Raw genomic sequence first — 57,671 nt, 5'->3', positions numbered from 1 at the left:
CAACGCCTAGATTCCGCGTAATCTGCCGCCCATGACCAGTGACCGCGCCTACCACCACGGCGACCTGCGGCGGGCCGTCCTCACCGCCGCCCTCGACGTCATCGCCACCGAGGGCCCCGCCGCGCTGAGCCTGCGCGACCTGGCCCGCCGGGCCGGCGTCTCCCACGCCGCCCCCGCCCACCACTTCAAGGACCGCACGGGCCTGCTCACCGCCATCGCCACCGAGGGCTACACCCTCTTCGCCGCCGCCCTGGCCGGCGCCCCGGACCTCCGGGAGCGGGGCGTGGCCTACGTACGGTTCGCGGCGACGCACCCCGCGCACTTCCAGGTGATGTTCCAGCCCGGCCTCTACCGCGTCGACGACCCCGCCCTGCTCGCCGCGAAGGAGCACGCCTCGGCGGAACTGCGCGCGGGCGTAACCGGCCTCCCCGCCACCGGCCGGGGCGAGGACCCCCGCCTCGCGGGCGTGGCCGCCTGGTCCCTGGCCCACGGCTTCGCCACGCTGCTGCTGAGCGGCAACCTCCCCGACGCGCTGGAGGGACGGGAGCCGGAGGAGGCGTTCCGGTCGCTCACCGGCCTGCTGTTCAGGCCGGACGGCTCCTGAGCCCCCGCCGCTACGACCCCAGGATCGTGGTCAGGAACTCCCCCGTCCACGCCAGCAGTTCGCGGCCCACGACCGGCTTGCCGCCGATCCTGCCCGTGGTGGGGCGAGGGACCAGGATCTGGTGGAGGGCCGGCTTGATGACCGTCTTGGGGTGGAGCCGCTTCAGGCGCAGCTCCTGCGACTCGCGCAGGTCGACCGGTGCGAAGCGGATGTTCGGCCCCTGGAGCACGATGTCGCCGACGCCGCAGGCCCGGGCGAGCATGCGCAGACCCGCCACCAGGAGCAGATTCTCGACCGGTTCCGGCAGCTTGCCGTAGCGGTCGGTGAGCTCCTCGCGGACCGCCCTGATGTCGTCCTCCGAGGAGGCCGAGGCGATGGAGCGGTACGCCTGGAGGCGCAGGCGCTCGCCGGGTGCGTAGTCGTGCGGGACGTGCGCGTCGACCGGGAGCTCGATCTTGACCTCCAGCGGCGGCTCCTCCTCGACACCGCCCTCCAGGGAGGCCCGGTAGTCCGCGACCGCCTCGCCGACCATGCGGACGTACAGGTCGAAGCCGACGCCCGCGATGTGGCCGGACTGCTCGCCGCCCAGGAGGTTGCCCGCGCCGCGGATCTCCAGGTCCTTCATCGCCACGTACATGCCCGCGCCCATCTCGGTGTGCTGGGCGATCGTGGCCAGGCGCTCGTGGGCGGTCTCGGTGAGCGGCTTCTCCGGGGGGTAGAGGAAGTACGCATAGCCCCGGTCGCGTCCTCGGCCCACCCGGCCGCGCAGCTGGTGCAGCTGGGAGAGGCCGAAGTTGTCGCCGCGCTCCACGATCAGGGTGTTGGCGTTGGAGATGTCGATGCCGGACTCGACGATCGTCGTGGAGACCAGCACGTCGAACTTCTTCTCCCAGAAGTCCACCACCACCTGCTCCAGTGCCTGTTCGGACATCTGGCCGTGGGCGGTGGCGATCCGCGCCTCGGGGACGATCTCGCGCAGCCGGGCGGCGGCCCGGTCGATGGACTCGACCCGGTTGTGGATGTAGAACGCCTGGCCCTCGCGGAGCAGTTCGCGCCGGATGGCCGCGCCGATCTGCTTCTCCTCGTACGGGCCGACGAAGGTGAGGACCGGGTGGCGCTCCTCCGGCGGGGTGGTGATCGTCGACATCTCGCGGATGCCGGTGACGGCCATTTCGAGCGTACGGGGGATGGGCGTCGCGGACATGGTCAGCACGTCCACGTTGGCGCGGAGCTTCTTCAGCTGCTCCTTGTGCTCGACGCCGAAGCGCTGCTCCTCGTCGACGATGACCAGGCCCAGGTCCTTGAACCGGGTCTCGGAGGAGAAGAGGCGGTGGGTGCCGATGACCAGGTCGACCGAGCCGTCCTTCAGCCCCTCCAGCGTCGCCTTGGACTCGGTCTCCGACTGGAAGCGGCTCAGCGCCCGTACGTTGACGGGGAACTGGGAGTAGCGCTCGGTGAAGGTGCCGTAGTGCTGCTGGACCAGCAGGGTCGTGGGGACGAGGACGGCGACCTGCTTGCCGTCCTGGACCGCCTTGAAGGCCGCCCGGACCGCGATCTCCGTCTTGCCGTAGCCGACGTCGCCGCAGATCAGCCGGTCCATGGGGACGGACTTCTCCATGTCCTCCTTGACCTCGGCGATGGTGGTGAGCTGGTCGGGCGTCTCCGCGTACGGGAAGGCGTCCTCCAGTTCGCGCTGCCAGGGGGTGTCCGGGCCGAAGACATGGCCGGGGGCCGCCATCCGGGCCGAGTAGAGCTTGATCAGGTCGGCGGCGATCTCCTTGACGGCCTTCTTGGCGCGCGCCTTGGTCTTGGTCCAGTCCGCGCCGCCGAGGCGGTGCAGGGTGGGGGCCTCGCCGCCGACGTACTTGGTGACCTGCTCCAGCTGGTCGGTCGGGATGTAGAGCCGGTCGCCGGGCTGGCCGCGCTTGGCGGGGGCGTACTCGACGAGGAGGTACTCGCGGGTGGCGCCCTGCACCGTGCGCTGCACCATCTCGATGTAGCGGCCCACGCCGTGCTGCTCGTGGACGATGTAGTCGCCCGTCTCCAGCGTCAGCGGGTCGATCGTCTTGCGGCGGCGGGCCGGCATCCGGCCCAGGTCCTTGGTGGCGGTGCGCTGCCCGGTGAGGTCGGTCTCGGTGAGGACGGCGAGCTTGAGCCCGGGGTCGACGAAGCCGTGGTCGATGGCGCCGCAGGAGACGTGCACCAGGGACGGGGAGATCTCCGCGAGGTCCGCGTCCAGACGGGCCGCGATGCCCTCGCCGGCCAGCATCTCGACGGTACGGGAGGCGAGGCCCTGGCCCTCGGTGACGTACACCGTGCGCCAGCCGTCGGCCAGCATGCCCTTGGTGTCGGCGAACGCGCGGGCGGTGTCGCCCCGGTACGCCTCCGGGGCGTGCATCCGCAGGGCGAGGGTGTCCGCGTCCAGCTCCGAGTCGGCGGCGAACGGCGAGACCGACCACCACATCATGCCCAGCTCACGGGCCCGGTCCCGGACGTCCGCGATGCCCCGCAGCGAGGCCGCGCCGACGTCGATCGGAGCCTCTCCGCCGCCCGCGGTCGCCGCCCAGGACGCCTGGAGGAACTCCTGGCTGGTGGCGACCAGGTCGGTGGCCCGGGTCCGCACCCGCTCGGGGTCGCAGACCACGGCCATGGAGCCCTCGGGCAGCACGTCGAGCAGCAGCTCCATCTCGTCGACCAGAACCGGGGCGAGGGACTCCATGCCCTCCACCGCGATGCCCTGGGCGATCTTGTCGAGGAGTTCGCCCAGCTCGGGGTGGGCCTCGGCGAGCGCGGCGGCCCGCTCGCGCACCTCGTCGGTCAGCAGCAGCTCACGGCAGGGCGGCGCCCACAGCCCGTGCTCGGCGATCTCCAGCGACCGCTGGTCGGCGATCTTGAAGTAGCGGATCTCCTCGACGTCGTCGCCCCAGAACTCCACCCGCAGGGGGTGCTCCTCGGTCGGCGGGAAGACGTCCAGGATGCCGCCGCGCACCGCGAACTCACCGCGCTTCTCGACCAGTTCGACCCGGGAGTACGCGGCTGCCGCGAGCGCCTCGACGGTCTCGCCGAGGTCCGCGCTCTGTCCGATCCGCAGCGCGACGGGCTCCAGGTCGCCGAGACCCTTGACCTGCGGCTGGAGCACGGACCGGATCGGGGCGACGACGACGGAGACCGGCCCGGTCTCCGGGTCGTCCTGCCTCGGGTGCGCGAGGCGCCGCAGCACGGCGAGCCGGCGGCCCACGGTGTCGGAGCGGGGCGAGAGCCGTTCGTGCGGCAGGGTCTCCCAGGACGGGAACTCCGCGATCGTGTCCGGCGGCAGCAGCGTGCGCAGCGCGGCCGCCAGGTCCTCGGCCTCGCGCCCGGTCGCGGTGACGGCGAGCACGGTCCGGCCGGCCTCCCGGGCCAGCGCCGCCACGGCGAAGGGCCGCGCGGCCGGCGGGCCCACCAGGTCGATGTGCATCCGGTGACCGTCACCGGCGGCCTTCACCGCTTCTTCGAGCGCCGGATCACGTACGACGACATCCAGCAGACCGTGCAGGCTCATGAAGGGCTTCCGTCCGGGTAACGAGGGCGAGGTCTGACAGCCGGCTGCTGCCAGGGGGCAACGCGAAGGGCCCGACACGTAGCACGGGCCGGGGTTCCAGCGTACGACTCCGGGCTGACAGCCGCTCCCGCAACGGGCGGCACCGGCCCGCACGCGATCCGGCCCCGGGGCGTTTGGAGGAACGCCCCGGGGCCGGAGGTGGTCAGTCTACGGGTAGGCGGGTCTCACCCGTCCGTGGCGATGGCGTTCAGGACGTTCATCCGTCCCGCCCGGAAGGCCGGGACCAGGGCGGCGAACAGCCCGACGAAGGCCGAGGCCACGAAGACCGTGATGATGGTCGGCCACGGGATCTCCAGGACGTCGAGGCCCTCCAGCGCCAGCAGCTCCTGGGCGGAGGTGCCCCAGCCCATGCCCAGGCCGAGGCCGAGCAGGGCGCCGAAGAGGGCGATGACCACGGACTCCAGCCGGATCATCCGGCGCAGCTGGCGGCGGGAGAGGCCGATGGCGCGCATCAGGCCGATCTCGCGGGTCCGCTCGACGACCGACAGGGCCAGGGTGTTCACCACCCCGAGGACCGCGACGATGATCGCCAGGGCGAGCAGTCCGTACACGATGTTCAGGAGCTGTCCGATCTGGTCCTTCAGCTCCTGCTTGAAGCCGGTCTGGTCGAACACCTTGACCGTCGGGTCGGCGGCCACAGCGGCCTTGAGCGATGTGTACGCCTGGTCCTGCTGGTCCGGGGCCGCCTTCGCGAACACGACCGAGTCCAGGGGCATGCGGTCGGCCGGGACGTGCCGCATGGCCGTGGTGAGGTTGATGTACATCGCCCCGGAGTCGAGCGCGGAGTCGTCGGAGGTGATGGCGGCGACCTTCAGCCGGGCCGTCCTGCCGTGCTCGAAGGCGGCCGTCAGTTCGTCACCGACCTTGACCCCGTGCTTCTCCGCGAACTTCGAGCCGACGGACATCGCGTCCTTGCCGTAGGCGGCGGAGAGGTCTCCGGAGAGCGTGTCGCGTGACAGGTCCTGGGTGTACGTCGGTTCGGTGGCGAGCAGGCCCGCCTTCGGGGCGGAGCCGTCCGGCAGGGTCAGCCTGGCCGGCACCTCCTTCATGTGCGTGACGTGCGCGAGGTGCGACGCCCCGTCGACCGCGTCGCTGGCCTGCTCGGTGAGCGGCCGCCCGTCACCGCCCGTCTGGACGATGAAGTCCGCCCCCACCGACCTGTCCAGCTCGTCCGTCGCCGACGCGACCATCGACGAGCCCACCACCGACAGGCAGGCCACCAGGGCGAGCCCGATCATCAGGGCCGCGCCGGTGGCGCCGGTGCGGCGGGGGTTGCGCAGGGCGTTGCGCTCGGCGAGGCGGCCGACCGGTCCGAAGAAGCGCAGGACGACGACGCTCAGCGCCCGTACGACGACACCGGCCAGCAGCGGGCCGATCACGATGAAGCCGATGAGGGTGAGGACCACGCCCAGGCCGAGGAAGGCGGAGCCGTCGCTCGCCTTGTCGGCCTGCGTCGTCGACCACAGGGCGGCGGCGCCGGCGCCGGTGAGGACCAGGCCGATGCCGGCCCGGATCCAGCCGGACTTGGCGTCCGCCGGGGTTCCGGAGTCGCGCAGGGCCGCCATCGGGGAGACCTTGCCGGCCCGGCGGGCCGGGATGTAGGCGGCGAGGACGGTCACGACGATGCCGAGCGCGAGGCCGGTCACCGGGGTCGTCCAGGCGATGGTGAGGTCCTGGGTGGACAGCTCCATGCCGACGGCGCCCATGACCTTCATCAGCCCGACGGCCAGTCCGACGCCGGCGGCGACGCCGAGGAGCGAGCCGACGATGCCCAGCAGGACCGCCTCGAGCAGCACCGAGCGGTTGACCTGCTTGCGGCTGGAGCCGATGGCCCGCATCAGGCCGATCTCACGGGTGCGCTGGGCGACCAGCATCGAGAAGGTGTTGACGATCAGGAAGATGCCGACGAGGAAGGCGATCCCGGCGAAGCCGAGCATCGCGTACTTCATCACGTCGAGGAACGAGCCCATGGAGTCCTTGTCGGACGCCGCGGCCTCCTTCTGGGTCTCCAGCTTGTACGCGGCCGAGCCGTCGAGGGCCTTCGCGACGTTCTGCTTCAACCGGACGTCGCTGACACCGGATTCGGCGGTGACCGCGATCTGGGTGAAGACACCGGTGCGGCCGAGCAGCTTCTGCTGGGCGGTGGCCGTGTCGAGGTAGACGATCGCCGCGCCCGGGTTGGTCACCTTGAAGGCGGCGATCCCGCTGATGCGCGCCTTGATGTCGCCGGTGACCGCGATGGTGCGCAGCTCGTCACCGAGCTCGAGGTGGTGCTTCTTCGCCGTGTCGGCGTCGACCATCACCTCGGTGGGGCCGCGCGGGGCGTGGCCGGAGGTGATCTCCATGGAACGCAGGTCGTTGCGCGTCCAGTTGCCCGCGATCGTGGGGGCGCCGGTCTCGGAGCCCATGTTCTTGTTGTGGCTGTCGACGACCGTGACCGCCATGCTGGAGACGGCGCCCTCGGCCCTCTCGACCCCGTCGGCCTTGCCGACCCGCGCGACGACGGAGGCGGGCAGCGACTCCGGCCTGCCGTTGTCCGGGGTGTCGTCGGCCTCGGCCGACTTCGGGCTGACGGTGACATCGGCCGAGGTCGCGGCGAAGAGCTTGTCGAACGTGGTGTTCATGGTGTCGGTGAAGACGAGCGTGCCGCACACGAACGCCACCGACAGCAGGACGGCGACGGCGGAGAGCGCCATGCGGCCCTTGTGCGCGAAGAAGTTGCGCATCGAGGTCTTCCACACGGTCATGACGTCCGCCCGCGCGCGTCGAAGTCCTTCATGCGGTCCAGCACCTGTTCGGCGGTGGGGTTGTGCATCTCGTCGACGATCCGGCCGTCCGCGAGGTAGAGCACCCGGTCCGCGTAGGAGGCGGCGACCGGGTCATGGGTGACCATCACGATGGTCTGGCCCAGCTCGTCGACGGACTTGCGCAGGAAGGTCAGCACCTCGGCGCCGGCCCGCGAGTCCAGGTTCCCGGTCGGCTCGTCACCGAAGATGATCTCCGGCCGGGCGGCGAGCGCCCGTGCCACGGCGACGCGCTGCTGCTGGCCGCCGGAGAGCTCGGTCGGCCGGTGCTTGAGCCGCTCGGCCAGGCCCACGGTCTCCACGACCTGCCGCAGCCAGGCGGCGTCGGGCTTGCGGCCCGCGATGTCCATCGGCAGCGTGATGTTCTCCAGCGCGTTCAGCGTCGGCAGCAGGTTGAACGCCTGGAAGATGAAGCCGATGCGGTCGCGGCGCAGCTGGGTGAGCTTCTTGTCCTTGAGGCCGGTGATCTCGGTCTCGGCCAGGTGGATCTGACCGGAGGTCACGGTGTCCAGGCCGGCCAGGCAGTGCATCAGCGTCGACTTGCCGGAGCCGGACGGACCCATGATCGCCGTGAACCGGCCGCGGTCGATGTCCACGTCGACGTGGTCGAGCGCGACGACCCGGGTCTCCCCGGTCCCGTACGCCTTGACGACCTGCCGCGCCCGCGCAGCCACGGCCGTACGCCCTCCAGTGCCCCCGTGCCTGGGAATGGTTACAGCCGTTGTCACGGTTTTTCTCCTATGTCGGTCGGCGACGGACTGTCGCCGTCTGCTGGAAAGTCTGGTGTGCGCAGGGGGTCCGGCGCGCTGGTGCCCAGCGCAGTCTTCGGGTGGGGTTTTCCCCACCCCGTCCCCTGCGGCCTGCCGCCCCCTCGGTGTGTGAAACACGCTACGGAGCGGGCGGCGCCTGCCACGTCGTCCGCCGGGAGGAACGTTCCCCGGCCCGCAGTAAGGAGCTCCCCCTAAGGGTCTGCGCCCCCGGGTGGAGTGGTTTCTCAGGGGCTGGTCCCCAGGGTCCACACCGCTGGGCGGAGCCCTTGCGCGACGCCGCCCCGTCTCCCGGCGGGGAGCCGCAGGTGAGACAGTGTCGGGCACATACGTGCATGGGGAAGGAATCCTGGTGAGCGGCGCGGGCGGCGGCACGGAAGCGATATCGGGGTCCGGTACGGGACCCGCACCCTCCCCCGCGGCGCCCCGGCGGCGCGGTCCCGTCGTGGCCGCGCTGATGCTCTGCATGGCGCTGGCGGCGATCGACGGCACGATCGTGTCCACGGCGGTCCCGCAGATCGTCGGCGACCTGGGCGGGTTCTCCGTCTTCTCCTGGCTCTTCTCCGGCTATCTGCTGGCCGTGACGGTGACCCTGCCGGTGTACGGGAAGCTCTCCGACACCTTCGGCCGCAAGCCTGTCCTGATCACCGGCGTGGTCCTCTTCCTGTTCGGTTCGGTGCTGTGCGCCGCCGCCTGGAACATGGCCGCGCTGATCGCCTTCCGAGTCGTCCAGGGCATCGGCGGCGGCGCGCTCCAGGGCACCGTCCAGACCATCGCGGCGGACCTCTATCCGCTGAAGGAGCGCCCGAGGATCCAGGCCAGGCTGTCCACGGTCTGGGCCACGTCGGCGGTCGCGGGCCCGGTGCTCGGCGGGCTGTTCGCGGTGTACGCGGACTGGCGCTGGATCTTCCTGATCAACCTGCCCGTAGGGGCGTTCGCGCTCTGGCTCGTCGTGCGCCACCTCCACGAGCCGTCCCGCACCCGGCGGGCGGCCGGCGCGCCCCGCCCCCGGATCGACTGGGCGGGCTCGCTGGGCGTGTTCGCGACCGGTGCGCTGCTGCTGACCGCGCTCGTCCAGGGCGGGGTGGCCTGGCCCTGGCTGTCGGCGCCCTCCCTCGGCCTGCTGGGCGGGGCCGCCGTGCTGGCCACGCTGACGGTCCTGATCGAGCGGCGCGCCGCCGAACCCGTCATCCCGGGCTGGGTGTGGCGGCGGCGCACCATCGCCTCGGTCAATCTGGCCCTGGGCGCGATGGGCCTGCTGATGGTCGCGCCGACCGTCTTCCTGCCGACGTACGCCCAGTCGGTGCTGGGGCTCGGGCCGATCGCCGCCGGGTTCGTGCTCTCGGTGATGACGCTGAGCTGGCCGGTGTCGGCCGCCCTGTCCAACCGGGTGTACAACCGCATCGGCTTCCGCCGCACCGCGATCACCGGCATGACCGGCGCCCTGCTGGTCCTGCTCGCCTTCCCGCTGCTGCCCTACCCGGGCGCGGCCTGGCAGCCCGCCCTGATCATGCTGCTGCTCGGCGCCGCGCTCGGGCTCTTCCAACTGCCGCTGATCGTGGGCGTCCAGTCGACCGTGGGCTGGTCCGAGCGGGGTACGACGACGGCCTCCGTGCTCTTCTGCCGCCAGCTGGGCCAGAGCATCGGCGCCGCGCTGTTCGGGGCCGTCGCCAACGGGGTCATGGCCTCCCGGCTCGCGGACGCGCCCGTCGCGGGGCTGCCGGGCGATCTGGACTCCGTCTCGCACGCGCTGGACGACCCCGGGGCGCTCACACAGGCGGCAACGGACTATCTGCGCCGGGCCGTTGACGCCGCGGTCGACCAGGTCTACCTGGGCGCCGCGGCGGCCGCCGCGGTGGCCCTGCTGGTGCTGGTCTTCGTCGCACCCCGGCGCTTCCCGGTCCTCGCCGACGAGCCCGAGGGCGCTCCCGTACCGCCACCTGACTAAGGGCTGTCCCGCAATTCCTGGGCAACAGGCGAGTTACCCAAGGTAGTTTCGTATATCCCCTCCCCAGCCGCCGTACCCACGAGTAGCGTTCGCGCTCCCGCAGCGCAGCCGCGCTGCTGCCTTGCAGCCCGTCCCCGGGCCCGAGCCCATGCAAGGAGCGGCACCGCCATGTCGTACGAACCTCCGCACCCTCCCCCGTACCCGCCCCGGCGCGGGCGCCCTCAGCGGCCCCCGTCCGGCCCCGCCCCGGCCGCCCGCAGACCGTCCTTCCCGCCGCCCCAGCAGCACGACTACCTGCTGCCCTGGCAGAGTTCGGTGCCCGCGCCGCCGCCCCGCCGGGCACACCCGCCCGCCGCGCCCGTACCGCCGCCCGGACACCACGGCGACCTGCGCCGGCTGCGCACCGCGTACCGGCTGCTGCGGCGCGTCGCCACCCTGACCGCGCTCGGCTACTTCACCGCCTTCCTGCTGCTGTCCGGCTTCGCGCCGGGGCTGATGAACCGCCCCGTCGGCGGCGGCCTCACGACGGGCCTGACGCTGGGCCTGTGCCAACTCCCGGTCACGTTCCTCGCGATCGCGCTGTACGAACGGATCGCGCGGCGCACGGTGGACCCGCTCGCCGCGGAACTGCGCAGGACGGGGGCGCTGCGGTGAACGGATTCGACGCGTCCGCGCAGACGATGTCCCTCGTCGCCTTCATCGCGGTGGCGACCGTGACGCTGCTGCTCTGCGTGATGACCGGCCCCGACCGCGACGACCTCGACGAGTTCTACACCGGCTACCGCTCGCTCTCCCCCGGCCGGGGCGGTCTCGCCGTCGCCGGGGACTACGTCTCCGCCGCCACCGTCCTCGGCACCACCGGTGTCATCGCCCTCACCGGCTACGACGGCCTCGTCCTCGCCCTGAGCACCGCGCTCTCCCTCGTCCTGCTGATGTTCCTGCTGGCCGAACCCCTGCGCAACGCGGGCCGGTTCACCATGGGCGACATGCTCACCCGCCGCGCCCCCGGCCGCGCGGTCCGGATCGCGTCCTGCGCCGTCACCCTCGCCGCCCTCGTCCCGCTGATGGTCGTCCAGCTCGCGGGCAGCGGCGATCTGCTCGCCTTCATCCTGGGGTTCGACGGCTCGGGGTTCCGCACCGGCGCCATCGTCACCCTCGGCGTCGTGATGATCGGCTACGCCGCGATCGGCGGGATGAAGGGCACCGCACTCATCCACATCGTCAAGACCGTGGTCCTCGCCGGCGCCTGCCTCACCGTCTCCGTACTGATCATGAACCGGTTCGACTGGGACACCCGCGCCCTCCTCGACGCCGCCCGCCTCGGCAGCGGCGCCGGCTCCGCCTATCTGCGCTCCGGGCTCCAGTTCGGCGGCAACGGGGCCGACATGGTCAGCTCCGAGCTGACCGTCGTCCTCGGCGGGGCCTGTCTGCCCCACATCACCATGCGCATGTCCAGCGCCCGCAGCGCGCCCGCCGTCCGCCGCTCGATGTCCTGGGCCGTCTCCGTCGTCGTCCCCCTGTGCCTGCTGCTCACCGTGATCGGCCTCGGCGCCGCCGCGCTCGTCGGCCGCGAACTCATCACCGCCGCCGGGCCGCAGGGCAACAGCGCGATCCTCCAGGTCACCGGGGCCGTCGCCGGCGGCGGGGAGGCCGGAGCGCTCGTCGTCACCGCCATGACCACCGCGATCTTCCTGACCCTGCTGGCCTCGGTCGCCGGAATGATCCTGGCCTGCGCCAACTCCCTGGCCCACGACGTGTTCGCGCACGGACTGCGCTCCCCGGACCGGCCACCCGTCACCACCACCGTCGAGATCGGCACCGCCCAGGCGGCCGCGGCCGGCGTGGGGCTGCTCACCATCGCCCTCGCGGTGCCGGCCCGGCACTGGAACCTCCAGGCCCTGGTCGCGCTCTCGTTCTGCGTCGGCGCCTCGGCCCTGGCCCCCGCGCTCGTCTACAGCATGTTCTGGCGGCACTTCACCCGGACCGGGCTGCTCTGCACCCTCATCGGCGGCACGACGGCCGTCCTCGTCCTGATGACCGGCACCAATCTGGTCTCCGGCTCCCCCGGCGCCGTCTTCCCCGACCGGGACTTCAACTGGTTCCCCCTCACCACCACCGGGCTCGCCTCCGTCCCTGCGGGCTTCCTCGCGGGCTGGCTGGGCTCGCGCCTGGGCCGCCGCACCGCCACGGAGGAGCGCCGGATGTACGAGGCCGAGGAGCCGTGGATCCTGGCGGGAGCACCCCCGACGGGCCGCGCCTGAGGACAGACCCCGGGGGGGCAGGCCCGCCTCCGGGGACAGGGCGGGCCCGGGGACGGACCCGGTGAAGGCGCGCGCTTCAGTCCTGCGCCGGGGTCGTCACCCGGCCCGTCAGCGCCGCGAGCGAGCTGCGGACGTGCGCCATGTGCGCCTGCACCTCCTCGCGGCCCTCCTCGTGCTCCCGCAGGATCCGCTCCGTCTCCCGCACCACGCGCTCCTCGCGCACCCGGGCCTCGGCAATCAGCCCGGCGGCGCGCGCCTCGGCATCCTCCTGGCCGTGCCGCGCGGCCTCCTCGGCCTCCGCCAGCGCCTTCCGGGCCTCGGCGAGACCGGCCTCGGCGCGGGCGGTCAGCTCCTCGTGCTCCGCCGCCTGCGCGGCCTCGGCGTCCGCCAGCTCCTGCCCGTCGGCCTTCCACCGCTCGGCGTGCTCCTGCTCCTGGTGCGCCAGCACACTCGCCGTACGGCTGCGGGTCGCCGCCATCGCGGCCTCCGCCTCCTCGCGGACCCGCACCGCCTCCTGCCGCGCACCGGCCAGCAGCTCGGCGGCGGTCGCCCCGGCGGCGGCCAGCACCTCATCGGCGCGGCCCACCGCCGCCGCCCGCATCGCCTCCGCGTCGGCCCGCGCGGACTCGCGCAGCGCCCGCCCCGCCTCGTCCGCCGCGTCGCGCAGCCCCTGCGCCTCCTCCTGGGCTGCGGCCCGCACCGACCGCGCCTCGCCCTCGGCCAGCGCCAGGATCTGCTGGGCCCGCTCCCCCAGCGACGCGTAGTCCTGCGGCGCCAGCTTCGCCACGGCCTCGTCCAGCCGGGCCGACTCCGCCACCAGCCGCTCCGCCAGCTCCGTCAGCCGCGCCACCTGCTCCAGGGCCCCGTCCCGCTCCGCCGACAGCGCGGCCACGGCCCGGTCCACCTGCTCCGGGCGGTAGCCACGGCCGCGTACGCCGACGAAGCCGTGCGCGGACACCGGTGCAGAACTCATCCTTGACGCCTCTTTCCGACTCTCCGACGATCGAGCAATACGTCAAGGATGCGGCAATTGGCAAAGAAGTCCGACTCGATGCGGCGCTTTCCGGACGGAAGCGACCGGCATCACAGACACCGAAGGCGTGGTGCCCGGCCCCCCGAAGGGACCGGACACCACGCCCGGGGAACGACGCTCACGCGCGAACGGTCAGATCAGGCCGTCCCACATCTGCTCCAGCAGCACCGACCACCAGCTCTCCGGCGACGCCAGCGCCGCCGGGTCCAGCGCCACCAGCTGCGCCTGGAAGTCGACCGTCCAGCGGCCCGCCTGCTCCGGGTTGAGGCCGAACCGCAGCCGCCACATCCGGCCCAGCAGCGCCATGGAACGGGTGAACTCCGGCAGCCCGGTGTTGACGAACTGCGGCGGCACCGACTGCCCGCCCGGACCCGCCTCCACCGGTACGGCCACGATGTGCGCCGTGCCGTACTGCACACAGATCGCCCGGCCGAAGTCGGACCCCATCACGAGATACGAGCCCGCGTCCGGAGCCGGCTGCACCTGGCGCTGCGCGGCCAGCTCCGCCAGCGTCGGCACCACCGGCTGACCCGGCTGCGCCCAGAAGAACGGCCCGAAGTCGGCGGGCAGCCCCGCCCACACCAGCGTCCGCGCCACGATCTCCGGCACACCCTGGCGCGACACCGCGCGCTGGTCGAAGCGGAGCACGCCCTGCGGACCGAAGGTCTGCAGCATCTCCTCCGCGATGGCCTCCGGCGGCACCGGCATCGCGGGCGGCATCTGCGGCAGCGGCGCGCGCACCGGAGCCGGCCGCGCCGGGCCGTCGGCCACCTGGTGCAGCTCGCCCTGATGCGTCAGCAGATGCTGCATGCCCTGCTGCCGGCTGGCGTGGTCCGTGCCGTACGGGGCGACGCTGGTGATCCGCACCTGCGGCCAGGTCTCCCGGATCATCCGGGCGCAATAACCGCCCGGCAGCTCACAGGACTCCAGCTCCGTGTGCAGCTCGATGACCTGCTGCGGGGCCACGTTCATCGCCCGCAGCTCGTGCAGCATCTGCCACTCGGGGTGCGGGGTGCCCGGCGCCGAGCGGCGGATGAGCTGCTGCTCGCTGCCGTCGGGCGCGCGGTAGCGCAGCACCGCCTGGTAGCCGGGACCGACGGTCGGCTGACCGGTCGGCGCCTGCGGATAGCCGTACGCCGCCGGGGGCGGGGTGTGGCCGGCCGGCGCGCCCATCGGCGCACCGGGGGGACCGGGCGGGCCCGGCGGCTGCGGGGCCCGCGGACCGACCTGTCCGGGGCCCGCGAGCATCGTCGCCGCGTGGTGCACCCCGCCACCGGGCGGCGGGGTCGAACCGGGCGGCGGAGGCGGCTGCTGCCCGCCGGGCGGACCGGGCGGACCGGGCGGCTGCGGAGCCCCCGGGACGCCGGGCGGGCCCGGCGGCTGCGGGGCCTGCGGACCGACCTGGCCGGGGTCGGCGAACATCGTCGCGGCATGGTGCACCCCGCCACCGGGCGGCGGGGTCGGACCGGGCGGCGGCGGAGGCGTCGGGGCGCCGGGCGGCTGCGGTGCGCCGGGCGGGCCCAGCTGCGAGACGAGCTGCGTCGGCACATAACCGCCCGCCGGGGCGCCGGGCGCACCCGGACCCGAGGGCTGCGGCAGCGGAGCACCCGGGCGCGCGCCCGGCGTACCGGGCGCTCCGGGCGGGGGCGGAGCCGTCGGGCCGCTCCCGCGCGCCCCGCGCGGCGGCACGGCCGCCTTGCTGGTCGCGGCGTCGGAGATGTCCCCGGCACCGGGGCGGCCGGGCGGGGGCGTGTGCCCACCGGGCACGGGCGGCGGCGGGGTCTCCGGACCCGGCGCGGGCGGCGCGGGCTCGGCGGGCCGCTGCGGGTTCAGGCCCGGCACGATGGCCGTCCTGGGCAGCTGACTGCCGCCCGACATCAGCGCGGTCGGGGCGTCGGCCGCCACCACCGGGGGCGGCGTGCCCTCGTCGTCGGCGCCCGAGAGCGGCGGCGCGAACACCGTGGCCGACAGCGCCACCTCGGCGTCGTCGGAGTCCGCGCCGGTGTTGGTGTCGGTCCCGGCCCAGGGCGTGGCCCCGACCGGCAGCTGCGGCGAGGACGCCGGAACCCCGTCCGAGGCGGTCGGCTCGTACGCGACGGGAGAGGGCGAGGAAGAAGAAGGGGATGAGGGGGGCGGGGTGGCGCCGGGGCGGTCCGCCCGCTGGTCCGGGATACCCAGCTTGTCCGCCGCCTCCTGGAGCCACTCCGGGGGGCTCAGCAGGAACGACGTCTGGTTCAGATCGACGCGCTGCGGCGGCTCGGGGGCGGCCGGTGCCGCGGCGACCGAGCCGTACTCCTCCTCGTAACGCCGTATCACCTCGCCCACCGGCAGCCCCGGCCACAGCGTGGCCTCGCCGCTGTCCCGGGCGATCACCAGCCGCTGGCGGCCGCCGTCCGAGACAGGTCCGTCGGCCCGGTCCTCGGCCCACACCACGAAACCCAGCTCGAACTCGCGGACCCGCACCTCACGGTGCTGATACGCCGGGACGTCGCCGTTGACCCACTCGTCCGCCCGCTCCTGCGCCTGTGCGAAGGTCACCATCGCGCTCACCCCTCCACCGGGACGGCCTGCGCGAAGCCGCCGTCCACCATCAGGTTCGCCACCGTCTCCAGCTCCGGCGGGTTGCCCGCGAGCCGCTGCAGAAACGCGTCGAAGTCCGCACCGCACGGCAGCAGCAGCCGGTCCACCCGCTCCTGCACGGTCCAGCCGTCCTGGTCCCTGGCGTCGTCGTACGCGCAGAACCAGACCGAACCGATGCCGTTGCCCCTGACCTTCACCGCCAGGATGCCGCCCTGGACGAAACCGACGCCCAGATAGTCCTTGGTCAGGTGGTCCCGCAGGCACTTGTTGACGTACACCAGGTCGTTCACGGCGGCCTCCTCGCGCACCGTGAAGAACGGCTGGTCGATCAGCAGCCCCAGCTCCGCGTCGAGCACCGCGCCGACCGGGGCCGAACCGCCCGCCGCCTTGAGGAACGAGCGGTAGGCGCCCGGCAGCCGGTAGCCGAGGTCCTCCTCGACACCCAGGATCTGCTGCTCGCTCACCGCCACGGCCCCCTTCGGGAGCCGGAAGTGCGCGGGCCGGGTCTCCTGGAGCGGACGCGTGCCCCGCTTGTTCTGGTCGACCGCGGTCGTGGCCAGCCCGCCGTGGTGGCGCAGCAGCGCCTTCACCTCGACCGGGATCAGCTCCATCCGCCGGCCGCCCGGCACGTGGTGCCAGGTCCAGCCGTGCGGGGTGGCCACCGCCGGGATCGTGTCCCACAGTTCATGGCCGGCGGCCGCCAGCGCCGCGTTCGCCGACACGTAGTCGGTGAGCCGCAGTTCGTCGACGCCGAAGCCCTGCGGGGGTTCGGCGATCTCGGCGGCGGCGCGCGCGTACGGCGCGAAGTCCGGGCAGCCGTTGCCGTCCATGCGCACACCTGTGGGGTGGCGGGACGCCCGGACCGGGTCCGGGAAGTGCACGAGCTGCCCGGCGTAGGCCGCGTTCGGTGGCGCGGCTTGCTGCCCGAGCCGACCTGTCGTCATGGCGGTTGCCCCCTGCTGCGTCTGGCTGGTGAGGACCGACCTGCCCATGGGGGCGGTCCAGGCACAGCCTATGCGGTGTCACCCGAACGGGTCCCGCCCCACCGCTTCCCGGCCGCTTCCGTCACCAACCGTCACAACGGTGTGACGGAAGGGCGACGACCCGGCCACTGTCGCGCGACACGCAGACACGTTTCACCGACCCAGCTTTCACAGGACCCGACACATTTGGCAGGCTGTCACCCGCATACACGGGGGCGTGCACATTCGGCAGCGGCCGCTGCGGGCACGGGAGGGACACAGCACCATGCACACCGCACACTCTGCACAGACCGTCACCACCGGGGATCCACGACTCAGCTGGAGCAGCACGCAAGCGGGCCACGCCCCCCGCCTCAGCCACCGCCGCGACGGCATCCTGCCGGCGGTCGCCGCGGCCCTGTCCGTACGCGGCGAAACGCTCACCTGCACCGCGGGCAAGGGCGACCAGCCGCCCGTGCTCCACCACCTCGTCCAGGACTTCCTGGACACCCTTCCCAGCGGTCAGCGCGAGCGGTTCACCGGCCGCTGCCCCGAGGCGATACTGCTCTCCCGGCACCTCACCGCCGCCGAGACCGGGCGCTCCAAGCGCGCCCAGCGCAAGCCCCTCACCAACGGCGAGGCCCGCCGCGCCCTCAAGCACGCCCGGCTCACCGCCCGGCGCATCCGCGAGGACGGCGACCCGCTGCACGGCAGCTACGCGGCGCCCTGCCGCTCCTGCTCCGTCATGCTGGCCCACTTCGGGGTACGTCCCGTCGACCTCACCACGACCGGGGCGGCCACCACCGCCGAGAAGGGCTGACCGCGCCCCCATGCACGACCGCACCGAACTGCCCGAACAAGCGGGACCGGCCGGCCGGGACCGTCACGCGACCACCCGGTTCCCCATCGCCGTCGACGCCGCCCTGCGCGCCGCCGGCTGGCAGCCCGGCCGCTGGGACATCCGTCTGGCCGAGGAGTGGGCCGACGCCCTGCGCTCGCACGCCTCCCCCGCGGGCCACCAGCACGCCGTGTTCCCCGCGGCGGTGGAGGCCTGGGCCGAATTCGGCGGCCTGCGCATCACGGCGACCGCCCCGGGCCGCCAGATCGCCCCGGCGGCGGTACGGATCGACCCCCTGAGCGGACTCCATCTGGCCAGGACCCTGGGCGACCTCGGCCGGGCGCTGGGGACGGAGGTCGCACCACTGGGCGAGGAGGGGGACGGCCAGGCCGTGCTGGCGATCGACACGGAGGGACGGGTCTACAGCATCGACCACACCGGGGACTGGTTCCTGGGCGCGGACATCGACGCGGCCCTCACCACGCTCGTCACCGGCATCCAGCCGGAGCGCCTGGTCTCGGGCTGACCGCCGCCGGCCCGTCCGTCGTCCGAGCCGGGCCGAGGGTCACCCCGCCGAGCCGCCGCCGTCCGGCAGGACCGCCGAGACGCGATAGCCGCCCGCGTCCGTCGGGCCGGACACGAAGACCCCGCCCAGTCCGAGCACCCGCTCCCGCATGCCGACCAGGCCGTTGCCCCCGCTGGGCAGGCCCGCGTCCGCCGTGCCGGCGTCCGACGGGCCGTTCTCCACCTGCATGGCGACCTCGGCGCCCCGGTGCGCCAGCCGGACCCAGGTCTTGGCGCCCGCCGCGTGCTTGTGCACGTTCGTCAGGGCCTCCTGCACCACCCGGTACGCCGTCTGCTCGACCTCGGGCGCGTAGACCCGGGCCTCGCCCTCGACCGACAGCTCGACCGTCATCCCCGCCGCCCGCGACTGGCCCACCAGGACCTCCACCGCCTCCAGCCGGGGCCCGTCCTCCGCGGCTGCCGGGGCCGTGCGGCCGACGGAGGCGAGCGGCACCTTGGTCACCCGCGCCACCATCGGCTCCCCGGTGCGCAGCACGCCGAGCATCTCGCGCAGCTCCGTCAGCGCCTGGCGCCCCATGTCGCCGACGATCGCGGCGTTGCGCACGGCCTTCGCGGGGTCCTTGGGCGCGACCGCCTGGAGGGCCGCCGCGTGCACCACCATCAGGCTCACCCGGTGGGCGACCACGTCGTGCATCTCCCGGGCGATCCGGGTCCGCTCCTCGGTGCGCGCCCACTCGGCGCGCTCCTCGGCCCGGTCCGCGAGCAGCGACAGCTCCCGCTCCAGCGAGTCCGCCCGCTCCCGCAGGCTCTCCATGAGCCGGCGCCGCGCCCCTATGTAGAGGCCGAAGAGGACCGGCGGCGCGGTCAGGCCGACGGCCATGAAGAGGGAGAGCATCGGGACGTACCAGTCGCCGGGCCCGAAGTCGGCGTTGGCGTTGACGCCCTGGCGCAGCCGTACGTAGGTGACGATGAACGTCCCCACGAGGTTCATGCTCATCAGCACGGCGGTGATCCGCCGCGGCACGTCGGAGGCGGCCAGCGTGTAGAGGCCGACCAGACCCATCAGGAAGCCCATCTCGGCCGGCGTCGTCGCGATCGACACCAGCACCACCGCGATCGGCCACCGCCGGCGCACCAGCAGCACGGCCCCCGCGAACAGTCCGAACACCACCCCCAGGGGCACCGGCAGCCCGGTGTCCCCCGCGAAATCCACCCCTTCCAGCGCGCATTCCAGCGCCGATACCAGCGCCAGTCCCACATCCAGTGCGACACTCCGTCGCCGTTCCCACCACCAGTAGCCGCGGGTGGTCGGTCCCGCCGCTTCCCGGTCTGCCCCCGTTGCGGTCATGGCATCCAGCGTACGGGCGGGCGCACCTCATTTTCGGGTGACCCGGACAGCGGGTGCGCTTCCGGCCGCGATGACCCGTCGCGGCAGAGGGCGCTCGTGCGGCATAGTGTTGTCTGCCCGATCGACGGCCTGACGGTATGTCCAGTCGATCGGCTTTGCTGTCCCCTGTGGTGTAACGGCAGCACAGTGGCTTTTGGTGCCATTTGTCCGGGTTCGAATCCTGGCAGGGGAGCTTCTGCGAGCGGGCCCCGACCGATGCGGTCGGGGCCCGCCCCCGTTCCGGCCGGACGGCCCCCCGGTATCCTGCGGATGTCCACCACCCGAAGCCGAAGGGCATATCCGTGAGCTCCGTACGCCCGGCAGCCGTCGTCGTCCTCGCAGCGGGTGAGGGCACCCGCATGAAGTCGAAGACCCCCAAGGTCCTGCACGAGATCGCCGGGCGTTCGCTCGTCGGACATGTCGTCGCCGCCTCCCGCGAGCTGGACCCGCAGCATCTCGTCGTGGTCGTCGGCCACGCCAGTGAGCAGGTCACCGCGCATCTCACCGGGGCGGACGCCCAGGTGCGGACCGCCTACCAGGCCGAGCAGAAGGGCACCGGGAACGCGGTGCGCGTCGGGCTCGACGAGCTGGGCGGGACCGTCGAGGGCACCGTGATCGTCGTCTGCGGCGACACCCCGCTGCTGTCCGGCGGGACGCTGGCCGCGCTCGCCGCCACCCACACCGCCGACGCCAACGCCGTCACCGTGCTCAGCGCCGAGGTCCCCGACTCCACCGGCTACGGCCGCATCGTCCGCGACCCGGCGACCGGGGCGGTCACCGAGATCGTGGAGCACAAGGACGCCACCGAGGAGCAGCGCGCGATCCGGGAGATCAACTCCGGGGTGTTCGCGTTCGACGGGCAGCTCCTGACGGACGCGCTCGGCAAGGTCCGCACCGACAACAGCCAGGGCGAGGAGTACCTCACCGACGTGCTGTCCATCCTGCGCGAGGCCGGGCACCGCGTCGGCGCCTCGGTCGCCGGCGACCACCGGGAGATCCTCGGGATCAACAACCGGGTGCAGCTCGCCGAGGCCCGCCGGCTGCTGAACCAGCGGCTGCTGGAGCGGGCGATGACCGCCGGGGTGACCGTGGTGGACCCGGCGTCGACGCTGATCGACGTGACCGTGACGTACGAGCGGGACGCCATCGTGCACCCCGGTACGCAGCTGCTGGGCGCCACGCACCTCGGGGAGGACGCCGAGGTCGGGCCGAACTCGCGGCTGACGGACACCGTCGTGCACGCGGGCGCGCGGGTGGACAACACCGTCGCGCAGGGCGCCGAGGTCGGACCGGGCGCGAGCGTGGGTCCGTACGCCTATCTGCGGCCGGGCACCAGGCTGGGCGCCAAGGCCAAGGCCGGTACGTACGTGGAGATGAAGAACGCGACGATCGGCGAAGGGACCAAGGTTCCCCATCTGTCGTACGTGGGCGACGCGACCATCGGCGACCACACCAACATCGGTGCCGCCAGCGTCTTCGTGAACTACGACGGCGTGAACAAGCACCACACGACGATCGGCTCGCACTGCCGTACCGGTTCGGACAATATGTTTGTGGCGCCTGTCACGGTCGGGGACGGCGTCTACACCGCGGCCGGCTCCGTCATCACCAAGGACGTACCGTCCGGTTCGCTGGCCGTGGCCCGTGGCCAGCAAAGGAATATCGAGGGCTGGGTGGCCCGCAAGCGTCCGGGCAGCGCGGCCGCGCAGGCGGCTCAGGCCGCGGCGGAGGAGGCCGGCGGCGAAAGCTGACCGGAAACAGGTGCGTCGCGCACGGCGTACCGTGATAGATGCTCACCCCATTTCGGCTGGCTCGTTGCACATCGGGACATCTGCGTGCAGCGCCAGAAACACGTCTGAGGAGACTGTGCTGTGACCGGGATCAAGACGACCGGCGAGAAGAAACTGATGTTCTTCTCCGGCCGCGCCCACCCCGAGCTGGCCGAGGAGGTTGCGCACCAGTTGGGTGTCGGCCTCGTGCCGACGAAGGCCTTCGACTTCGCCAACGGCGAGATCTACGTCCGCTTCCAGGAGTCCGCCCGCGGCGCCGACTGCTTCCTGATCCAGAGCCACACGGCTCCGATCAACAAGTGGATCATGGAGCAGCTGATCATGCTGGACGCGCTGAAGCGCGCCTCGGCCCGCTCCATCACGGTGATCGTGCCGTTCTACGGCTACGCCCGCCAGGACAAGAAGCACCGCGGCCGTGAGCCGATCTCGGCGCGGCTGATCGCGGACCTGATGAAGACGGCGGGCGCGGACCGCATCCTCACCGTCGACCTGCACACCGACCAGATCCAGGGCTTCTTCGACGGCCCGGTCGACCACCTCTTCGCGCTGCCGATCCTCGCCGACTACGTCGGTGCGAAGGTCGACCGCACGAAGCTGACGATCGTCTCCCCGGACGCCGGCCGCGTCCGGGTCGCCGACCGCTGGTGCGACCGGCTGGACGCCCCGCTGGCGATCGTGCACAAGCGCCGCGACAAGGACGTGCCCAACCAGGTCAGCGTCCACGAGGTCGTGGGCAACGTCGAGGGCCGGGTCTGTGTCCTGGTCGACGACATGATCGACACCGGTGGCACGATCTGCGCCGCCGCCGACGCCCTGTTCGCGCACGGCGCCGAGGACGTCATAGTGACGGCGACGCACGGTGTCCTCTCCGGCCCGGCCGCGGACCGGCTGAAGAACTCCAAGGTCAGCGAGTTCGTCTTCACGGACACCCTGCCGACCCCGGGCGAGCTGGAGCTCGACAAGATCACGGTGCTCTCCATCGCGCCGACGATCGCGCGCGCGGTGCGCGAGGTCTTCGAGGACGGCTCGGTCACGAGCCTCTTCGAGGAGCAGTAGGCGGAAAACGGCAGGCGCCGGTACGCGCCGGGCGTCACAGAAGATCCACTTTGGGTGCGGCCTCCCCGCCGGGTAGACTCAGCGAGTTGCTCGGCGAGGGAGGCCGTACTCATGGGGTACGGCGGTCCGTTATCGACGCGCTCTTCGTAGCAGGCCTGTCGTGGGCCGGGTGACCATCCGAAGTTCTTGTCACCTTACGAGGAGTGCAGTCATGGCCGAGATCAAGCTCGCCGCCGAGGTCCGTACCGAGTTCGGCAAGGGTGCCGCCCGCCGTACGCGTCGCGCCAACCTGGTCCCCGCCGTGGTCTACGGCCACGGTGCCGAGGCCGTTCACATCACGCTTCCGGCCCACGAGCTGCAGCTCGCGCTCCGCACCGCCAACGTCCTCATCGGTCTCGAGATCGACGGCAAGGACGCGCTGGTCATCCCGAAGGCCGTGCAGCGCAACCCGCTCAAGGGCGACATCGAGCACGTCGACCTGCTGACCGTGAAGCGCGGCGAGAAGGTCAACGTCGAGATCGCGGTGCACGTCGAGGGCGACCTCGCCCCGGGCGGCAACCTGCTCGAGTACGTGCAGAACACCCTGCTCGTCGAGGCCGAGGCCACCCACATCCCCGAGTCCGTCACGGTCTCCGTCGCGGGCCTGGACGCCGGTGACTCGATCCTCGCCAAGGACATCCCGCTGCCCAAGGGCTCCGTGCTCGCCGGCGACGAGGACGCCGTCGTGCTCCAGGTCGTCGCCGCGCAGGCCGAGGAGCCGACCGCCGAGACCGCCGAGGAAGAGGGCGCCGAGGCCTGAGCCTCGCCCCACCTGCTTGACTGACGGGGCGGCCGGCTCTCCCACGGGAGGTCCGCCGCCCCGTTTTCCTGTCCCGCCGCACCGTTCCCGGCCCGCCGCACCACCGCCGTCCGCCCGTACGCGAGGAGACCCAGCGCGATGTCCGACGCCACCGACCCCTGGCTGATCGTGGGCCTGGGCAATCCCGGCCCCGAGTACGCGGCGAACCGGCACAACGTCGGCTTCATGGTCGCCGAGCTGCTCGCGGAGCGCATCGGCGGGAAGTTCAAGCGCGCCCCGAAGGCACAGGCGCAGGTGCTGGAGGGCCGGATCGGTCCGCCCGGCCCGCTGAGCCGGCGGGTGGTGGTCGCCAAGCCGATGTCGTACATGAACCTGTCCGGCGGGCCCGTCGCGGCGCTGCGCGACTTCTACAAGGTGCCGCTCGACCATGTCGTGGCCGTCCACGACGAGCTGGACATCGACTACGGGACGCTGCGGCTGAAGCTGGGCGGCGGCGACAACGGCCACAACGGGCTGAAGTCGATGACGAAGTCGATGGGGGCGGACTACCACCGGATCCGGTTCGGGATCGGGCGTCCGCCCGGCCGGATGCAGGTCGCCGACTTCGTGCTGAAGGACTTCTCGTCCACCGAGCGCAAGGAGCTCGCGTACCTGGTGGACCGGGCGGCGGACTCGGTGGAGTGCCTGCTCGCAGAGGGTCTGGAGCGCGCGCAGGGCGCGTACAACTCCTGACATACCTGCCGGTAACCCTGCGGTTTTCGGCCACGGCTTGACCGGGTGCAGCGCCCTGGCCAAGGATCTGCCCCCATGAAGCCCAGCTCCTCCCCCCGTGCCCTGCAGTACGCCCGCAGCGCGGCGCTCGGCTGTGTCGTCCTGCTGCTGCTGGTCGCGGGGGTGCTGTCGTCCTGGGACTCGGCGCATCACATCGTGCTGGCCAAGGGCCGGGAGCACGGCACGATGACGGTCACGGGCTGCGGCAGCGAGGTCTGCACGGGGTCGTTCACCCCGTCGGACGGGGCCGCCGCGCGGTCCCGGGTCTCGGTGGACCGGTCCGTCGCGGCCCGCAAGGGGGACCGCTTCCCGGTGGTGGTGAAGCCCGGCACCGATGACGTCGTACGCACCGGGGCGCCGGGCTTCCTGCATGCCTGGGTGCCGCTGGGCGGGGCGCTGGTGCTGGCCGCGCTGGTGATCGGCGGCGGGCTGCGGATGACCCGGACCGCCTGGGGCACCGGGATCGCGGGCGGGGTCCTGCTCGTGGCGACGTTCATCGCGCTGTGAGCGGGCCCCGCCCGCGGCCGTGGGTCAGCCGGTGTTGCGCAGCCCGGCGGCGACACCGTTGACGGTGAGCAGCAGGGCGCGGGCGAGCAGCGGGTCGGGCTCCTCGCCCCGTTCGAGCGCCTGGCGCTGGCGGGCCAACAGCGAGACCTGGAGGTAGGAGATCGGGTCCAGGTAGGCGTCACGGATGGCGAAGGTCTGCTGGAGCACCGGGCTGGTGCCGAGCAGTTCGGTGGAGCCGGTGACCTTCAGGACTTCCTGCACGGTCAGCGCGTGCTCGGCCTCGATGGCGTCGAAGACGTGCTTCAGCTCGTCGGGGACGAGCGTGTCGACGTAGTGCCGGGCGATGCGCAGGTCGGTCTTGGCCAGCGTCATCTCGACGTTGGACAGGAAGTTCCGGAAGAAGTGCCACTGCTCGTGCATCTCTTCCAGGACGGTGTCGAGACCGGCCTCGCGCAGGGCCTTGAGGCCGGATCCGACGCCGTACCAGCCGGGCACGATCTGCCGGGACTGGGTCCAGCCGAAGACCCACGGGATGGCCCGCAGACCGTCGAGCGAGACGCCCGAGCCGGGGCGGCGGGAGGGCCGCGAGCCCAGGTGCAGGTCGGCGAGCTGGTCCACCGGGGTGGAGGCGAGGAAGTACGCGGGCAGGTCCGGGTCCTCGACCAGCTTGCGGTACGCGCCGTGGGCGGCGTCGGAGACGGTGTCCATCGCCGCGTCCCAGCGGGCCAGGGCCTCGTCGGACTGGCGGGGCGCGGTGTGCAGGGCGGAGGCCTGGAGGGTGGCCGCGACGGTCAGCTCCAGGTTCTCCCGGGCGAGCGCCGGGATGAGGTACTTGTCGGAGATGACCTCGCCCTGCTCGGTCACCTTGATCTCGCCCTCCAGGGTGCCCCAGGGCTGGGCGAGGATCGCGTCGTGCGAGGGGCCGCCGCCGCGGCCGACGGTGCCGCCGCGGCCGTGGAAGAGACGCAGCCGTACGCCGTAGCGGTGGGCGACGTCGCGCAGCCGGCGCTGGGCGCGGTGGATCTCCCACTGGGAGGTGGTGATGCCGCCGAACTTGGAGGAGTCGGAGTAGCCGAGCATGACCTCCTGGACGTCGCCGCGGAGCGAGACGAGGCGGCGGTAGGAGGGGTCGGCGAGCATCTCGTCGAGGATGACGTCGGCGGCGCGCAGTTCGTCGGTGGTCTCCAGGAGCGGCACGATGCCGATCTCGGCCCAGCCGGCGTGCAGGTCGAGGAGGCCGGCCTCGCGGGCGAGGACGGCGGCGGCGAAGACGTCGTCGGCGCCCTGGCACATCGAGATGATGTAGGACTCGATGACCTCGGGGCCGAAGCGCTCGAAGGCTTCCTTGATGGTGTGGAAGACGCCGAGGGTCTTCTCGCCGGCCGCGTCGAGCGGGGCCGGGGTGGGAGCGAGCGGCCGGCGCGAGCGCAGCTCCTTGGCGAGCAGCTTCTGCCGGTAGTCGCGGGGCATGTCGGCGTAGCGCCAAGACTCCTCGCCGAGGCGGTCGAAGAGCTGGCCGAGGGTGTGGTGGTGGGCGTCGGCGTGCTCGCGGACGTCCATGGTGGCGAGCTGGAGGCCGAAGGCGGCGAGGGTGCGGATAGTGCGGTCCATCCGGCCGTCGGCGACGATGCCGGCCTTGTGCTCGCGCAGGGAGGTCTGGATGAGGGCCAGGTCGGCGACGAGTTCGGCGGTGCCGAGGTAGTCGCAGCCGGGGCGGTGCGGGGTGCCGTTGGCGAGGCGCTCGCGGGTGTTGACGAGCTTCTGCCGGACGCAGGTGGCCTTGAGGCGGTAGGGCTCCTCGGCGTTCAGCCGCTTGTAGCGGGGGCTGATCTCGGGGAGGCGCTCCAGGTCGTTCTGGAGGGAGGTCAGGAGCTCGTCGGTGGCTCCGGTGTAGCGGATGGAGTTGGAGAGCAGTCCGCGCAGCTGGTCGATGAGTTCCAGGGCGTCGGTGATGCCGTGCTCGTGCTGGAGGATCAGCACCTCCCAGGTGACGGCGGGCGTCACGTTGGGGTTGCCGTCGCGGTCGCCGCCGATCCAGGTGCCGAAGGTGAGGGGGCGGGTGCCGGCGGGCAGTTCGACGCCGACGCGCTCCAGTTCGGCGGCCAGGTCCTCCAGGACGTCGCCCACGGCGTTGGCGTGGAGTTCGTCGAGGTAGTAGATGGCGTTGCGGGCCTCGTCGGCGGGTTCCGGGCGGACCACGCGCAGCTCGTCGGTCTGCCAGATGAGGTCGATGTTCTCGGCGAGCCGGAGGTCCTGGCGGCGCCGGTCGGCCTCGATGACGGGGGTGTCGAGCAGCTCGGCGATGCGGCGGAGCTTGTTCAGGACGGAACGGCGTGCGGCCTCGGTGGGGTGGGCGGTGAAGACGGGCCGGACGTTGAGATTCTTGACCGTGGCGCGCAGGTGCTCCGGGTCGGCGTCCTTGAGGCGGTCGGCGGTGCGGGCGAGGAGACCGCCCTCGGCGGCACGGCGGTCGCGCATCTCGTGGGCGCGGTGCACCTGCTCGGTGACGTTGGCGAGGTGGAAGTAGGTGGAGAACGCGCGCACGAGCTGCGCGGCGGTCTCCAGATCCGTGTCGCCGAGAAGCTCGGCCGCCGCCTCGCCGTCGGTGCGGGTCAGGGCGCGGACCCGCTCGACGAGGTCGAGGAGCTCGGGCCCCTCCTGGCGTACGAGGGTCTCGCCCAGCAGGTCGCCGAGGCGTCGGATGTCGGCGCGCAGCTCGGGGCTGGCGGCAGGGGTCTGGTCGGCACTGCTCACAGTGTGCGGCTCCTTGCAGTGGTTGAGCACGGGATCCGGAGGGCCGCGGCCGGCTGCGGTGCCGACGCGACGCCCCGGAAAGCAGGGTGCGGACCGCGCTGTCCGACCTCTCCAGGATAGGTGTCCGTGCCGTGGGCGCTGTTCGCGCCCCGAAAGGTGTCCCCGGGTGTTCATGGCGGGGACGGCCGGGGCACGCGTGGTGTCCCTACCCCGTACGCGCCCCTCTGTGCGCACCCGGTCGCCCTCTCGTGTCGCGGGCCTCCTCGCTGCCATACTTACGACGCCGTAGGTTACGGGTGCGTAGCCCTTAGCTTTCCGACGTTCTCACCCTCAGGGGACTCCCCATGAAGACCAGCCCCGATGTGATCGAGGCCGCTCCGGCGGCCGACGGTCAGGCTCTTCCCCCCGCCACGCTCGGCGGGGACAACAAGCGGTCGATCGAGCAGATCGCGCTCCTGCTGTTCATCGTCGTGCCGTTCGTGGCGCTGGTCGCGGCGGTGCCGCTGGCCTGGGGCCGCGGTGTGAGCTGGCTCGATCTGGGACTGCTGGTGGCGATGTACTTCATCGGCTGCCACGGCATCACGATCGGTTTCCACCGGTACTTCACGCATGGCTCGTTCAAGGCGAGGCGTCCGCTCCGCATCGCCCTGGCCGTGGCCGGTTCGCTGGCTGTCGAAGGGCCCCTGGTGCGCTGGGTGGCCGACCACCGCAAGCACCACCGCTTCTCGGACGCCGAGGGCGACCCGCACTCGCCGTGGCGTTTCGGCGAGACGCTGCCGGCCCTGATGAAGGGGCTGTGGTGGGCGCACATCGCCTGGATGTTCGACGAGGAGCAGACGCCGCAGCAGAAGTACGCCCCCGACCTGATCCGGGACCCGGCCATCCGCGGGATCTCGCGTCACTTCCTCACCTTCACGATCGTCTCCCTGGCGATCCCGCCGCTGGTCGGCGGGCTGGTCACGATGTCCTGGTGGGGCGCGGCGACGGCGTTCTTCTGGGGTTCCCTGGTCCGGGTGGCCCTGCTGCACCACGTGACCTGGTCGATCAACTCCATCTGTCACGCGGTCGGCAAGCGCCCCTTCAAGTCGCGGGACAAGTCCGGCAACGTGTGGTGGCTGGCGGTGCTGTCCTGCGGCGAGTCCTGGCACAACCTGCACCACGCGGACCCGACGAGTGCGCGGCACGGCGTGATGAAGGGTCAGATCGATTCGAGTGCCCGGCTGATCCGCTGGTTCGAGAAGCTCGGCTGGGCGCACGACGTGCGCTGGCCCGACTCCGCCCGTATCGAGTCCCGGCGCAACCGCGCGGGGGCCGACGCGGCATGATTGACGACGTGGCGACCGACGGCAGCGCAAGCAGCGAGAACACCCGTGCACCCTCGGCCCGGCGGGCCCGCCGGGTGCGGATGACCGGGAAGGAACGCCGCGAGCAGCTGCTGGACATCGGTCGCACCCTCTTCGCCGACAAGGGGTTCGAGGGGACGTCGGTGGAGGAGATCGCGGCCCGCGCCGGGGTCTCCAAGCCGGTCGTCTACGAGCACTTCGGCGGCAAGGAGGGGCTGTACGCGGTGGTGGTGGACCGGGAGATGCGCCAGCTCCTGGACATGGTGACCAGCGCCCTGACCGCCGGCCATCCGCGGGAGCTGCTGGAGCAGGCGGCGTTCGCGCTGCTGGACTACATCGAGACGTACACGGACGGTTTCCGCATCCTGGTGCGGGACTCCCCGGTGGCACAGTCGACGGGCACGTTCGCCTCGCTGATCAGCGACATCGCCACCCAGGTGGAGGACATCCTCGGTCTGGAGTTCAAGGCGCGGGGCTTCGACCCGAAGCTGGCCCCGCTGTACGCGCAGGCGCTGGTGGGCATGGTGGCGCTGACGGGGCAGTGGTGGGTGAACGCGCGCAAGCCGAAGAAGGCGGAGGTCGCGGCCCATCTGGTGAACCTGGCGTGGCACGGCCTGGAGAACCTGGAGTCGAAGCCGCGGCTGATAGGGCATCGCAAGAACTGACCGGCCACCGCCCCGCCCGGGTGGTGGCCGCGGTGCGTCCGGGCGTGTGTCCAAGCCGAGATCTGATCCATTGCTAAACCACTTCAGTCCCGCTGATCACAGTTGTAGAGTCTGTGAACATCCCGGGAACGCTTCACCCTGCGTGTCACGCACTTGTGAATGTGTTTCTCCCGGTTCCACCACTTACCCCTGGGGGGGGCTTTGTCTTCTGTGGAACCCGGCCGCTCCGTCTCCGCGCGCTCGAAGCGCGCGCGGCGGATCACGGCCTGCACCGCACTCGTTCTCTCCGCCGGCATGCTGCTGGCGGCCCCGGCCTCGGCCGACGACTCGGCGCCCGCCCCGCGCGGCGCCACCCCGCAGTTCACCCCCGAGCTCGGCGCACAGCCGAACCTCGTGCTGCCGAAGCGCACCGCGAAGAAGAAGTCGCCCGCGGCCGGTACCGCCGGCGCGAAGGCGGCGGTCGTGCCCGCCAAGCCGCGCCTCGACGTGAACGGCGACGGCTACAGCGACACGATGTACCGCGGCCTCGACGGCAACCTGTACGTCTGGGCGGACTCGTCGGGTGCGCACGAGTACACGATCAACAGTGACGACCAGTACGAGACGCCCAAGGACATCATCGCGCCGGGCGACCTCGACGGCGGCGGCATGCCCGACTTCCTGACGCTGTCGGCGTCGGGCAAGCTCTCGCTCTACCAGAGCTGGGGCGAGACCAACACCGGCTATGTCACCTGGTCGGGCACCGGCTGGCAGAAGTACAACAAGGTCGTCGCCGCCGGCGACCTGAACGGCGACGGCCGCGGCGACCTGCTCGCGCGCACGCCCTCCGGCGACCTGTACGAGTACACCTCCACCGGCAAGGTGGACAGCGCGCCCTTCAAGGCCGGTGTCAAGGTGGGCTACGGCTGGGGCTCGTACGACCAGATCGTCGGCGCCAACGATGTCAACGGCGACGGCATCGGCGACATCATCGCCCGCACCACCGCCGGTGACCTGTACTTCTACGCCGGTACGGGCGACGCGGCGAAGCCGTTCAAGGCACGGGTCAAGGCCGGCTACGGCTTCGACATCTACAACCAGCTCGTCGCGGTGGACGACATCGACGGCGACGGGCTCGGCGACATCATCGCCCGCAAGCCGGGCGGCGACGTCTACACCTACCTGTCCACCGGCTACGGCACCTTCGCGCCGCGCATCACCGGCGGCAGCGGGTGGAACGCGGCAGCGCTGTTCGTCGGCGCCGGCGGCAACCCGGACTTCGGCAAGCACGAGATCGAGGCCCGGACCAAGGGCGGCAGCCTGTACTGGTACCAGGCCAGGAACAACGGGCAGTTCTTCCCCCGTCAGCTGGACAGCTCGGACACGGGCTGGAACCAGGTGAGCCTGTCGCTGGCCTCCTCGCTCGACAACGACGGCTGGGCCGACCTGGTCCAGCAGTACAAGGGCCAGCTGTACATCGGGGCGAACTACATCGGTTCCGGCTGGCACGTCTACAACAGCCTGACCGGCCCCGGCGACCTGAACGGCGACGGCAAGGGCGACCTGCTGGCCCGCGACACCAAGGGCGACCTGTACCTCTACAAGGGCAACGGGCTCGCCACCAAGTTCGCGGCCAAGGCCAAGGTCGGCTACGGCTTCAACACGTACAACAAGATCGTCGGCGCCGGTGACCTCAGCGGTGACGGCATCGCCGACGTCGTGGCCCGCGCCAAGGACGGCACGCTCTACCTCTACAAGGGCACGGGCAACGCCGCCGCGCCCCTGAAGGCGCGCGTGAAGATCGGCACCGGGTACAACACCTACAAGCAGTTCGCCGCTCCGGGTGACATCAACGGTGACGGCAAGGCCGACCTGATCGGCGTCGACGGCAAGGGCGATGTGTACCGCTACACGTCGACCGGCACGGGCTCGATCACCAAGCGCGTGAAGATCGGCTACGGCTGGGACATCTACAACAACCTGTACTGAGCGTCCCGCTCGGCCGTTCGCGCCCCGCGCCCCGTCCCCGGCTCTCCGGGGGCGGGGCGCTCCCGCGTTCTCAGCCGTCCACCGGCTCCAGGAACTCCAGCCGGTTGCCCACCGGGTCGTGGCTGAAGAAGCGGCGGTGGCCGGGCAGGTCCGCGTCCCACCGCACCTCGGCGCCGTGTTCCGTCAGCCGGGCCGCGAACGCCCCGATGTCCGTCACCCGCAGTCCGGGGTGGGCCTTGCGGGCCGGGCGGAAGTCCGCCTCGACGCCCAGATGGAGCTGGACGGGGCCGGTGGCGAACCAGCAGCCGCCCCGGGCCGCGAGCACCGGCGGTTTGGGCAGCTCCGTCATGCCGAGCACGTCGACGTAGTACGCGCGCAGGACGTCCTCGGAGCCGGCGGGGGCGGCGAGCTGAACATGGTCGACGGCGGCGATCATCACTTCTCCCGGTGGGTGACGGCGAAGATGCGGCGGAAGGGGAAGAGCGTGCCGTGCGGGCCCTCGGGGTAGGCGGTGCGCAGCAGGTCGCGGTAGTCGGCGAGGAAGGCGTCCCGGGCCTCCTCGTCGTCGGCGAGGGCGGTGAGGACGGGGCGCAGTCCGGTGCCCTTCACCCAGTCCAGGACGGCGTCCCGGCCGGGCAGCAGGTGCAGATAGGTGGTCTCCCAGACATCGGCGGTGCGGCCGGGGCCGGTGAGCCGGTCCAGATAGCCGGCGGGGCTCAACACGGCGTCGGCGTGGCGCAGCCGGCCGCCCAGCCGGGCCCGCCAGCGCGGGGACCCGGCGAGTTCGCGCATCAGGGCGTGCGAGGGCTGGTCGAAGTTGCCCGGGACCTGGAAGGCGAGGGTGCCGCCGGGGGCAAGGCCGTCCAGCCAGTCGGGGAAGCGGTCGGCGTGGCCGGGGACCCACTGGAGCAGGGCGTTGGAGACGATCAGCCCGTACGGCTCCGCGGGCGTCCAGGTGGCGGCGTCGGCCTCGGCGAAGTCCAGCAGGGGCGTGGCGTGCTCGCGGGCGCGCTCCAGCATCTGCGGTGAGTTGTCGTAGCCGGTGACACGGGCTGCGGGCCAGCGCTCGGCGAGCAGGGCGGTGACGTTGCCCGCGCCGCAGCCGAGGTCGGCGATCCGGGGGGCCGGGGCGCCCGGCGGCTCGGGGACGCGGGCCAGCAGGTCTCGGAAGGGGCGGGTGCGGTGGTCCGCGTGTCGCAGGTACTGCTGCGGATCCCAGAGGGGTGCGGTCATGGCTCCAGGATCCGCGCAGAAGTATCTTGATGTCAAGACACTCGAATTCAAGAGACTTCATGTCGAGGGACCCTCTACACTGATCCACATGGAGGACGAGGTCGACCGGCTGGTCGCTGCATGGCGCCGAGAGCGCCCCGACCTCGACGTGGAACCACTCGAGGTCCTCAGCCGTGTCTCCCGCCTGGCCCGACACCTCGACCGGGCCCGCCGGATCGCCTTCGCCGAGCACCACCTCGAACCGTGGGAGTTCGACGTCCTCACGTCGCTGCGGCGCGCCGGGGCTCCGTACCAGCTCTCCCCCGGGCAGCTGCTCACCCAGACCCTGGTGACCTCGGGCACGATGACCAACCGCATCGACCGGCTCACCAAGAAGAACCTCGTCGAGCGGCTTCCCGACCCCAGCGACCGGCGCGGGGTGCTGGTCCGGCTCACCGCAGAGGGCCGGGACAAGGCCGACCAGTCGCTGGCCGGCCTGCTGGCCCAGGAGCGCGCCATCCTCGGCGAGCTCTCCCGCCACCAGCGCGCCGAACTGGCGGGGCTGCTACGCCAGTTGACCGCCCCGTTCGACAACATCCCCGGCTGACGTCGCCTCCAGGTCGACCGGTCCGACCCCGGCCCGCCGCGCCAGCGCCACCGCGGCCAGGGTGGAGTGCACGCCCAGCTTCCCCAGCACGTTCTGCATGTGCGTCCGCACCGTGTGCGGGGAGAGGAAGAGGCGCTCCGCCACCGCCTTGCGGCCCAGGCCCGCCACCATGCAGCGCAGCACCTCGCGCTCGCGCGGGGTCAGCGACTCGACCAGCTCCTCGCTCTCCGTGCGGTGCTTGCGGTCCGCCATCAGCTCCCGCAGCACGCCCGTGAGCAGCGCGGCCGGCAGATGCGTCTCGTCGCGCAGGACGCCCCGGATCACTGCGAGGAGCCGTTGCAGCGAGCTGTCCTTGGCGACCCAGCCGCAGGCTCCGGCCTGGAGCGCGAGCGCGGCCCGGCGCGGGTCGTCCTTCTCGGCGAGCACCACCGTGCGCACCGAGGGCTGGCCGGAGCGCACCCCGGCGACCAGCGAGATCCCGTCGACCAGGCCGTTGTCCCCGGTGTTCGGCGCGGGCACCGGGACCGGGCCCGCGCCCGTACGCCCCGGGGGCAGGATGCCCAGCTCGGCGTCGACCAGCAGCACGTCGTACCCGTGGCCCTCGGCCGCGGCGCGGTCCAGACAGCGCAGGGCGGCCGGGCCGCTGCCCGCCGCCGACACATCGACATCCGGCTCGGCCGCGAGCGCGGCGGCGAGCGACTCGGCGAAAATACGGTGGTCGTCGACCACGAGAACCCGGATACGGACCACAGGCACCCCCATGCTGTGCGTTCTGGGCGCCCCCGCAGCGCCCCGGCCGGGGACGGACCGGCACGGGTGCGGCGCCCGGAGCGGGGTGGTGAAACCGGGCTCGCGGCCGCCGCCGTCCACCCGCCTGACACACCCCGCCCGGACACCGCACCCGGCTGTCTCGTACCCCTGAATCAACACCGGCCCCCACCGGTGCTGTGCATCAGCGTACGGGGGGCGGCCGGGGGCGGGAGCGGATTCGCGGAACTCGCGGACGGAGCGGACGGGCGACCCGCCCTAGGGTGGTACGCATGTTCCGTCTTGAGGCAGAAGTGGACAGAGAACGGCGTCAGTTGCTGAACCGGCGGCTGCGCGACGACAACACCGCGCGCTCACCCAGGATCCGCGCCCTGCGCGACACACCCGCCGCGCACGAGGTCCCGCTGGAGGTGTGGGCGCTGGACGAGGACGGCGGGCTCGCGGCGGGGCTGACCGGCCGCACCTGGGCGTACTGGCTCCATGTGGACCTGCTCTGGGTCGACGCGGGACACCGGGGTTCCGGCCTCGGCTCGCGGCTGCTGGCCAAGGCGGAACGGGTGGCGCTGACGGACCGGGACTGCACCCGCTCCCGGGTGGAGACCTGGGACTTCCAGGCGCCGGGCTTCTACCGGGCGCGGGGGTACGAAGTCGCCGGGCGGGTCGAGGACTACCCGCCCGGCGTCACCGAGTTCACGCTCGTCAAGCGGCTCGGCCCGGGGGCCGCGCCGGTTCAGACGAGCCGGCGCGCTCCCGCCGACGGCACGGCGGGGAACACGCCCGGCGCCGCGTAGCCCGCAGCGGCGAAGGCCTCCAGGACGGACTTGGTGACGGTGTCCTCCTGCGCCTCCTCGACCAGCACGATCGCCGAGCCGCCGAAGCCGCCCCCGGTCATCCGCGCACCGAGCGCCCCGGCCGCGTTCGCCGTCTCGACGACGAGGTCCAGCTCCACGCAGGAGACCCGCAGATCGTCGCGGAGCGAGACATGGCCCGCCGTGAGCACCGGGCCCGCCGCGCGCACCTCGCCCGCGTCGAGCAGCGCGATGACCTGCTCGACGCGCTGGTTGTCGCCGACCACATGGCGTACGTAGCGCACCACGGACTCGTCGGCGCCGGCCTCGGCCAGGGTGTCGAGCGCGGCACCGAGCCCCTCGTACGGCAGCTCGCGCAGGGTACGGAGACCGAGGACGCGGGCGCCCTCCTCGCAGCCGGACCGCCGCTCGGCGTACGCACCGTCGCCCAGCGCGTGCTTGACCCGGGTGTCGACGACCAGCAGCCGCAGCCCGTGCGCGGCGAGGTCGAAGGGGACCTGGCGAAGGCCCAGGTCGCGGGTGTCGAGGTGCAGGGCGTGGCCCTCGGTGCAGCAGGCCGAGGCCATCTGGTCCATGACGCCGCAGGGGACGCCGACGAACGCGTTCTCGGCGCGCTGGGCCAGGACCGCCAGCTCGGCGGGGGCGAGGCCGAGCCCGAAGAGGTCGTTCAGGGCGAGCGCGGTGACCACTTCGAGGGCGGCGGAGGAGGAGAGCCCGGCGCCGGTGGGCACGGTGGAGGTGAGCTGGATGTCGGCGCCGGTGACCGGGTGTCCCGCCTCGCGCAGCGCCCAGACGACCCCGGCCGGGTAGGCGGCCCAGCCGTGGCCCGAGTGCGGGGTCAGCTCGTCGACACGGAGCCGGACGACTCCGCCGGGCACATCGGTGGAGTGCAGCCGCAGCTCGCCGTCCGTGCGGCGGGCGACGGCGGCCCGTGCGGTGTGCGGCAGGGCGAGCGGCATCACGAAGCCGTCGTTGAAGTCGGTGTACTCGCCGATCAGGTTGACCCGGCCGGGTGCGGCCCAGATCCCCTCGGGGGCGCTCCCGTAGAGCTCGGTGAAGGAGGCGGTCAGCTCAGCGTGGTCGGTCATGGTGCGGTGGGCTCCTCTCGGCGGGCGAACGTCCAGGCGTCGGAGACGATTCCGGCCAGATCGGCGCGGGAGGGCTGCCAGCCGAGCCGCTCCCTGGCGGTGGCGGCGGAGGCCACGAGGACGGCCGGGTCGCCGGCGCGGCGGGGGGCCGCCGCCTCGGGGACCGGGTGGCCGGTGACCTCGCGGACCGTCTCGATGACCTCGCGGACCGAGAAGCCGTTGCCGTTGCCGAGGTTGCAGATGAGGTGCTCGCCCGCGGTGGCGGCGTCCAGAGCCAGCAGATGGGCCTCGGCGAGGTCCGCGACATGGATGTAGTCGCGGACGCAGGTGCCGTCCGGGGTGGGGTAGTCGTCACCGTAGACGGAGATCGACTCGCGCTGCCCGAGGGCGACCTGGAGGACCAGCGGGATGAGGTGGGACTCGGGGCTGTGCCGCTCGCCGCAGTTGCCGTACGCCCCCGCCACGTTGAAGTAACGCAGCGAGACGGCGGCCAGTCCGTGGGCGGCGGCCTCGCCGGTGATCATGTGGTCGACGGCCAGCTTGGTGGCGCCGTACGGGCTGGTGGGGGCCGTGGGGTCGGTCTCCGTGATGGGGCTGGAGACCGGCTCGCCGTAGGTCGCGGCGGTGGAGGAGAACACCAGGGTGCGCACCCCGGCGTCGCGCATCGCGGCGAGCAGGGCGGTGGTGCCGCCGACGTTGTTGACCCAGTACTTCTCCGGGTCGGTGACGGACTCGCCGACCTGGGAGTACGCGGCGAAGTGGAGCACCCCGTCGTAGGAGGCGTCCAGCCACTTCGCGGCGTCCTGAATGCGCCCCTCGATGAACTCGGCGCCGGCCGGGACGCCCTCGCGGAAGCCGGTGGAGAGGTCGTCCAGGACGGTGACGGTGTGCCCCGCCTCCAGCAGGTGCTGGGCGACGACGCTGCCGACGTATCCGGCACCGCCGGTCACCAGGTACTTCTTCGGGGAGTTGCTCACTGGCTCGCTACCTCTCGCAGTCGCTGGGCCGCGGTCTCCGGCGGCACGTCGTTGATGAACACGCTCATGCCGGATTCGGAACCCGCGAGGAACTTCAGCTTGCCGGAGGTGCGTCGGATGGTGAAAAGCTCCAGATGGAGCCCGAAGTCCTCCCGCCCCTCGACCCCGAACGGCGCCTGGTGCCAGGCGGAGATGTACGGGGTCGGCGGCTCGCCGGGGCCAAAGATCCGGTCGAATCGCCTCAAGAGTTCCAGATAGACCTGTGGGAATTCCGTGCGGGCGGCCTCGTCGAGTTCCCGCAGGTCGGGGACGCGGCGGCGCGGGTGCAGATGGACCTCGTAGGGCCAGTGCGCCGCGTACGGCACGAAGGCGATCCAGTGCTCGGCGGCGAGGACGATCCGGGAGCCGTCCGCCTCCTCGCGGGCCACCACGTCGTCGAAGAGGTTGCCCCCGGTCTCCGCGCGGTGGGCGGCCAGGGAGCGGAGCATCAGCTCGGTGCGCGGGGTGACGAAGGGGTAGCCGTAGATCTGGCCGTGCGGGTGGCCGAGCGTGACGCCGATCTCGGCGCCCCGGTTCTCGAAGCAGAACACCTGCTTGACCTGCGGAAGCTCGGCGAGCTCGGCGGTCCGGTCGGTCCAGGCCTCCAGGACGAGCCCGGCCTGGTCCTCGGTGAGGTCGGCGAACGAGGCGTCGTGGTCGGAGGTGAAGCAGACGACCTCGCAGCGTCCGGAGCCGCCGGCGAGGGAGGGGAAGCGGTTCTCGAAGACGGCGACGTCGTAGTCCGCCTCCGGGATCTCGCTCTGCCGGCCGTCGCGCGAGGGGCACAGGGGGCACTCGTCGGCCGGCGGGTGGTAGATCCGGCCCTGCCGGTGCGAGGCGATGGCGACGCTGTCGCCGAGCAGGGGGTCACGGCGGATCTCGGACGAGGTCGAGACGGGATCGAGGGGGCGGGGGTCGACCGCCTCGCGCACGACGTCGTCACGGCTGTCGTAGTAGAGCAGCTCCCGGCCGTCGGCGAGCGTCGTAACCGTCTTCTTCACCAGACTCCTCCCAAACATAACCCAACACAATGAACCACAACTCAACAGGCCCGTCAATGCGTCAACAGGCCCGGGGTGACGGGAATCTCGCAGGGTTGAGGCCCGGGTTTCGGGCAATACGATCACAATCAAACAAAGAACCTCTTGGGAACTGTTCATTTTCTGAACACAAGAGCGTAGTTTCCTTCGGGTTCAGTTCGCGCAACGAAGCGAGTACCCCCACATGCAATATCTGGCTGCAGGGCTCCGGCTCCCCACGAACGGGCTCGACTACACGATCCTGGCGATCTACTTCGTCGTCGTCCTCGGCATCGGCTTCGCCGCCCGGGCGAGCGTGAAGACGAGCCTCGACTTCTTCCTCTCCGGACGGTCACTGCCCGCATGGGTGACCGGTCTGGCCTTCGTCGCGGCCAATCTCGGCGCCACCGAGATCCTCGGCATGGCGGCGACCGGCGCGCAGTACGGCGTCGCGGTCGTGCACTGGTACTGGATCGGCGCCATCCCGGCGATGGTCTTCCTCGGCCTCGTGATGATGCCGTTCTACTACCGGTCGAAGGTGCGCTCCGTACCGGAGTTCCTGCTGCACCGCTTCGACAAGTCGGCGCATCTGCTCAGCTCCATACTCTTCGCGTTCTCGGCGGTGCTGATCGCGGGCGTCAACCTGTACGCCCTGTCGATCGTCGTCGAGGCGCTCCTGGGCTGGCCGCAGTGGGTCGCGATCGTGGTCGCGGGCCTCTTCGTCCTGATCTACATCACCATCGGCGGGCTCTCCTCCGCGATCTACAACGAGGTGCTGCAGTTCTTCGTCATCCTCGCCGCCCTGATCCCGCTGACCCTGCTGGGCCTCAAGCGCGTCGGCGGCTGGGACGGGCTGAGCCACTCGCTGGAGTCCAGCCACGGCGCGAACTTCATGACCGCCTGGGGCGGCACCGGCATCGGTGACTCCAACCCGCTCGGCGCCAACTGGCTGACGATCGTCCTCGGCCTGGGCTTCGTGCTCTCGTTCGGCTACTGGACGACGAACTTCGCCGAGGTGCAGCGCGCCCTGTCCGCGAAGAACCTCTCGGCCGCCCAGCGCACCCCGCTGATCGCCGCGTTCCCGAAGATGTTCATCGTCTTCCTGGTGATGATCCCGGGCCTGGTCGCCGCCGTCGTCGTACCGAACATCGGCGCCGCCGGCTCGGACACCACCTACAACGACGCCATCCCGCTGCTGATGCGCGAGCTGCTGCCCAACGGCGTGCTCGGCATCGCGGTGACCGGTCTGCTGGCCGCCTTCATGGCCGGCATGGCGGCCAACGTCTCCTCGTTCAACACCGTGTTCACCACGGACATCTGGGCGCGGTACGTGAAGAAGGACCAGTCGGACGCGTACTACCTGGGCTTCGGCCGCAAGATCACGGTGATCGGGGTGCTGGCCTCCATCGGCACGGCGTTCATCGCGTCCAGCTTCTCCAACATCATGAGCTACCTCCAGACGCTGTTCTCCTTCTTCAACGTCCCGCTCTTCGTCGTCTTCATCATCGGCATGTTCTGGAAGCGCGCCTCGATGAAGTCCGGTGTCTGGGGCCTGCTGGCGGGCACCACCGCCGCGATGGTCAACTACTTCGTCATCTACAAGCAGGGTGTCATCGACATCCCCAGCGACCAGGGCGCCAACTTCGTCTCGGCGATCGTCGGGTTCGTGGCCGGTGCCGTGGTCATGGTCGCCGTCACGCTGTTCACGGCCCCCAAGCCGGAGGCCGAACTGGCCGGTCTGGTGTACGGAACCGAGTCGCCGGAAGCCGACGAGCTGCCCGAGGAGGGCGACGACGCCTGGTACCGCAGGCCCGCGCTGCTGGGCTGGGGCGCGATCGTGCTCGCCGCCCTGTGCTACGTCCCCTACTCGTTCTGATCGGAGTAACTCACCATGTCCGAACTGCACAAGGAAGTCTCCGACCTGGAGCAGAAGTCCGCCACGGCGGCCCGCCTCTTCGACATCCGGCGGATCATCGGCGGCCTCTTCGTGGTCTACGGCGTCATCGTGACCATCGCCGGGATCAGCCCGTCCGACGCGGACCTGAAGAAGGCCGAGGGCGTCCACATCAACCTGTGGACCGGCCTCGCCATGCTGGCCCTCGGGCTGTTCTTCCTGGTCTGGCTGAAGCTGCGCCCCGCCCCGGCGCCCACACTGCCCCCGGACTCCGGCGAGACGCCCGGACACTGACGAGGCGCCGGCACAGCAGACCGGCAGGGGCCGGACTCCGTCAGCCGACGGGGTCCGGCCCCTGCCGCCTACCACCGGCGGCCCGGTCGAGCAGCCCGGTACGGGCGGCGAGCGCGGCGGCCTCCAGCCGGGAGCCGACGCCCAGCTTCATCAGCACGCGCTGCACATGGGTACGGGCGGTGCTCGGCGCGATCCGCATCCCGGCCGCGATCAGCCGGGTGTCCTCGCCCTCCGCGACCCTGACCAGCACCTCGATCTCGCGCGGGGTGAGCATGTGCAGCAGCCGCTGGCCCTCGTCGTCCGGCTGGACCGCCGGGTTGAGGAGTTCCGCGAAGGCGCCCTGGAGCAGTTGCGGCGAGACCGCCGCCTCACCGGCCCGCGCCTTGGCCATCGCCCGCTCGACGCCCTCGATGCGCTCGTCGTGCCGGACATAGCCCGCGGCACCCGCCGCGAACGCGGCCGCGATCCCGCGCGGGCTGGGCACCGGGCCGAGGACCACCACCGCGGTCTGCGGGCGCTCGCGTCTGATCCGGGCGACCGGGTCGAAGGTGCCGGGCTCGGCGGGTGCCGCCGTACCGAACAGACAGACCTCCGGGGCCCTGCTGACCACGATCTCCGCCGCCCCGGTGGTGGGTGCGGCGGCGGCCAGCACCCGGTGGCCCCGCAGCTTCAGTGCCGAGGCGAGTGCCTCGGCGAGCAGTCGGTGGTCGTCGACCACCATCAGCCGGACACCCATCGAGCAACCCCCCATTGGACCGCGGACGGGCCCCCCGGCCCTCTAGACCCGGCAAGTTACACGCTTGTTCGAGGCTGCGGGCCCCTTGCCGGGCAGAAGTACCGGGACGGGTGGCGTTTTTACGCGCGCGGGGGCGGAGCCGGACCGGCTCCGCCCCCGCGTGTGCCGTCAGGGATCAGCTGGTGCCGAACGCCACGACGAGGTACTCCTTGTCGCCCAGCGAACTCTCGCGGGGCTTGCTGACCATCGTCTCGGAGATGTAGAACCGGCCGTTGGCGTAACGGAATTCGGCGTAGTCCGAGGAGAAGCTGGTCTCCGCGTCACGGATCGACTCGTCACCGGGGTTGCGCATCAGCACGGTCTGCTTGAAGGTGCTGCCGTCGATGGAGACGATCTCGCCGCCCTTGTCGTACGGGGGCTCCTTGTACGCGATGATGTTGTTGCCGTCCATGCGCAGCGGGAACATCGAGTAGCGCTCGCCGGCGTCCGCGCGGTCACTGGTCGGCTTGCCCGTGGTGAGGTCGAACGAGACGATCTCGTTGGTGTCCCCGTAGTCCGCCGTGCCCTCGTGCTCCTCGGTGGGCAGGTAGATCCGGTTGTTGCCCACGGCGAGGTGCTGGCAGCTCTCGACCTCGGTGGAACCGCAGTTGGCCGCGTACTTCTCCGCGTCCGCGGGGATGCGGACCAGCAGCTTGCCGGTGGCCGCGTCGATCGAGAAGAAGTCCGAGATCCCGCTGCCGTCACCGGCGGTTTCGCCGACGTCTGCGGCCACGACCAGCGGCTTGGTGGAGACGATGCTCGCGTACTCGACGCCGGCCGGCATCTTGTACGAGGAGATCGGGGCGCCCGTGGTCGGGTTCAGCGCCTGGATGGTCAGCTGCGGGTCGTCGTACGAACCGCACTTGCGGACCACCGCGAGTGCCTCGCCGCCGCCGTACCCCTTGTCGTAGCAGCCGTCGGTGCTGACCTTCGGCTTCCAGCGCTCGGCGCCGGTCTCCAGGTCGAACGCCGCGCCGCCGTCGGTGCCGCCGGCCGCGACCGTGGTGCCGCTGAGGGTGATCTCGTCGAAGCGGACCGGGCGGTCACCGCTGTTGGTCGAGGTGACCTGCTTGTTCCAGATGAGCTTGCCCGTGTTGAGGTCCAGGGCGCCCACGTGGTTGCAGGTGGGGTACTTGTTGCTCTTGCTGCGCTTGCCGTCCTCGAAGGCGACGGCCGTCTTGAAGTCCTTGCTCATGAACCGGGAGGCGGCGCAGACCTGGCCGGGCATCGGGATGGACCAGAGCTTGGTGCCCTTGGCCTGGTCGTAGCCGACGACCTCGTTGACGCCCGTCTTCACGTACGCCTTGTCGGTGATCCAGGACCCGGCGACCGTGGTGACGTCGGTGACCTTGGGCTGCGGGAGCTGGAAGGCGACCGAGGACTCGACGTTCGCCGGGACCTTCTCCTTGCCGCCGCCGCCGGCGCCGCCCTCCTTCTCGCCCTTGCCGCCCTTGCCCTCACCGGAGGTACCGGAGGAGGACGCCTCGTTCTTCTTGCCGTCGTCGTCGCCGCCGCTGGAGGCGTACCAGATGCCGCCGCCGACGATCAGTGCCACGGCGACCACCGCGGCGACGATGATCTGCGCCTGGGTGGAGAACTTCTTCGGCCCGTTCCCGCCCGGCTGCTGCGGCTGGTACGGCTGCTGCATCGGGGTGGTCGGGTAGCCGTAGCCCTGCTGCTGGGGCGGCTGGCCCTGCGGGAAGCCGTAACCCGGCTGCGTGGGCGGCTGCTGCGGGAAGCCGTAACCCGGCTGGGTCGGCGGCTGCTGCGGGAAGCCGTAACCCGGCTGCGTGGGCGGCTGCTGCGGGTAGCCGTAACCGGGCTGGGTCGGCGGCTGGTCGGCGGGCGGCGGGGTGGGTGCGCCGAAACCGCCGGGCGGCGGGTCCTGCGGGGCGCCGAAGCCGCCCTGGGGCGGATCGTTGGGCGGCTGCTGGGGCGGCTGGGTCATGGCGTTGCGTACCTCTGGGGGGAAAGGGGTCGGTCGGTGGGCCGGAGCCGGCCGCGGACGGGGGCTGCTGTCCGTCCCGCGGCCGGCCGGACTGCTTCAGGTGCCGTGCTGAGCCCTCACTTGCCGAAGGCCATCATGGTCTTCGTCTCCAGCTCTTCCTTGTCGTTGCTCGCGCTGACCCGCCCGCTCGCGATGAACGAACGGCCGTCCGCGTACAGGACCTTCTCGTCCCAGAACGAGCTCTCGATCGACGACGTGGACTCCGGGTGCTGGAGCAGCATCTTCGGGGTGCCGCCGGTCGGCGCCAGGGTGGCGATGCCGCCGCCCTTGCTGTAGCCGGCGTCCACGTAGAGCAGGACGTTGCCGCCCTCCATGCGCAGCGGCTTCATCGTGTGCTCGGCCGGCGACTTGGCCTTCCACTTCGTCCGGCCGGTGTTCAGGTTGAACGCGACGACCTGGTTGGTGCGGGCCGAGCCGCTGGTGTCGTCCTGCGTCCGCATGTAGAGGGTGTTGGCGTCGGCCGTGACGCCGTCGCAGCCGTCGACGGACTTCCCGAAGATGGCGAAGGCGCTGCCGCAGCCCATCGGGAACTTGTCACCCTTGTCGCTGATGATCTGCGAGCGGAGCGTGCCGTTCTCCCGGAGCGCAAGGATGCTCCACTTCTTGTCCTTGCTGCTGCTGCCCTTGGTCAGCGACACGATGAGCGGGCTCACCGAGTAGATGTTGTCGACCTCCCAGCCGCGGGCCGGCTTGTAGGTCCACTTGGGCTTGCCCGTGGTGGGGTCGACCTCTTCGATCTCGTGCTGCGGGTTCTCGACGTCGTCGGTGCGGCAGCTGGTCGCGGCGATGAGCTTGGCGCCTCCCGCGAAGGCGAACGGCTGGCAGGTGCCGTCGCGCTTGCCGAACAGCTCCTTGCCGTCGCTGACCCGGTAGGCGTTGGAACCGCCGGTGCGGCCGACCGTCACGGTGTCGCCGCTGATCGCGAGGGCGAGGTCGGACATCATGTCGAAGAGCCCGCTCTTCTTGACCTCCTTCTTCCACCCCGCCTTCCCCGTGTTGAGGTCGATCAGCTGGAGTTCGGAGCAGTCCGCCTTGGAGGTGGTGCCGTTCTTCACCGCGATGACGATCTTGCCGTCGGAGGTGGGCGCCGAGGGGGCCGAGCAGATGTCCGTGGACAGCTTCAGCGTCCACTTCTGCTTGCCGTCGGCCACCGCGTAGCCGGAGACCGAGCGGTACATGCCCTTGACGACCGTGTCGCCGACGATCCAGGGGCCGTACACGTCCGAGCCGTTGCGCGGCAGGTCGATGTCGTTCTTCTGGAGCCAGAGGACCTTCGCCTCGCCGGGCTTGCGCCCGCCGTTGAGGTCGTCGCTGCCCTCGCGCCCGGTGCCGTTGCCGTCGCCCTCGTCGACGGAGGGCGAGACGGACGGCGTCGGGGCGCCGCTGCTCTCCTTCGCGACGGGCTTCTTCTCGTCGTCCCCGCCGCGCGTGGCCAGGAAGACACCGCCGCCGACGACCAGGAGCGCGGCGACCGCCGCCGAGATGATCACGGCGGGCTTGCCCTTGAAGGGACCGCCACCGCCGCCGGGGCCCGGGGGAACCGGGGCCCCGGGGTACTGCTGCTGCGGGTAGCCGTAACCGGGCTGCGGCTGCTGGCCGTAGGGACCCGGCTGCTGCGGCTGGCCGTAGGGTCCGGGCTGCTGGGCGTACGGACCGGGCTGCGGCGGCTGCTGGCCGTAGGGGCCGGGCTGCTGGCCGTACGGGCCCGGCTGCTGCGGCTTGTCGTAGGGGCCGGGCTGCTGCGGGTAGCCGTACCCCGGCTGGGTGGGCGGCGGGGTCTGCGGAGCGGCAGGCGGCTGGGCGGGCGGCGGCGGCGTCTGCGGCGGGCCCTGGGGCGGCTGCGGGACCCCGTGCGGCGGCTCCTGCGGAGCGCCGAAGCCTCCCTGCGGCGGTTGCTGGCTGGGCGGCTGGGTCATCAGCGCGTCCCCCTTCGTGCGGTCCGGTGCCCGTTCCGGACTCCCCCGCGATTCCGCCGGAGCGTCCGGCAGTCGGTCACGACCGCCTGAATTACCAGCGAAATGGAGCGAATCGGGCATGGATCCCGCAGTGTTACGTCAGTCGAGCGGGGCTTCTTTCTACCACCCGCCCCATGGCCGGATCCGGTTCGGTCCTCCCCTGTTCCCAAGGGAGGACCGCCCCGTAATGCCGCCGTTATGCCCACGGTCCGTCAGGTCCCGTAGGCCACCAGGCAGCGCGTCACCACTTCGTCCCCGTCACTGATGCCGCCGCCGATGCTCGTCAGCGCGAGGTAGCTGCGTCCGTTCACGTAGTCGATGCGTGGCTCGATGAAGCCGCGCTCCACCTTGGCGCCCGACGCCGGGTGCCGCAGCACCATGGACGGGGTGCCGCCGGTGGACGGGAGGGAGGCGATGCCGCCGCCCTCGCTCTTGCTCGCGGCGGCGTACAGCAGCACCTTGCCGCCCTCCGTCCGCAGCGGGGTGAGGGGGTGGCCGAGCGCGGACTTGGCCGTCCAGCGGGGCTTGCCGGTGGTCAGGTCGAAGGCGACGACCGTGTTCCTGGGGATGTCCTGGCTCTCGCCCTTCTCCCAGACGTTGCTGGTCGGCATGTAGAAGGTGGTCGCGTCCGCGGTCACTCCCACGCAGTCGTCGAGGTTGGTGGCGAGGCTGGCGAGCTCCACGCACCGGGGATGCACGAGGTCGTCCCCGCCGCCGGAGAGCTGGGTGCGGTAGGTGCCGTCGGCGTTGAGCACCAGGATGCCCCACTTGTCCGGCTGCTTCAGCGAGGCGACGATCAGGGGGCTGGTCGAGTAGACGTGCTCGACCTGCCAGTCCTTCTTGACCTTGTAGGACCACCGCAGCTTGCCGGTGGCGGGATCCCGCCGCTCCAGGCGGTACTCCTTGTAGTCGTCCTTGACCAGACAGCTGGTCGCGGCGATCCCCTCGGGTCCGCTGGCGAAGGCGTACGGCTGGCACGCGCCGGGCTGCTTGCCGAACAGCGGCTTGCCGTCGCCGACCCGGAAGGCGTCGGTCCTGCTGGTGCGGCCGACGGTCACGGTGGAGCCGTTGATGGACATCGCCAGGTCCGACAGCTCGTCCCAGACGCCCTTTCGGACGACCGCCTTGCGCCAGCCCGCCTTGCCCGTCCGCAGGTCGATCATCTGCAGGGTGTCGCAGGCAGCGCTGCTGCTGGTGTCGTGCAGGATGCCCAGGACGATCTTCCCGTCGGCGGTGGGCCGCGAGGGCGCCGCGCACATCCTGGTGGGCAGCCGGACGCTCCACTTGAGGGAGCCGTCACCGGCCGAGTAGCCGGAGACCGTGTGGTACATGGCCTTCGCGACGGTGTCGCCCACGAACCAGGGCCCGAAGACATCGGCGCCCCGGCCCGGCAGGTCCACGCCGACTTCCTGGAGCCACTGGACCTTCGCCTCACCGGGCTTGACCGCGGCGTTGATCTTCCGGGCCTCGGCGTCGGGGCCGAGCGTGGGGTTGTAGTCCGGCTTGACCTTGCTCCTGGTCGGCGACGGCGAGACGGTCGGCGGCGCACTCGTGTGGGTCGGACCGGCCTCGGGCTTGCCGCCCTTGTCCCCGCTCGTGAGGAACCAGATGCCCGCGCCGGCCAGCAGGACCACGGCGAGCGCGGCGCCCAGCACCTTGCGGGTCGTGCCCCGGAAGAACCCCCCGCCGCCCGGTCCGCCCGGCGGCGGCGCGGCGTACTGCGGCTGCGTCGGCTGCTGGTGCGGCGGGGCCGGGTAGCCGTAGCCCTGCGGCGGATAGCCGTAGCCCGGCTGCTGCCCGTAAGGGCCGGGCTGGGCAGGCGCGTTGTAGGGGCCGGGGGCGGGTGCGCCGTACGGGCCGGGGGCCTGGGCGGGCGGGTGGTACGGGCCGGGCCGCTGCTGCGGGGGCGGGCCGTACGGGCCGGCCGGCTGCGGCTGCGCGCCCGGCTGCTGAGGCACCCCTGGCTGCGCTCCCGGTTGCGGTTGCGTTGCCGGCGGCGGATCGTACGGTGCTCCGAACCCGCCCTGCGGCGGCTGCTGCTGTCCGGGCGGCTGGCTCATCGGCCCGTCCCCCTGTTCCGTTGTGACCTGTGGTGCGGCGCGGTCGAGCGCCGCACCGGGCAGGGCTTCTTTCTACCACCCGCCCCACAGGCCCCTTCAGCCACACCCGTTGCAGGGTTGCGCGGGCGAAGGCCGAACGGTCAGGCGTCCTCGGCCAGTTCGAGCCAGCGCATCTCCAGCACATCGCGCTCCGCGACGAGTTCACGCAGCTCGGCGTCCAGCTTCGCGACCTTCTCGAAGTCCGTGGCGTTCTCCGCGATCTGGGCGTGCAGCGAGGTCTCACGGGTCGACATCTTCTCCAGCTGCCGCTCGACCTTCTGCAGCTCCTTCTTGGCGGCGCGCGCGGCCTGCGGCGAGACCGCCGGGGCCGACGCGGCGGCCGGGGCGCCCGCCGAGGGCGCGGCGGCGGGCACGGCCGTCTCGGCCTGCCGCTGCCTGCGCTCCAGGTACTCGTCGATGCCGCGCGGCAGCATCCGCAGCGACTTGTCGCCGAGGAGCGCCATCACCCGGTCCGTGGTCCGCTCGATGAAGAACCGGTCGTGGGAGATCACGATCATCGACCCGGGCCAGCCGTCGAGCAGGTCCTCCAGCTGGGTCAGGGTCTCGATGTCGAGGTCGTTGGTGGGCTCGTCGAGGAAGAGGACGTTCGGCTCGTCCATCAGCAGCCGCAGGATCTGGAGCCGGCGCCGCTCACCGCCGGACAGGTCGCCGACCGGGGTCCACTGCTTCTCCTTGGAGAAGCCGAACTGCTCGCAGAGCTGGCCCGCGGTCATCTCCCGGCCCTTGCCGAGGTCCACCCGGTCGCGGACCTGCTGCACCGCCTCCAGCACCCGGAGGTTCGGGTTGAGCTCGGCGACCTCCTGGGAGAGGTAGGCGAGCCTGACGGTCTTGCCGACGACGATCTTCCCGGCCTCGGGCTGCGCGTCGCCCTGCGTACGGGCCGCCTCGGCCAGCGCCCGCAGCAGCGAGGTCTTGCCCGCGCCGTTGACCCCGACCAGACCGACCCGGTCGCCGGGGCCGAGCTGCCAGGTCAGATGGGTCAGCAGCGTCTTGGGACCGGCCTGGACGGTCACGTCCTCCAGGTCGAAGACGGTCTTGCCGAGCCGGGCGTTGGCGAACTTCATCAGCTCGCTGGTGTCGCGCGGCGGCGGCACGTCGGCGATCAGCTCGTTGGCCGCCTCGATGCGGTAGCGCGGCTTGGACGTACGGGCGGGGGCGCCGCGCCGCAGCCAGGCCAGCTCCTTGCGCATCAGGTTCTGCCGCTTGGACTCCTCGGTCGCGGCGATCCGCTCCCGCTCGGCCCGGGCGAAGACGTAGTCGCTGTAGCCGCCCTCGTACTCGTGGACCGTGCCGCGCTGGACGTCCCACATGCGGGTGCAGACCTGGTCGAGGAACCAGCGGTCGTGGGTGACGCAGACCAGCGCCGAGCGGCGGGCACGCAGATGGCCGGCCAGCCAGGAGATGCCCTCGACGTCGAGGTGGTTGGTCGGCTCGTCGAGGACGATCAGGTCCTGCTCGGCGATGAGCAGCTTCGCCAGCGCGATCCGGCGGCGCTCACCGCCGGAGAGGGGGGCGATGACCGTGTCGAGGCCGTGCTCGAAGCCGGGCAGCCCGAGGCCGCCGAACAGGCCGGTCAGCACGTCGCGGATCTTGGCGCTGCCCGCCCACTCGTGGTCGGCGAGATCCCCGATGACCTCGTGGCGGATGGTCGCCTTCGGGTCGAGGGAGTCGTGCTGGGTCAGGACGCCGAGACGCAGTCCGCCGTTGTGGGTGACACGGCCGGTGTCCGCGTCCTCCAGCTTGGCGAGCATCCGGATGAGGGTCGTCTTGCCGTCGCCGTTGCGGCCGACGACACCGATCCGGTCGCCCTCCGACACACCGAGGGACACACCGTCGAGCAGGGCACGGGTCCCGTAGACCTTGCTGACCTGCTCGACATTGACGAGGTTGACGGCCACGAACGCTCCAGCTCGAAGGAAAACTCTGACCTTCAGCGTAGTCGCCACGACGCGGCCCTCAGCACGGTCACCCCCGTGGGGTACCTTGCCCGGAATGATCAAGGCCCGGGGGCGGGCCGGGGGTATCGGGGCGGGGGCACAGGGGTGGGGAACGTCATGACAGGTCGTCGTACGGTGCGCGGGCCGGTGCCCGTGCTGCTGGCCGCGCTCGCGCTGGCCGGCTGCTCGTCCGGGTCCGGCGGGGACGGCACGGAGGCGGCGAGGGCGACCGGGAGCGCCGAGGCGGGGAGCGGCGCGAAGACGGCCGCGAAGGGCGGCGCCGTCGGCGGGGCCGGCTCCGGGTGCGAGCTGCCCGTGGTCTTCGACCTCGCGGAGCACTGGAGGGCGGAGGCCGTCGAGCCGGTCGGCCCGGACTCGGAGCCGGCCGGGCCGGCCGAGCTGTCCGAGCTGTCCACCCAGGGCCCGGTGAGCATGGTCTGCGAGATCGACGCCAAGCCCGCGGGGCACCTCGGCTTCCTGCGGGTGTGGCAGGGCGGGGCGGGGGCCGGTACGCCGCGCCGGGCGCTGGAGGGGTTCGTGAAGGCCGACGAGAACGCCTCGAAGGTCACGTACACGCAGGCCGCGGACGGGAAACCGGCGGTGACCGAGGTCTCCTACACGCTCCACAGCAAGCTGATGGACGAGTCCCGCCCGGCCCGCGCCTTCGCCGTCGCCACCCCTCGGGGGCCGGTCGTGGTGCACCTCGGCGGGCTGGACGCGCAGGAGCACAGGGCGATGCTCCCGGCGTACGAGCTGGCGAAGCGCACCGTCCGCCTCCGCTGACCGGCCGCCCCGGTCAGCGGAGCGTGGCGCCCGGTGCCGGGGACACCGCCGTGCGGGCGGTGCGGCAGGTGCCCGAGGCGGTCAGGGCGTCGGCGACCTTGCGGGCCGACGCCTCGTCCTCGGTGAGGAAGGCGGTGGTCGGCCCGGAGCCCGAGACCAGTGCGGCCAGGGCTCCCGCGCCGGTGCCCGCCGCGAGGGTGTCCGCCAGCGAGGGGCGCAGCGAGAGCGCCGGGGCCTGGAGGTCGTTGCTCAGCGCGCCGGCCAGGGCCTGTGCGTCGCCGGTGCGCAGCGCGTCCAGGAGGCGTTCGGACGCGACGGGCCCGGGGACCCGGGTCCCGGCCGTGAGCCGGTCGAACTCGCCGTAGACGGCCGGGGTGGACAGGCCGCCGTCGGCGACCGCGAACACCCAGTGGAAGGTGCCGCCGACCTCGACCGGGGTCAGCCGCTCGCCGCGCCCGGTGCCGAGGGCCGCGCCGCCGACCAGGCTGAACGGGACGTCGCTGCCCAGCTCGGCGCAGATGCCGAGCAGTTCCTCGCGGCTCGCGCCGGTCGACCAGAGCGCGTCGCAGGCCAGCAGGGCGCCGGCCCCGTCCGCGCTGCCGCCGGCCATGCCGCCGGCGACGGGGATGTCCTTGTCGATGTGGAGGTGGACATCGGGGGCGATGCCGTACCGCGCGGCCAGGGCGAGCGCGGCGCGGGCCGCCAGGTTGGAGGCGTCCAGCGGGACCTGGGCCGCGTCCGGCCCGGAGCAGGTGATCCGCAGCCCGTCGGCGGGGGTGACGGTGACCTCGTCGTACAGGCCGACGGCGAGGAAGACGTTGGCGAGGTCGTGGAAGCCGTCGGGGCGGGCGGCGCCGACCGCGAGCTGGACGTTGACCTTGGCCGGGACCCGGACGGTGACGCTCACGCGGCGCTCCCGGCGGGCTTGTGCTCGGCGGGCCTGTGCTCGGCGATGGCGGCGAACTCCTCGACGGTGAGTGCCTCGCCGCGGGCCTGCGGGGAGACTCCGGCGGCGACGAGCGCGGCCTCGGCGGCGGGCGCGGAGCCCGCCCAGCCGGCCAGGGCCGCCCGCAGCGTCTTGCGGCGCTGGGCGAAGGCGGCGTCGACGACCGCGAAGACCTCGGCCTTGCTCGCGGTGGTCGCCACGGGCGCGCTGCGGCGGACCAGCGAGACGAGCCCGGAGTCCACGTTGGGCGCGGGCCAGAAGACCTTGCGGCCGATGGAGCCGGCGCGCTTGACGTCGGTGTACCAGTTGGCCTTGACGGAGGGCACGCCGTAGACCTTGTTGCCCGGCCGGGCGGCCAGCCGGTCGGCGACCTCGGCCTGCACCATGACGAGGGTGCGCTCGATGCTCGGGAAGCGGTCGAGCATGGTGAGCAGGACGGGCACGGCGACGTTGTACGGAAGGTTGGCGACCAGCGCGGTGGGCGGCGGGCCCGGCAGTTCCCTTACGAGCATCGCGTCGGAGTGGACCAGCGCGAACCGGTCGGCGCGCTCCGGCATCCGCGCGGCGACGGTGGCCGGCAGGGCGCCCGCGAGCACGTCGTCGATCTCGACGGCGACGACCCGGTCGGCCGCCTCGAGCAGCGCCAGGGTCAGCGAGCCGAGCCCGGGACCGATCTCGACCACCACGTCCTGCGGCCGTACCTCCGCCGTCCGCACGATCCGGCGGACCGTGTTGGCGTCGATGACGAAGTTCTGGCCGCGCTGCTTGGTGGGGCGTACGCCCAGCGTCGCGGCCAGCTCGCGGATGTCTGCGGGGCCCAGGAGGGCGTCGGGCTCTGTGGTGCTCACCCGTTAAGCGTAAGGGCTGTGCCGTGGTCCCCCGTGGATCAGCGCGCGGCGTCACGGGGGCCCGTGCCCGCCTTCACGACCCGGCTGACCGGTTCCCGTACCACCTCGGCGGCCAGCACCCTGGGGGCCTGGCGGACGCCGTTGACGGTGCGCACGGCGTACAGCACCCGGCACGCGCCGTCCCGCCCCTCGCGCTCGACCCGCTCGGTCCCGGCGGCCAGCGCGGCGTCCCCGGAGCGTTCCACGGTGTACGGCAGCGGCTCCTCGCGCACCAGGCGGGTGGTCGTGATGCGGAGCACCGAGAGCGTCTGGCCCTCGCGCGGGAAGTTCTCCGGGTCGACCGAGGTGGTGTCCTCGCCGCGCAGGGTGACTCCGGCGCGGGCGACGGCCTCGCGGACGGTCGCGGCGTTGGTGCGGACGGTGTGCTCGCGGCCGTCGGCCATCACGGTCACGGTGCGCTCGGTGCGCACGTCCAGGGCGAGTCCGGTGCGGCCGATCGGCGCGGCCCGCGAGACGGAGAGGTACGCCCCGTCGGCCCGCACCCCGAGCCGGCGCAGCGCGGCGCCGACGGTGTGCTCGGAGGTCCAGACCCGGCGCCGCACCCCGTCGAGCGTGAGCGTGACCGGGCGGCTGCTGCGGACGGTGACCCGGTCGCCGTGGCCGAGCGCGCGGTCCGGGGCCGGGGTGACCGTCGCGGGCCCGTCGGCGTCGATGCCCTGTTCGGCGAGGAGTTCACCGACGTCGTCCGCGAAGGTGTGCAGGGTGCGCGCCTCCCCGTCGATGTCCAGCACCACGGCCTTGTCGTCGGCGACGAACGCGGTGGTGCCGCCCGCCAGGAACGCGACGACGAGGGCCTGCGGGACCAGCCGGCGCAGGTTCTCGGGGCGCACGGGCACCCGTCGGCGCCGTGCGGCCCGCCGCGCCCCGGCCCGGCCGCCGGGGGCGGGCACGGTGAGCGCGGCGAGCGTGGCGGCCCGGTCGGCGGGTCCCGGCGCCGGGAGGTCCACGGCGGTCGGCGGGTGCAGCGGGCGGGCGCCGAGCGTCAGCGCCTCGTGCGGCGGTACGGGGGACGGTGCCGGGACGGCGGCGGGGGCGGCGGCGACCGCCGTGCGGCCCCTGCCGCGTACCGCGCGGTGACTGCCCTGCGAATTGCTCACGACGCTCCAGAAGGTCCGTACCGGCCGGCTCGCTCTTGGCGCCCGGGACAATAGCGGAGCCTGCCGTCACTCTCCAAAGCGGTATGACTACCGAGCGTCGCCCCGGATGGTCACGGGCGGTCGGCAGCGGCGGTCAGTAGTCGAACGCGCACGCGGTGTTGTCGGCGACCGCCGAGGCCAGGGTGTCCTCGTCGACGCCCTTCACCGCCGCCATGGCGCGCAGCGTGACCGGGATCAGATAAGGGGCGTTGGGCCGTCCCCGGTAGGGGGCGGGGGTCAGGAACGGCGCGTCCGTCTCGACCAGCACCAGCTCCATGGGCGCGACGGCCAGCGCGTCGCGCAGCGGCTGGGCGTTCTTGAACGTCATGTTGCCCGCGAAGGACATGAAGTACCCGGCCTCCGCGCAGGTCCTGGCCATGTCGGCGTCGCCCGAGTAGCAGTGGAAGACGGTCCGCTCGGGTGCGCCCGCGTCCGCGAGGATGCGCAGCACGTCCGCGTGCGCCTCGCGGTCGTGGATGACGAGCGCCTTGCCGTGCCGCTTGGCGATCTCGATGTGGGCCCGGAAGGACTCCTCCTGGGCGGCCACGCCCTCGGGCCCGGTGCGGAAGTAGTCGAGCCCCGTCTCGCCGACGCCGCGTACGTGCTCCAGCGCGGCCAGCGCGTCGATCTCCGCGAGCGCCTCGTGGAGCGCGGCCGTGCCGCCCCCCTCGCGCGCCCCCTGCCGCGACCGGCCTCCCCCGGAGGTGCCCCCTGGGTCCCCGAGCACGATGCGAGGCGCCTCGTTGGGGTGGAGGGCCACGGCCGCGTGCACCTGCGGGTGCGCGGCGGCGGTCTCGGCGGCCCAGCGGGAGCCCTGCACATCGCACCCGACCTGGATCACGGTCGTCACGTTCACCGCGGCGGCCCTGGCGAGGCCCTCCTCCACGGTGCCGTCTTGCATGTCCAGGTGGGTGTGCGAGTCGGCGACCGGCACCCGGAGGGGTTCCGGCAGCGGCGGGGGTTCGGTACGGCTCATGGCCACGATCGTACGAGGACCGCAGCCGGGGCCCTACCTGCGGAAGGGGTGCAGCAGGTCGGACAGGTGCCAGTGGCGCTCCTCGCCCGCCGGGGCGGCGGTCGCGGCCACGGGCTCGCGCGCCTCGGACTCGTCGGCGGGGCGGCGGTTCTGGAGCAGCTGCTGCACCGTCGAGACCCGGCCGGCCCGCATGATCCGTACGACGTGGCCGCCGCAGTTGGTGCAGGTCGGGGTGGAAAGGGGTGAGGGCACCCGTTCGCCGTCCGCCTTGTAGACCACGAATGCGTTGTTGGAGGCGTCGACGTGGTGCTCTATTTCGTAGGCCTGTTCCCAGCCGTATCCGCACCTCATGCAAGCGAAGGCATACGCCTCGTGGACGGTGGCTGCTGCGATCTCGCTCATGCCTGCTCCTCTTGTCCGCCGGACAAGCACTCCGGAGAATGCGTCCTGGATCCAGTGGACGCCTTTACCGGCGGGAGCGCACCGTGCCCTGTCGAGTGTTGATGCGGTCTTGGCCCGGTTGTGGCAAAAGGGGCCGGTACGCGGCTCGCGCTTTGCCTTTCACGATAGTCCTTTGCCGTCTCCTGGGCCGGTCCGAGCAGCATTCTTTGCTGCGACGACCGCGTCGAACACCTCGCGTTTGGGCAGGCCCGCGGCGGCGGCCACGGCCGCGATCGCCTCCTTGCGCCGCTCCCCCGCCTCCTCGCGCACCCGCACCCTGCGCACCAGCTCCTCGGCGTCCAGTTCCTCCGCCCCGGACTCCGGCGCGCCCTCGACGACGACGGTGATCTCGCCCCGTACGCCCTCGGCCGCCCAGAGTGCGAGGTCGCCCAGCGGGCCGCGCTTGACTTCCTCGTACGTCTTGGTCAGCTCCCGGCAGACGGCGGCCCGCCGGTCGGCGCCGAAGACCTCGGCCATCGCGGCGAGCGTGTCGTCGAGGCGGTGCGGGGCCTCGAAGAAGACCATCGTGCGGCGCTCCCCCTCGACCTCGCGCAGCTTGCCCAGGCGCTCCCCGGCCTTGCGCGGCAGGAAGCCCTCGAAGCAGAAGCGGTCCACCGGCAGCGCGGACAGGGCGAGCGCGGTGAGCACGGCGGAGGGGCCGGGCACCGCGGTGACCTTGATGTCCTTCTCCACGGCGGCGGCGACCAGCCGGTAGCCGGGGTCGGAGACGGACGGCATCCCCGCGTCCGTGACCAGCAGCACCCGGGCCCCGCCCACCAGCGCCTCGACGAGTTCGGGCGTACGGGCGGACTCGTTGCCCTCGAAGTAGGAGACGACACGCCCCGTGGTGTGGATGCCCAGCGCCTGGGTCAGCCGGCGCAGCCGGCGGGTGTCCTCGGCGGCGACGACGTCGGCCGTCTCCAGTTCGGCGGCGAGGCGTGGCGGGGCGTCCGCCACATCGCCGATGGGGGTCCCTGCGAGTACCAGCGTTCCAGTCGTTCCAGTCACAACGTCCATCCTCCCAGCACGGGCGGCGCCGCTCGCACAGATGCGTTCCCTACGATGGCGCGGTGACGAGTACAGCGCCCGAAGCCCGGCAGGGCCAAGACGCCGGGGAACAGCACGGCCCGGAGCCGACTTCCTGGCAGCAGCGGCTGCGCCGCTTCGGCCATTCCCCGCGCCCCGGAATCGGGCTGCGGGAGCGGCTGATCCCTCCGTACATCCGCCCCGGGAGCCAGTTGTGGGCGGTGCTCGGTGTGCCCCCGCTGCTCGCGGACCGGCTGGTGCGCTGGTCGGCGTGGGGCGGCCCGCTGCTGGTGGCGCTGGTCGCGGGGGTGCTGCGGTTCTGGAACCTGGGCAGCCCGCACGCGGTGATATTCGACGAGACGTATTACGCGAAGGACTCCTGGGCGCTGATCAACCAGGGGTACGAGGGCTCGTGGCCCAAGGACGTCGACAAGCTGATCCTGAACGATCCCTCGCAGGTGAAGATCCCGACGGACCCCGGCTATGTGGTGCATCCGCCCGTCGGCAAGTGGATCATCGGCATCGGTGAGCAGATCTTCGGATTCACGCCGTTCGGCTGGCGGTTCATGGTCGCGGTGCTCGGCACGCTGTCGGTGCTGATGCTGTGCCGGATCGGCCGAAGGCTGTTCCGCTCGACGTTCCTGGGCTGTCTGGCGGGCGCACTGCTCGCCGTGGACGGGCTGCACTTCGTGATGAGCCGCACCGCGCTGCTCGACCTGGTGCTGATGTTCTTCGTGCTGGCCGCCTTCGGCTGTCTGCTGATCGACCGCGACTGGGCCAGGCGCAGGCTCGCGGCCGCGCTGCCGGCCGACGAGGACGGGGTGCTGCGCCCGGACACCGGGGTCGCGGAGGGGCTGCGGCTCGGTTGGCGGCCCTGGCGGATCGCGGCCGGTATCTCGCTCGGCCTGGCCTTCGCCACCAAGTGGAACGGGCTGTACATCATGGTCGCGTTCGGCCTGATGACGGTGTTGTGGGACGCGGGCGCCCGCCGGACCGCGGGCGCGGTGCGGCCGTACACGGCGGTCCTGAAGCGGGACCTGGTGCCGGCGTTCGTCTCCACGGTGCCGGTCGCGATCCTCACGTACCTCGCGTCCTGGACCGGCTGGATCGTCCGCAACGACCCGGACCGGCACGGCTACTACCGGGACTGGGCGGCGACCGACGGCAGGGGCGGCAGCTGGACCTGGCTGCCGGACTGGCTGCGCAGCCTGTGGCACTACGAGAACCAGGTCTACGAGTTCCATGTGAACCTGACGTCCGGTCACACCTACCAGTCCAATCCCTGGAGCTGGATCGTGCTGGGCCGGCCCGTCTCGTACTTCTACGAGGAGCAGAACGGCTGCGCCGCCTCCTCCACCGGCAAGTGCGCCCGCGAGGTGCTGGCGCTCGGCACCCCGCTGCTGTGGTGGGCCGCGTGCTTCGCCCTGCTGTACGTGCTGTGGCGATGGATCTTCCGGCGCGACTGGCGGGCGGGCGCGATCGCCTGCGGGGTGGCCGCGGGCTGGGTGCCGTGGTTCCTGTACCAGGAACGCACCATTTTCCTTTTCTACGCGGTCGTGTTCGTGCCGTTCCTGTGTCTGGCGGTGGCGATGATGATCGGCGCCCTGCTGGGTCCGGCGGCGGGCACCGGGGCGGCCCATGAATTGGGTCTGGCGAAGAGTGATCCCTCGGGTGAACGGCGCCGGACCCTGGGGGCCGTCGCGGCCGGTGTTCTGGTCCTGTTGATTGTCTGGAATTTCATCTATTTCTGGCCGCTGTATACGGGAACACCGATTCCTGAGGATTCCTGGCGAGATCGGATGTGGCTGGATACCTGGATTTGACCGCCCTCTTCGGATACCCCCGGATCGCATTCCGAAAACAACCGGTCCCCCTGCCACTACCGTCCCGTAAAGTGCCGGGCACAGCCCCCTTGAACACGTTCAAGGGGGCCTCCTGGGGAGGGGGACCGCAGATGCGCAGTGGAGTGAAGGTCGGTGTGATCGGCGGGGTGTTCGCGGTCGTGGTCGGCGGGGTCGGCTACGGGGCGTACAACATCCTGGACGGTCTGGGAGACAGCGGGGTCGGGGGCGGGGACACCAAGTCCGCCTCGGAAGAGGTGAAGACGGGACCGGTCACCGAACAGGAGATCGCCGACACGTCGAAGAAGTTCCTCGCCGCGTGGGCGAAGGGCGACGCGGAGGTCGCGGCGACGCTCACCAACAACAAGGCCGAGGCCGGACCGGCCCTGACCGGCTACAGCGACACGGTCCATGTCACCAAGGCCGTGATCACCCCGGGCCCGGCGACCGGGTCGACGGTTCCGTACACCGTGAAGGCGACCGTCTCCTACAAGGGGAAGTCGAAGCCCTGGTCGTACGCGTCGGAGCTGACCGTGGTCCGGGGTCTGACCACCGGTCACGCGCTCGTCGACTGGAAGCCCTCCGTCATCCACCCGGATCTGGCCAAGGGCGAGTCGCTGGAGACGGGCGAGGCCTCGACCGCGGCGATCGAGGCGGTCGACCGCAACGGCCAGGTGCTCAGCAAGGAGAAGTACCCGTCCCTGGGCGTCGTCCTGGACGAGCTGCGCAAGAAGTACGGCGGCAAGGCCGGCGGCACCGCGGGCATCGAGACCTGGATCAACAGCGCGAACGCGGACGGCGCGGACAAGACCCTGCTGACCCTGGTCAAGGGCAGGCCGGGCAGGCTGCAGACCACGCTGGACGCCAAGGTGCAGGCGGCGGCCGAGCGGGGCGTGAAGAAGTACGCGCAGTCGTCCGTGGTGGCCGTCGAGCCGTCGACCGGCGCGATCCGGGCCCTTGCCAACAACCGCGACGACGCCTTCGACGCGGCCCGGTGGGCGAAGGTGGCCCCCGGCTCGACGATGAAGATCGTGACGGCCGCGATGATCATCCAGAACGGTCTGGGCAGCGCGGACTCACCGGTCGAGTGCCCGTCCACGGTGCCGTGGGAGGGCGTGACCTTCCACAACCTCGACGACTTCTCGATGA

At 72.0% G+C, this 57,671-nt stretch carries 46 protein-coding genes and 1 tRNA gene (1 of these 47 only partly in view); 22 read left to right on the top strand and 25 right to left on the bottom strand.

The annotated features are described in order from the left end of the window. Positions 1-31 precede the first annotated feature (31 nt). Positions 32-604: a TetR/AcrR family transcriptional regulator gene (locus RLT58_RS21770; RefSeq protein ID WP_311312049.1), complete on the top strand. Its 573-nt coding sequence runs from the start codon at positions 32-34 to the stop codon at positions 602-604. Between the two features lie 10 nt (positions 605-614). Here RLT58_RS21770 and mfd read toward each other — a convergent pair whose 3' ends face one another. From mfd to RLT58_RS21755, 3 genes are all read right to left on the bottom strand, one after another. Beyond that, a complete protein-coding gene (gene mfd / locus RLT58_RS21765; RefSeq protein WP_311312048.1) occupies positions 615-4,145 on the bottom strand; it encodes a transcription-repair coupling factor in 3,531 nt (1,176 codons plus the stop codon). A 224-nt stretch (positions 4,146-4,369) separates the two neighbouring features. Further along, entirely contained in the window at positions 4,370-6,952 is a 2,583-nt protein-coding gene (locus RLT58_RS21760) for an ABC transporter permease (protein ID WP_311312047.1), read from the bottom strand. Then, a complete protein-coding gene (locus RLT58_RS21755) occupies positions 6,949-7,737 on the bottom strand; it encodes an ABC transporter ATP-binding protein (protein WP_311312046.1) in 789 nt (262 codons plus the stop codon). Before RLT58_RS21755 ends, RLT58_RS21760 begins: the two co-directional genes overlap by 4 nt. A gap of 391 nt (positions 7,738-8,128) precedes the next feature. Between RLT58_RS21755 and RLT58_RS21750 the strand changes: the two genes are divergently transcribed. The 3 genes from RLT58_RS21750 to RLT58_RS21740 all read left to right on the top strand — a co-directional run bounded on the left by RLT58_RS21750 (position 8,129) and on the right by RLT58_RS21740 (position 11,985). Next, entirely contained in the window at positions 8,129-9,724 is a 1,596-nt protein-coding gene (locus tag RLT58_RS21750; RefSeq protein WP_399131662.1) for an MDR family MFS transporter, read from the top strand. A 168-nt stretch (positions 9,725-9,892) separates the two neighbouring features. Continuing rightward, a complete protein-coding gene (locus RLT58_RS21745) occupies positions 9,893-10,378 on the top strand; it encodes a DUF485 domain-containing protein (protein WP_311312045.1) in 486 nt (161 codons plus the stop codon). After that, complete coding sequence (locus RLT58_RS21740) at positions 10,375-11,985, top strand: sodium/solute symporter (protein WP_311312044.1); 1,611 nt, start codon at positions 10,375-10,377, stop codon at positions 11,983-11,985. Before RLT58_RS21745 ends, RLT58_RS21740 begins: the two co-directional genes overlap by 4 nt. A 76-nt stretch (positions 11,986-12,061) precedes the next feature. Here the strand turns inward: RLT58_RS21740 and RLT58_RS21735 are convergent, their stop codons facing one another. From RLT58_RS21735 to RLT58_RS21725, 3 genes are all read right to left on the bottom strand, one after another. Then, entirely contained in the window at positions 12,062-12,958 is an 897-nt protein-coding gene (locus RLT58_RS21735) for a cellulose-binding protein (RefSeq protein WP_311312043.1), read from the bottom strand. Positions 12,959-13,150: 192 nt separating this feature from the next. Further along, positions 13,151-15,559: an SUKH-4 family immunity protein gene (locus RLT58_RS21730; RefSeq protein WP_311312042.1), complete on the bottom strand. Its 2,409-nt coding sequence runs from the start codon at positions 15,557-15,559 to the stop codon at positions 13,151-13,153. Between the two features lie 5 nt (positions 15,560-15,564). Then, positions 15,565-16,542, bottom strand: coding sequence for an SMI1/KNR4 family protein (locus RLT58_RS21725; protein ID WP_311312041.1), 978 nt, complete (start codon positions 16,540-16,542; stop codon positions 15,565-15,567). A gap of 304 nt (positions 16,543-16,846) precedes the next feature. Between RLT58_RS21725 and RLT58_RS21720 the strand changes: the two genes are divergently transcribed. Then, positions 16,847-17,380: a YwqJ-related putative deaminase gene (locus tag RLT58_RS21720; protein WP_311312040.1), complete on the top strand. Its 534-nt coding sequence runs from the start codon at positions 16,847-16,849 to the stop codon at positions 17,378-17,380. A gap of 10 nt (positions 17,381-17,390) precedes the next feature. After that, on the top strand, positions 17,391-17,924 hold the full coding sequence (locus tag RLT58_RS21715) for an SUKH-3 domain-containing protein (RefSeq protein ID WP_311312039.1): 534 nt from the start codon (positions 17,391-17,393) through the stop codon (positions 17,922-17,924). Between the two features lie 39 nt (positions 17,925-17,963). On the opposite strand, the gene RLT58_RS21710 is transcribed toward RLT58_RS21715, so the two are convergent. Further along, the gene (locus RLT58_RS21710) at positions 17,964-19,271 is read right to left on the bottom strand and encodes a sensor histidine kinase (RefSeq protein WP_311312038.1); all 1,308 of its coding nucleotides are present in this window, start codon (positions 19,269-19,271) and stop codon (positions 17,964-17,966) included. Between the two features lie 161 nt (positions 19,272-19,432). Between RLT58_RS21710 and RLT58_RS21705 the strand changes: the two genes are divergently transcribed. From RLT58_RS21705 to RLT58_RS21680, 6 genes are all read left to right on the top strand, one after another. Continuing rightward, positions 19,433-19,503 (top strand) — tRNA-Gln (locus RLT58_RS21705). Between the two features lie 109 nt (positions 19,504-19,612). Continuing rightward, the gene (gene glmU / locus RLT58_RS21700; RefSeq protein ID WP_311312037.1) at positions 19,613-21,061 is read left to right on the top strand and encodes a bifunctional UDP-N-acetylglucosamine diphosphorylase/glucosamine-1-phosphate N-acetyltransferase GlmU; all 1,449 of its coding nucleotides are present in this window, start codon (positions 19,613-19,615) and stop codon (positions 21,059-21,061) included. Between the two features lie 120 nt (positions 21,062-21,181). After that, positions 21,182-22,156 carry a ribose-phosphate diphosphokinase gene (locus tag RLT58_RS21695; protein ID WP_311312036.1) on the top strand — a complete coding sequence of 325 codons (975 nt, stop codon included), beginning with the start codon at positions 21,182-21,184 and terminating at the stop codon, positions 22,154-22,156. A gap of 211 nt (positions 22,157-22,367) precedes the next feature. Then, a complete protein-coding gene (locus tag RLT58_RS21690; protein WP_311312035.1) occupies positions 22,368-22,955 on the top strand; it encodes a 50S ribosomal protein L25/general stress protein Ctc in 588 nt (195 codons plus the stop codon). Between the two features lie 138 nt (positions 22,956-23,093). Further along, positions 23,094-23,687 carry an aminoacyl-tRNA hydrolase gene (pth, locus tag RLT58_RS21685; RefSeq protein ID WP_311312034.1) on the top strand — a complete coding sequence of 198 codons (594 nt, stop codon included), beginning with the start codon at positions 23,094-23,096 and terminating at the stop codon, positions 23,685-23,687. Between the two features lie 75 nt (positions 23,688-23,762). Then, the gene (locus tag RLT58_RS21680; RefSeq protein WP_311312033.1) at positions 23,763-24,233 is read left to right on the top strand and encodes a hypothetical protein; all 471 of its coding nucleotides are present in this window, start codon (positions 23,763-23,765) and stop codon (positions 24,231-24,233) included. A gap of 24 nt (positions 24,234-24,257) precedes the next feature. Here the strand turns inward: RLT58_RS21680 and ppc are convergent, their stop codons facing one another. Beyond that, the gene (gene ppc / locus RLT58_RS21675; protein WP_311312032.1) at positions 24,258-26,987 is read right to left on the bottom strand and encodes a phosphoenolpyruvate carboxylase; all 2,730 of its coding nucleotides are present in this window, start codon (positions 26,985-26,987) and stop codon (positions 24,258-24,260) included. Between the two features lie 344 nt (positions 26,988-27,331). On the opposite strand from ppc, the gene RLT58_RS21670 reads away from it, so the two are divergent. The 3 genes from RLT58_RS21670 (at position 27,332) to RLT58_RS21660 (ending at position 30,963) form a co-directional block, all read left to right on the top strand. Further along, on the top strand, positions 27,332-28,312 hold the full coding sequence (locus RLT58_RS21670) for an acyl-CoA desaturase (protein ID WP_311312031.1): 981 nt from the start codon (positions 27,332-27,334) through the stop codon (positions 28,310-28,312). Beyond that, on the top strand, positions 28,309-28,995 hold the full coding sequence (locus RLT58_RS21665; RefSeq protein WP_311312030.1) for a TetR family transcriptional regulator: 687 nt from the start codon (positions 28,309-28,311) through the stop codon (positions 28,993-28,995). Before RLT58_RS21670 ends, RLT58_RS21665 begins: the two co-directional genes overlap by 4 nt. A gap of 210 nt (positions 28,996-29,205) precedes the next feature. Beyond that, entirely contained in the window at positions 29,206-30,963 is a 1,758-nt protein-coding gene (locus RLT58_RS21660; protein ID WP_311314596.1) for an FG-GAP repeat domain-containing protein, read from the top strand. Positions 30,964-31,033: 70 nt separating this feature from the next. Here RLT58_RS21660 and RLT58_RS21655 read toward each other — a convergent pair whose 3' ends face one another. Next, positions 31,034-31,399, bottom strand: a complete 366-nt coding sequence (locus RLT58_RS21655) for a VOC family protein (RefSeq protein WP_311312029.1) — start codon at positions 31,397-31,399, stop codon at positions 31,034-31,036. Beyond that, positions 31,399-32,196, bottom strand: coding sequence for a trans-aconitate 2-methyltransferase (locus tag RLT58_RS21650; protein WP_311312028.1), 798 nt, complete (start codon positions 32,194-32,196; stop codon positions 31,399-31,401). Before RLT58_RS21650 ends, RLT58_RS21655 begins: the two co-directional genes overlap by 1 nt. An 88-nt stretch (positions 32,197-32,284) precedes the next feature. Here RLT58_RS21650 and RLT58_RS21645 point away from each other — a divergent pair, with 88 nt between their 5' ends. Continuing rightward, entirely contained in the window at positions 32,285-32,782 is a 498-nt protein-coding gene (locus RLT58_RS21645) for a MarR family winged helix-turn-helix transcriptional regulator (protein WP_311312027.1), read from the top strand. On the opposite strand, the gene RLT58_RS21640 is transcribed toward RLT58_RS21645, so the two are convergent. Next, a complete protein-coding gene (locus RLT58_RS21640; RefSeq protein ID WP_311314595.1) occupies positions 32,741-33,532 on the bottom strand; it encodes a LuxR C-terminal-related transcriptional regulator in 792 nt (263 codons plus the stop codon). The two genes, RLT58_RS21645 and RLT58_RS21640, sit on opposite strands and share 42 nt — an antisense overlap. Positions 33,533-33,822: 290 nt before the next feature. Between RLT58_RS21640 and RLT58_RS21635 the strand changes: the two genes are divergently transcribed. Next, a complete protein-coding gene (locus RLT58_RS21635) occupies positions 33,823-34,341 on the top strand; it encodes a GNAT family N-acetyltransferase (RefSeq protein WP_311312026.1) in 519 nt (172 codons plus the stop codon). Here the strand turns inward: RLT58_RS21635 and galK are convergent. Genes galK through galT form a run of 3 tightly spaced genes read right to left on the bottom strand, consistent with a single transcriptional unit; the run spans position 34,281 to position 37,464 of the window. Next, complete coding sequence (gene galK / locus RLT58_RS21630) at positions 34,281-35,447, bottom strand: galactokinase (protein WP_311312025.1); 1,167 nt, start codon at positions 35,445-35,447, stop codon at positions 34,281-34,283. The two genes, RLT58_RS21635 and galK, sit on opposite strands and share 61 nt — an antisense overlap. Further along, a complete protein-coding gene (gene galE / locus RLT58_RS21625) occupies positions 35,444-36,424 on the bottom strand; it encodes a UDP-glucose 4-epimerase GalE (RefSeq protein WP_311312024.1) in 981 nt (326 codons plus the stop codon). The genes galK and galE overlap by 4 nt, the downstream gene beginning before the upstream one ends. Then, positions 36,421-37,464, bottom strand: a complete 1,044-nt coding sequence (galT, locus tag RLT58_RS21620) for a galactose-1-phosphate uridylyltransferase (protein ID WP_311312023.1) — start codon at positions 37,462-37,464, stop codon at positions 36,421-36,423. Before galT ends, galE begins: the two co-directional genes overlap by 4 nt. Positions 37,465-37,687: 223 nt before the next feature. On the opposite strand from galT, the gene RLT58_RS21615 reads away from it, so the two are divergent. Together RLT58_RS21615 and RLT58_RS21610 are read left to right on the top strand one after the other, a co-directional pair. After that, entirely contained in the window at positions 37,688-39,358 is a 1,671-nt protein-coding gene (locus tag RLT58_RS21615) for a sodium:solute symporter family protein (RefSeq protein ID WP_311312022.1), read from the top strand. 15 nt (positions 39,359-39,373) lie between these two features. After that, entirely contained in the window at positions 39,374-39,670 is a 297-nt protein-coding gene (locus RLT58_RS21610) for a hypothetical protein (protein WP_311312021.1), read from the top strand. 40 nt (positions 39,671-39,710) lie between these two features. On the opposite strand, the gene RLT58_RS21605 is transcribed toward RLT58_RS21610, so the two are convergent. The 5 genes from RLT58_RS21605 to RLT58_RS21585 form a co-directional block, all read right to left on the bottom strand. Continuing rightward, complete coding sequence (locus RLT58_RS21605; RefSeq protein ID WP_311312020.1) at positions 39,711-40,406, bottom strand: helix-turn-helix transcriptional regulator; 696 nt, start codon at positions 40,404-40,406, stop codon at positions 39,711-39,713. 175 nt (positions 40,407-40,581) lie between these two features. Further along, positions 40,582-42,393 (bottom strand): BamB-related PQQ repeat family beta-propellar protein, encoded by a 1,812-nt coding sequence (locus RLT58_RS21600; protein WP_311312019.1) that lies wholly within the window; start codon positions 42,391-42,393, stop codon positions 40,582-40,584. Between the two features lie 116 nt (positions 42,394-42,509). Continuing rightward, positions 42,510-44,369, bottom strand: a complete 1,860-nt coding sequence (locus tag RLT58_RS21595) for a BamB-related PQQ repeat family beta-propellar protein (protein ID WP_311312018.1) — start codon at positions 44,367-44,369, stop codon at positions 42,510-42,512. Between the two features lie 251 nt (positions 44,370-44,620). Then, positions 44,621-46,366 carry a BamB-related PQQ repeat family beta-propellar protein gene (locus RLT58_RS21590; protein WP_311312017.1) on the bottom strand — a complete coding sequence of 582 codons (1,746 nt, stop codon included), beginning with the start codon at positions 46,364-46,366 and terminating at the stop codon, positions 44,621-44,623. Positions 46,367-46,608: 242 nt separating this feature from the next. Next, positions 46,609-48,426 carry an ABC-F family ATP-binding cassette domain-containing protein gene (locus RLT58_RS21585; RefSeq protein WP_311312016.1) on the bottom strand — a complete coding sequence of 606 codons (1,818 nt, stop codon included), beginning with the start codon at positions 48,424-48,426 and terminating at the stop codon, positions 46,609-46,611. Positions 48,427-48,582: 156 nt separating this feature from the next. Between RLT58_RS21585 and RLT58_RS21580 the strand changes: the two genes are divergently transcribed. Continuing rightward, on the top strand, positions 48,583-49,248 hold the full coding sequence (locus tag RLT58_RS21580; protein WP_311312015.1) for a lipoprotein: 666 nt from the start codon (positions 48,583-48,585) through the stop codon (positions 49,246-49,248). Positions 49,249-49,261: 13 nt separating this feature from the next. On the opposite strand, the gene RLT58_RS21575 is transcribed toward RLT58_RS21580, so the two are convergent. From RLT58_RS21575 to rsmI, 6 genes are all read right to left on the bottom strand, one after another. After that, the gene (locus RLT58_RS21575) at positions 49,262-50,155 is read right to left on the bottom strand and encodes a 4-(cytidine 5'-diphospho)-2-C-methyl-D-erythritol kinase (RefSeq protein WP_311312014.1); all 894 of its coding nucleotides are present in this window, start codon (positions 50,153-50,155) and stop codon (positions 49,262-49,264) included. Further along, a complete protein-coding gene (rsmA, locus tag RLT58_RS21570) occupies positions 50,152-51,042 on the bottom strand; it encodes a 16S rRNA (adenine(1518)-N(6)/adenine(1519)-N(6))-dimethyltransferase RsmA (RefSeq protein WP_311312013.1) in 891 nt (296 codons plus the stop codon). The genes RLT58_RS21575 and rsmA overlap by 4 nt, the downstream gene beginning before the upstream one ends. A gap of 38 nt (positions 51,043-51,080) precedes the next feature. Further along, the gene (locus tag RLT58_RS21565) at positions 51,081-52,199 is read right to left on the bottom strand and encodes a resuscitation-promoting factor (protein WP_399131661.1); all 1,119 of its coding nucleotides are present in this window, start codon (positions 52,197-52,199) and stop codon (positions 51,081-51,083) included. 133 nt (positions 52,200-52,332) lie between these two features. Beyond that, entirely contained in the window at positions 52,333-53,214 is an 882-nt protein-coding gene (locus RLT58_RS21560; RefSeq protein ID WP_311312012.1) for a TatD family hydrolase, read from the bottom strand. A 33-nt stretch (positions 53,215-53,247) separates the two neighbouring features. Beyond that, complete coding sequence (locus tag RLT58_RS21555; protein WP_311312011.1) at positions 53,248-53,616, bottom strand: hypothetical protein; 369 nt, start codon at positions 53,614-53,616, stop codon at positions 53,248-53,250. A gap of 159 nt (positions 53,617-53,775) precedes the next feature. After that, positions 53,776-54,672, bottom strand: a complete 897-nt coding sequence (gene rsmI, locus RLT58_RS21550; RefSeq protein ID WP_311312010.1) for a 16S rRNA (cytidine(1402)-2'-O)-methyltransferase — start codon at positions 54,670-54,672, stop codon at positions 53,776-53,778. A gap of 53 nt (positions 54,673-54,725) precedes the next feature. Here rsmI and RLT58_RS21545 point away from each other — a divergent pair, with 53 nt between their 5' ends. Beyond that, positions 54,726-56,504, top strand: coding sequence for a dolichyl-phosphate-mannose--protein mannosyltransferase (locus tag RLT58_RS21545; protein ID WP_311312009.1), 1,779 nt, complete (start codon positions 54,726-54,728; stop codon positions 56,502-56,504). Between the two features lie 131 nt (positions 56,505-56,635). After that, positions 56,636-57,671, top strand: the 5' portion of a protein-coding gene (locus tag RLT58_RS21540; protein WP_311312008.1) for a penicillin-binding transpeptidase domain-containing protein. Its footprint extends 614 nt past the window's final position; the window shows 1,036 of its 1,650 coding nt (coding positions 1-1,036); it begins with the start codon at positions 56,636-56,638; its stop codon lies beyond the right edge, outside the window.

It is taken from the genome of Streptomyces sp. ITFR-16 (genome assembly GCF_031844705.1).
GTDB lineage: Bacteria > Actinomycetota > Actinomycetes > Streptomycetales > Streptomycetaceae > Streptomyces.
Note: the sequence above shows the minus strand (reverse complement) of the source record. Positions and strands in the feature narration are given on the sequence as shown.

What these genes read in the sequence shown, in the direction of transcription:
- RLT58_RS21555 (WP_311312011.1), bottom strand. Translation starts at nt 53,616, where the DNA reads ATGAGCGAGATCGCAGCAGCCACCGTCCACGAGGCGTATGCCTTCGCT.
- RLT58_RS21670 (WP_311312031.1), top strand. Translation starts at nt 27,332, where the DNA reads ATGAAGACCAGCCCCGATGTGATCGAGGCCGCTCCGGCGGCCGACGGT.
- RLT58_RS21715 (WP_311312039.1), top strand. Translation starts at nt 17,391, where the DNA reads ATGCACGACCGCACCGAACTGCCCGAACAAGCGGGACCGGCCGGCCGG.
- mfd (WP_311312048.1), bottom strand. Translation starts at nt 4,145, where the DNA reads ATGAGCCTGCACGGTCTGCTGGATGTCGTCGTACGTGATCCGGCGCTC.
- RLT58_RS21730 (WP_311312042.1), bottom strand. Translation starts at nt 15,559, where the DNA reads ATGGTGACCTTCGCACAGGCGCAGGAGCGGGCGGACGAGTGGGTCAAC.
- RLT58_RS21710 (WP_311312038.1), bottom strand. Translation starts at nt 19,271, where the DNA reads ATGACCGCAACGGGGGCAGACCGGGAAGCGGCGGGACCGACCACCCGC.
- RLT58_RS21725 (WP_311312041.1), bottom strand. Translation starts at nt 16,542, where the DNA reads ATGACGACAGGTCGGCTCGGGCAGCAAGCCGCGCCACCGAACGCGGCC.
- RLT58_RS21720 (WP_311312040.1), top strand. Translation starts at nt 16,847, where the DNA reads ATGCACACCGCACACTCTGCACAGACCGTCACCACCGGGGATCCACGA.
- RLT58_RS21655 (WP_311312029.1), bottom strand. Translation starts at nt 31,399, where the DNA reads ATGATCGCCGCCGTCGACCATGTTCAGCTCGCCGCCCCCGCCGGCTCC.
- RLT58_RS21650 (WP_311312028.1), bottom strand. Translation starts at nt 32,196, where the DNA reads ATGACCGCACCCCTCTGGGATCCGCAGCAGTACCTGCGACACGCGGAC.
- RLT58_RS21605 (WP_311312020.1), bottom strand. Translation starts at nt 40,406, where the DNA reads ATGGGTGTCCGGCTGATGGTGGTCGACGACCACCGACTGCTCGCCGAG.
- RLT58_RS21615 (WP_311312022.1), top strand. Translation starts at nt 37,688, where the DNA reads ATGCAATATCTGGCTGCAGGGCTCCGGCTCCCCACGAACGGGCTCGAC.
- RLT58_RS21560 (WP_311312012.1), bottom strand. Translation starts at nt 53,214, where the DNA reads ATGAGCCGTACCGAACCCCCGCCGCTGCCGGAACCCCTCCGGGTGCCG.
- galK (WP_311312025.1), bottom strand. Translation starts at nt 35,447, where the DNA reads ATGACCGACCACGCTGAGCTGACCGCCTCCTTCACCGAGCTCTACGGG.
- RLT58_RS21760 (WP_311312047.1), bottom strand. Translation starts at nt 6,952, where the DNA reads ATGACCGTGTGGAAGACCTCGATGCGCAACTTCTTCGCGCACAAGGGC.
- RLT58_RS21745 (WP_311312045.1), top strand. Translation starts at nt 9,893, where the DNA reads ATGTCGTACGAACCTCCGCACCCTCCCCCGTACCCGCCCCGGCGCGGG.
- RLT58_RS21665 (WP_311312030.1), top strand. Translation starts at nt 28,309, where the DNA reads ATGATTGACGACGTGGCGACCGACGGCAGCGCAAGCAGCGAGAACACC.
- RLT58_RS21580 (WP_311312015.1), top strand. Translation starts at nt 48,583, where the DNA reads ATGACAGGTCGTCGTACGGTGCGCGGGCCGGTGCCCGTGCTGCTGGCC.
- RLT58_RS21645 (WP_311312027.1), top strand. Translation starts at nt 32,285, where the DNA reads ATGGAGGACGAGGTCGACCGGCTGGTCGCTGCATGGCGCCGAGAGCGC.
- RLT58_RS21635 (WP_311312026.1), top strand. Translation starts at nt 33,823, where the DNA reads ATGTTCCGTCTTGAGGCAGAAGTGGACAGAGAACGGCGTCAGTTGCTG.
- RLT58_RS21690 (WP_311312035.1), top strand. Translation starts at nt 22,368, where the DNA reads ATGGCCGAGATCAAGCTCGCCGCCGAGGTCCGTACCGAGTTCGGCAAG.
- pth (WP_311312034.1), top strand. Translation starts at nt 23,094, where the DNA reads ATGTCCGACGCCACCGACCCCTGGCTGATCGTGGGCCTGGGCAATCCC.
- RLT58_RS21680 (WP_311312033.1), top strand. Translation starts at nt 23,763, where the DNA reads ATGAAGCCCAGCTCCTCCCCCCGTGCCCTGCAGTACGCCCGCAGCGCG.
- RLT58_RS21735 (WP_311312043.1), bottom strand. Translation starts at nt 12,958, where the DNA reads ATGAGTTCTGCACCGGTGTCCGCGCACGGCTTCGTCGGCGTACGCGGC.
- RLT58_RS21770 (WP_311312049.1), top strand. Translation starts at nt 32, where the DNA reads ATGACCAGTGACCGCGCCTACCACCACGGCGACCTGCGGCGGGCCGTC.
- rsmI (WP_311312010.1), bottom strand. Translation starts at nt 54,672, where the DNA reads ATGGACGTTGTGACTGGAACGACTGGAACGCTGGTACTCGCAGGGACC.
- RLT58_RS21600 (WP_311312019.1), bottom strand. Translation starts at nt 42,393, where the DNA reads ATGACCCAGCCGCCCCAGCAGCCGCCCAACGATCCGCCCCAGGGCGGC.
- RLT58_RS21610 (WP_311312021.1), top strand. Translation starts at nt 39,374, where the DNA reads ATGTCCGAACTGCACAAGGAAGTCTCCGACCTGGAGCAGAAGTCCGCC.
- RLT58_RS21595 (WP_311312018.1), bottom strand. Translation starts at nt 44,369, where the DNA reads ATGACCCAGCCGCCCAGCCAGCAACCGCCGCAGGGAGGCTTCGGCGCT.